The 57,671-nt window shown below is 67.5% G+C and carries 50 protein-coding genes and 1 pseudogene (2 of these 51 running past the window's edge); 31 read left to right on the forward strand and 20 right to left on the reverse strand.

Going from position 1 to position 57,671, the window contains the following annotated elements:
* The 10 genes from KU887_RS00520 to KU887_RS00565 all read left to right on the forward strand — a co-directional run.
* Positions 1-236, forward strand: the final stretch of a protein-coding gene (locus tag KU887_RS00520) for an ATP synthase subunit I (protein ID WP_006482723.1). The gene continues 289 nt to the left of window position 1, outside the view; only the last 236 of its 525 coding nucleotides appear in the window; its start codon lies off the left edge, out of view; it ends in the stop codon at positions 234-236.
* Positions 237-345: 109 nt separating this feature from the next.
* On the forward strand, positions 346-1,197 hold the full coding sequence (gene atpB / locus KU887_RS00525; RefSeq protein ID WP_012492242.1) for a F0F1 ATP synthase subunit A: 852 nt from the start codon (positions 346-348) through the stop codon (positions 1,195-1,197).
* A gap of 75 nt (positions 1,198-1,272) precedes the next feature.
* Entirely contained in the window at positions 1,273-1,542 is a 270-nt protein-coding gene (gene atpE / locus KU887_RS00530) for a F0F1 ATP synthase subunit C (protein WP_006482730.1), read from the forward strand.
* A gap of 129 nt (positions 1,543-1,671) precedes the next feature.
* Positions 1,672-2,142 carry a F0F1 ATP synthase subunit B gene (locus KU887_RS00535; protein ID WP_006477283.1) on the forward strand — a complete coding sequence of 157 codons (471 nt, stop codon included), beginning with the start codon at positions 1,672-1,674 and terminating at the stop codon, positions 2,140-2,142.
* A gap of 2 nt (positions 2,143-2,144) precedes the next feature.
* Positions 2,145-2,684, forward strand: coding sequence for a F0F1 ATP synthase subunit delta (locus KU887_RS00540; protein ID WP_006482713.1), 540 nt, complete (start codon positions 2,145-2,147; stop codon positions 2,682-2,684).
* 44 nt (positions 2,685-2,728) lie between these two features.
* Entirely contained in the window at positions 2,729-4,270 is a 1,542-nt protein-coding gene (gene atpA / locus KU887_RS00545) for a F0F1 ATP synthase subunit alpha (protein ID WP_006477285.1), read from the forward strand.
* A 69-nt stretch (positions 4,271-4,339) separates the two neighbouring features.
* Positions 4,340-5,215: a F0F1 ATP synthase subunit gamma gene (gene atpG / locus KU887_RS00550; RefSeq protein WP_006482709.1), complete on the forward strand. Its 876-nt coding sequence runs from the start codon at positions 4,340-4,342 to the stop codon at positions 5,213-5,215.
* 66 nt (positions 5,216-5,281) lie between these two features.
* Complete coding sequence (gene atpD, locus KU887_RS00555; RefSeq protein ID WP_006482710.1) at positions 5,282-6,676, forward strand: F0F1 ATP synthase subunit beta; 1,395 nt, start codon at positions 5,282-5,284, stop codon at positions 6,674-6,676.
* Between the two features lie 121 nt (positions 6,677-6,797).
* A complete protein-coding gene (locus KU887_RS00560; protein WP_006477288.1) occupies positions 6,798-7,223 on the forward strand; it encodes a F0F1 ATP synthase subunit epsilon in 426 nt (141 codons plus the stop codon).
* A 282-nt stretch (positions 7,224-7,505) separates the two neighbouring features.
* Positions 7,506-9,233, forward strand: a complete 1,728-nt coding sequence (locus tag KU887_RS00565) for an AMP-binding protein (protein WP_258251892.1) — start codon at positions 7,506-7,508, stop codon at positions 9,231-9,233.
* Between the two features lie 297 nt (positions 9,234-9,530).
* Here KU887_RS00565 and KU887_RS00570 read toward each other — a convergent pair whose 3' ends face one another.
* Positions 9,531-9,719 carry a hypothetical protein gene (locus KU887_RS00570; protein ID WP_154317707.1) on the reverse strand — a complete coding sequence of 63 codons (189 nt, stop codon included), beginning with the start codon at positions 9,717-9,719 and terminating at the stop codon, positions 9,531-9,533.
* Between the two features lie 248 nt (positions 9,720-9,967).
* Entirely contained in the window at positions 9,968-10,780 is an 813-nt protein-coding gene (locus tag KU887_RS00575) for a transporter substrate-binding domain-containing protein (protein ID WP_006482715.1), read from the reverse strand.
* A gap of 149 nt (positions 10,781-10,929) precedes the next feature.
* Between KU887_RS00575 and hemE the strand changes: the two genes are divergently transcribed.
* The 4 genes from hemE to KU887_RS00595 all read left to right on the forward strand — a co-directional run bounded on the left by hemE (position 10,930) and on the right by KU887_RS00595 (position 20,274).
* Complete coding sequence (gene hemE, locus KU887_RS00580) at positions 10,930-12,024, forward strand: uroporphyrinogen decarboxylase (protein ID WP_006482732.1); 1,095 nt, start codon at positions 10,930-10,932, stop codon at positions 12,022-12,024.
* A 451-nt stretch (positions 12,025-12,475) separates the two neighbouring features.
* Positions 12,476-14,737 carry a primosomal protein N' gene (locus tag KU887_RS00585; protein ID WP_006496309.1) on the forward strand — a complete coding sequence of 754 codons (2,262 nt, stop codon included), beginning with the start codon at positions 12,476-12,478 and terminating at the stop codon, positions 14,735-14,737.
* A 380-nt stretch (positions 14,738-15,117) separates the two neighbouring features.
* On the forward strand, positions 15,118-19,050 hold the full coding sequence (putA, locus tag KU887_RS00590) for a trifunctional transcriptional regulator/proline dehydrogenase/L-glutamate gamma-semialdehyde dehydrogenase (RefSeq protein WP_060263576.1): 3,933 nt from the start codon (positions 15,118-15,120) through the stop codon (positions 19,048-19,050).
* An 84-nt stretch (positions 19,051-19,134) separates the two neighbouring features.
* Positions 19,135-20,274 carry a branched-chain amino acid ABC transporter substrate-binding protein gene (locus KU887_RS00595; RefSeq protein WP_006482201.1) on the forward strand — a complete coding sequence of 380 codons (1,140 nt, stop codon included), beginning with the start codon at positions 19,135-19,137 and terminating at the stop codon, positions 20,272-20,274.
* Positions 20,275-20,482: 208 nt separating this feature from the next.
* Here the strand turns inward: KU887_RS00595 and KU887_RS00600 are convergent, their stop codons facing one another.
* From KU887_RS00600 to KU887_RS00625, 6 genes are all read right to left on the reverse strand, one after another.
* Positions 20,483-20,893 (reverse strand): hypothetical protein, encoded by a 411-nt coding sequence (locus KU887_RS00600; RefSeq protein WP_258251893.1) that lies wholly within the window; start codon positions 20,891-20,893, stop codon positions 20,483-20,485.
* On the reverse strand, positions 20,886-21,554 hold the full coding sequence (locus KU887_RS00605; RefSeq protein ID WP_077021590.1) for a M35 family metallo-endopeptidase: 669 nt from the start codon (positions 21,552-21,554) through the stop codon (positions 20,886-20,888). Before KU887_RS00605 ends, KU887_RS00600 begins: the two co-directional genes overlap by 8 nt.
* A gap of 4 nt (positions 21,555-21,558) precedes the next feature.
* A complete protein-coding gene (locus KU887_RS00610; protein WP_077021589.1) occupies positions 21,559-22,092 on the reverse strand; it encodes a hypothetical protein in 534 nt (177 codons plus the stop codon).
* Positions 22,093-22,102: 10 nt separating this feature from the next.
* On the reverse strand, positions 22,103-22,762 hold the full coding sequence (locus tag KU887_RS00615; protein WP_058902022.1) for a PAAR domain-containing protein: 660 nt from the start codon (positions 22,760-22,762) through the stop codon (positions 22,103-22,105).
* Positions 22,763-23,018: 256 nt separating this feature from the next.
* A complete protein-coding gene (locus KU887_RS00620) occupies positions 23,019-24,527 on the reverse strand; it encodes an AMP-binding protein (RefSeq protein WP_258251898.1) in 1,509 nt (502 codons plus the stop codon).
* 51 nt (positions 24,528-24,578) lie between these two features.
* Entirely contained in the window at positions 24,579-26,231 is a 1,653-nt protein-coding gene (locus tag KU887_RS00625; RefSeq protein WP_034201156.1) for an acyl-CoA dehydrogenase family protein, read from the reverse strand.
* A 120-nt stretch (positions 26,232-26,351) separates the two neighbouring features.
* On the opposite strand from KU887_RS00625, the gene KU887_RS00630 reads away from it, so the two are divergent.
* From KU887_RS00630 to KU887_RS00645, 4 genes are all read left to right on the forward strand, one after another.
* Entirely contained in the window at positions 26,352-27,020 is a 669-nt protein-coding gene (locus KU887_RS00630) for a TetR/AcrR family transcriptional regulator (RefSeq protein WP_006488476.1), read from the forward strand.
* Positions 27,021-27,231: 211 nt separating this feature from the next.
* Positions 27,232-28,386, forward strand: a complete 1,155-nt coding sequence (locus tag KU887_RS00635; RefSeq protein WP_006488473.1) for a pyridoxal phosphate-dependent aminotransferase — start codon at positions 27,232-27,234, stop codon at positions 28,384-28,386.
* A 48-nt stretch (positions 28,387-28,434) separates the two neighbouring features.
* Positions 28,435-29,223, forward strand: coding sequence for an ABC transporter substrate-binding protein (locus KU887_RS00640; RefSeq protein WP_258251907.1), 789 nt, complete (start codon positions 28,435-28,437; stop codon positions 29,221-29,223).
* A 15-nt stretch (positions 29,224-29,238) separates the two neighbouring features.
* The gene (locus tag KU887_RS00645) at positions 29,239-30,669 is read left to right on the forward strand and encodes an FAD-binding oxidoreductase (RefSeq protein WP_258251909.1); all 1,431 of its coding nucleotides are present in this window, start codon (positions 29,239-29,241) and stop codon (positions 30,667-30,669) included.
* A 45-nt stretch (positions 30,670-30,714) separates the two neighbouring features.
* On the opposite strand, the gene KU887_RS00650 is transcribed toward KU887_RS00645, so the two are convergent.
* From KU887_RS00650 to KU887_RS34635, 4 genes are all read right to left on the reverse strand, one after another.
* Positions 30,715-31,287: a PadR family transcriptional regulator gene (locus KU887_RS00650; protein ID WP_006490876.1), complete on the reverse strand. Its 573-nt coding sequence runs from the start codon at positions 31,285-31,287 to the stop codon at positions 30,715-30,717.
* A gap of 68 nt (positions 31,288-31,355) precedes the next feature.
* Entirely contained in the window at positions 31,356-31,787 is a 432-nt protein-coding gene (gene cadR / locus KU887_RS00655; protein WP_006490878.1) for a Cd(II)/Pb(II)-responsive transcriptional regulator, read from the reverse strand.
* Positions 31,788-31,838: 51 nt separating this feature from the next.
* Complete coding sequence (locus KU887_RS34630) at positions 31,839-32,189, reverse strand: hypothetical protein (RefSeq protein WP_258251923.1); 351 nt, start codon at positions 32,187-32,189, stop codon at positions 31,839-31,841.
* Positions 32,144-32,290: a hypothetical protein gene (locus tag KU887_RS34635; protein WP_258251924.1), complete on the reverse strand. Its 147-nt coding sequence runs from the start codon at positions 32,288-32,290 to the stop codon at positions 32,144-32,146. The genes KU887_RS34630 and KU887_RS34635 overlap by 46 nt, the downstream gene beginning before the upstream one ends.
* 4 nt (positions 32,291-32,294) lie before the next feature.
* On the opposite strand from KU887_RS34635, the gene KU887_RS00670 reads away from it, so the two are divergent.
* A complete protein-coding gene (locus KU887_RS00670; RefSeq protein WP_258251926.1) occupies positions 32,295-34,403 on the forward strand; it encodes a heavy metal translocating P-type ATPase in 2,109 nt (702 codons plus the stop codon).
* A gap of 10 nt (positions 34,404-34,413) precedes the next feature.
* Positions 34,414-34,791, forward strand: coding sequence for a zinc ribbon domain-containing protein (locus tag KU887_RS00675; RefSeq protein WP_069353211.1), 378 nt, complete (start codon positions 34,414-34,416; stop codon positions 34,789-34,791).
* A 60-nt stretch (positions 34,792-34,851) separates the two neighbouring features.
* Here KU887_RS00675 and KU887_RS00680 read toward each other — a convergent pair whose 3' ends face one another.
* Positions 34,852-35,676, reverse strand: coding sequence for a GyrI-like domain-containing protein (locus KU887_RS00680; protein ID WP_241308661.1), 825 nt, complete (start codon positions 35,674-35,676; stop codon positions 34,852-34,854).
* A gap of 332 nt (positions 35,677-36,008) precedes the next feature.
* Here KU887_RS00680 and KU887_RS00685 point away from each other — a divergent pair, with 332 nt between their 5' ends.
* The 4 genes from KU887_RS00685 to eutC all read left to right on the forward strand — a co-directional run bounded on the left by KU887_RS00685 (position 36,009) and on the right by eutC (position 41,405).
* On the forward strand, positions 36,009-37,472 hold the full coding sequence (locus KU887_RS00685) for a mechanosensitive ion channel (RefSeq protein WP_034201881.1): 1,464 nt from the start codon (positions 36,009-36,011) through the stop codon (positions 37,470-37,472).
* 189 nt (positions 37,473-37,661) lie between these two features.
* Positions 37,662-39,074, forward strand: coding sequence for an ethanolamine permease (gene eat / locus KU887_RS00690; protein ID WP_006496293.1), 1,413 nt, complete (start codon positions 37,662-37,664; stop codon positions 39,072-39,074).
* A 139-nt stretch (positions 39,075-39,213) separates the two neighbouring features.
* Positions 39,214-40,611 carry an ethanolamine ammonia-lyase subunit EutB gene (locus KU887_RS00695; protein ID WP_006489528.1) on the forward strand — a complete coding sequence of 466 codons (1,398 nt, stop codon included), beginning with the start codon at positions 39,214-39,216 and terminating at the stop codon, positions 40,609-40,611.
* Entirely contained in the window at positions 40,608-41,405 is a 798-nt protein-coding gene (eutC, locus tag KU887_RS00700) for an ethanolamine ammonia-lyase subunit EutC (RefSeq protein ID WP_059721119.1), read from the forward strand. Before KU887_RS00695 ends, eutC begins: the two co-directional genes overlap by 4 nt.
* Here eutC and KU887_RS00705 read toward each other — a convergent pair.
* Positions 41,398-42,282 (reverse strand): LysR family transcriptional regulator, encoded by an 885-nt coding sequence (locus tag KU887_RS00705; RefSeq protein ID WP_012492249.1) that lies wholly within the window; start codon positions 42,280-42,282, stop codon positions 41,398-41,400. The genes eutC and KU887_RS00705 overlap by 8 nt on opposite strands.
* Before the next feature lie 155 nt (positions 42,283-42,437).
* On the opposite strand from KU887_RS00705, the gene KU887_RS00710 reads away from it, so the two are divergent.
* A complete protein-coding gene (locus KU887_RS00710) occupies positions 42,438-44,060 on the forward strand; it encodes an MFS transporter (RefSeq protein WP_062884190.1) in 1,623 nt (540 codons plus the stop codon).
* A 118-nt stretch (positions 44,061-44,178) separates the two neighbouring features.
* Here KU887_RS00710 and KU887_RS00715 read toward each other — a convergent pair whose 3' ends face one another.
* On the reverse strand, positions 44,179-44,607 hold the full coding sequence (locus KU887_RS00715) for a pyridoxamine 5'-phosphate oxidase family protein (RefSeq protein WP_034178592.1): 429 nt from the start codon (positions 44,605-44,607) through the stop codon (positions 44,179-44,181).
* A gap of 321 nt (positions 44,608-44,928) precedes the next feature.
* Between KU887_RS00715 and KU887_RS00720 the strand changes: the two genes are divergently transcribed.
* The 3 genes from KU887_RS00720 (at position 44,929) to KU887_RS00730 (ending at position 48,402) form a co-directional block, all read left to right on the forward strand.
* Positions 44,929-46,455 carry an aldehyde dehydrogenase family protein gene (locus KU887_RS00720; RefSeq protein ID WP_006489874.1) on the forward strand — a complete coding sequence of 509 codons (1,527 nt, stop codon included), beginning with the start codon at positions 44,929-44,931 and terminating at the stop codon, positions 46,453-46,455.
* 176 nt (positions 46,456-46,631) lie between these two features.
* Positions 46,632-47,180, forward strand: a complete 549-nt coding sequence (locus tag KU887_RS00725) for a hypothetical protein (protein WP_034201148.1) — start codon at positions 46,632-46,634, stop codon at positions 47,178-47,180.
* A 205-nt stretch (positions 47,181-47,385) separates the two neighbouring features.
* On the forward strand, positions 47,386-48,402 hold the full coding sequence (locus KU887_RS00730; RefSeq protein ID WP_258251956.1) for a helix-turn-helix domain-containing protein: 1,017 nt from the start codon (positions 47,386-47,388) through the stop codon (positions 48,400-48,402).
* 109 nt (positions 48,403-48,511) lie between these two features.
* Here KU887_RS00730 and KU887_RS00735 read toward each other — a convergent pair whose 3' ends face one another.
* Positions 48,512-49,609, reverse strand: coding sequence for a glycosyltransferase family 9 protein (locus tag KU887_RS00735; RefSeq protein ID WP_258251958.1), 1,098 nt, complete (start codon positions 49,607-49,609; stop codon positions 48,512-48,514).
* Positions 49,606-51,309 carry a thiamine pyrophosphate-binding protein gene (locus KU887_RS00740; protein ID WP_059721116.1) on the reverse strand — a complete coding sequence of 568 codons (1,704 nt, stop codon included), beginning with the start codon at positions 51,307-51,309 and terminating at the stop codon, positions 49,606-49,608. Before KU887_RS00740 ends, KU887_RS00735 begins: the two co-directional genes overlap by 4 nt.
* Positions 51,310-51,677: 368 nt before the next feature.
* Here KU887_RS00740 and KU887_RS00745 point away from each other — a divergent pair.
* From KU887_RS00745 to KU887_RS00755, 3 genes and pseudogenes are all read left to right on the forward strand, one after another.
* Positions 51,678-51,907, forward strand: a pseudogene (locus KU887_RS00745) (type II toxin-antitoxin system RelE/ParE family toxin).
* 117 nt (positions 51,908-52,024) lie between these two features.
* Positions 52,025-52,261, forward strand: coding sequence for an antitoxin (locus KU887_RS00750; protein WP_034201144.1), 237 nt, complete (start codon positions 52,025-52,027; stop codon positions 52,259-52,261).
* Complete coding sequence (locus tag KU887_RS00755; RefSeq protein ID WP_058902008.1) at positions 52,261-52,662, forward strand: type II toxin-antitoxin system VapC family toxin; 402 nt, start codon at positions 52,261-52,263, stop codon at positions 52,660-52,662. Before KU887_RS00750 ends, KU887_RS00755 begins: the two co-directional genes overlap by 1 nt.
* Before the next feature lie 66 nt (positions 52,663-52,728).
* Here KU887_RS00755 and KU887_RS00760 read toward each other — a convergent pair whose 3' ends face one another.
* The 3 genes from KU887_RS00760 to gcvP form a co-directional block, all read right to left on the reverse strand.
* Complete coding sequence (locus KU887_RS00760) at positions 52,729-54,117, reverse strand: L-serine ammonia-lyase (protein WP_006485681.1); 1,389 nt, start codon at positions 54,115-54,117, stop codon at positions 52,729-52,731.
* Positions 54,118-54,147: 30 nt separating this feature from the next.
* On the reverse strand, positions 54,148-55,290 hold the full coding sequence (locus KU887_RS00765) for an alginate lyase family protein (protein ID WP_062911464.1): 1,143 nt from the start codon (positions 55,288-55,290) through the stop codon (positions 54,148-54,150).
* 151 nt (positions 55,291-55,441) lie between these two features.
* Positions 55,442-57,671 carry the 3' portion of an aminomethyl-transferring glycine dehydrogenase gene (gene gcvP, locus KU887_RS00770; RefSeq protein WP_258251964.1) on the reverse strand. Its footprint extends 698 nt past the window's final position, so only the last 2,230 of its 2,928 coding nucleotides appear in the window; its start codon lies beyond the right edge, outside the window; its stop codon occupies positions 55,442-55,444.

A 57,671-nucleotide genomic window follows, 5' to 3' on the forward strand; every position in this document is an offset into this window, starting at 1 on the left:
CGTTTCTGGGCGGAGCGATCGGCTGGGTGCCCAGTGCGGTATTCGTGGCACGACTGAAGGCAGGTGGCTCGGCCACCGTGATGAGCTGGGTGATGGGCGAAGCCCTGAAACTCGCTCTGACGATCGGGATGTTCACCGCGGTGGCGTTCGGCTGGGCCGGCGTGCACTGGGTGCCGTTCCTCGTCACGTACCTCGTCGTGCTGAAGACGTACTGGATCGCGCTGGCCTGGCGGTAAGGAACAAGCAGCGTGCGGTTTCGACAACGAACCGCACCGGCCCGTTCCCGCAATAGCGTGTTGCGGAACGGGCAAAACGATTTTCGACAATTTGGGTGGCATTAACGATATGGCAGCTAGCGAAGGCACGCGCGGTCCGGATCCGTCCGAGTACATTGCGCACCACTTGCAGAATTTCTCCACCTCGCATCAGACGTCGATTTTCGACATTCACGTCTGGAATCTCGACACGCTGTTCTGGTCGATCGTATGCGGCATCGTGACGATCGTCCTGCTGCGTCTGGCCGCCCGCAAGGCGACGTCGGGCGTGCCGGGCCGTTTCCAGTGCGCGATCGAGATGCTCGTCGAAATGGTCGAAGACCAGTCGAAGGCCATCGTCCACGGCAATCGCACCTTCATCGCGCCGCTCGCCCTCACGGTGTTCGTGTGGGTTGCGCTGATGAACTCCCTCGACTTCCTCCCGGTCGACCTGCCGGGCCGCGTGATCGGCCTGCTCGGTCTGTCGGACGTGATTTCCCACCATCGCATCGTCCCGACGGCCGACCTGAACGGCACGCTCGGCATCGCGCTCGGCGTGTTCGTCCTGATGATCTACTACAGCATCAAGATCAAGGGCGCGGGCGGCTTCGTGCACGAGCTGCTGTCGGCACCGTTCGGCGCGCACCCGCTGCTGTGGATCCCGAACCTCGCGCTCAACATTGTCGAATATCTCGCGAAGACCGTCTCGCTCGGTATGCGGCTGTTCGGCAACATGTACGCGGGTGAGCTGTTGTTCCTGTTGATCGCCCTGCTCGGCAGCATGTGGAGCTTCGGTGGCGACGCAACGTTCCTCGGCTTCGTTGGTCATGTGATCGCGGGTAGCGTCTGGGCAATCTTCCACATCCTGATTGTTCTGTTGCAGGCATTCATTTTCATGATGCTGACGCTGGTGTATCTCGGCCAGGCGCACGACAAGCACTAAGCGCGGCGTGCAAGAAAGAGTTTCCGTTTTAGTTTTTTAAATCTCAGTTCCAAGTCTTTTCACAAAGGAGTGATCATGCAAGCTTACATCGCCAACATCCAGGGTCTGACCGCCATCGGTATCGGCATCATCATCGGCCTGGGTGCAATCGGCGCCTGTATCGGTATCGCGCTGATGGGTGGCAAGTACATCGAAGCCTGCGCACGTCAGCCGGAACTCATCAACCCGCTGCAAACGAAGATGTTCCTGCTGGCTGGTCTGATCGACGCTGCATTCCTGATCGGCGTTGGTGTCGCAATGCTGTTCGCGTTCGCGAACCCGCTCCTGTCGAAGCTCGCAGGCTAAGGTTCCTCGGAAATATGCGTCCGGCGTGAGCCGGCGCAGGGCGGAACGGAGACTTGGGGCGCTGATCGAATGCAACTCGATGAGCGCCTTACCGTTTCATTTTTCCGGAATAGCAGATAAGGAAACACCGTGAATCTCAACGCAACTCTGTTTGCGCAAATGGTCGTGTTCCTGGTCCTCGCGTGGTTCACGATGAAATTCGTGTGGCCGCCGTTGATCAACGCCCTCGACGAACGTTCGAAGAAGATCGCCGACGGCCTCGCCGCCGCGGAGAAGGGCAAGGCGGAACTCGACGCAGCGCACAAGCGCGTGGACCAGGAACTCGCGCAGGCCCGCAACGACGGCCAGCAGCGCATCGCCGACGCTGAAAAGCGTGCCCAGGCGGTCGCCGAGGAAATCAAGGCCAACGCCCAGGCTGAAGCCGCCCGCATCGTCGCCCAGGCGAAGGCGGAAGCAGAACAGCAAATCGTGAAGGCGCGCGAAGCGCTGCGTGGCGAAGTCGCCGCGCTGGCCGTGAAGGGCGCCGAGCAGATCCTGAAGCGCGAAGTCGATCAAACGGCCCACGCCCAACTGCTGAATCAACTGAAAGCCGAGCTCTGATCATGGCCGAACTTGCAACCATCGCCCGCCCTTACGCAGAAGCGCTGTTCCGCGTGGCCGAGGGCGGTGACATCGCCGCCTGGTCCACGCTCGTGCAAGAGCTGGCCCAGGTTGCGCGTCTGCCGGAAGTGCTGTCGGTCGCGTCGAGCCCGAAGGTGACGCGCACGCAAGTAGCCGAGTTGCTGCTTGCTGCGGCCAAGTCGCCGCTCGCGGCCGGCGCCGAAGCGAAGAACTTCGTGCAGATGCTGGTCGACAATCATCGCATCGCGCTGCTGCCGGAAATTGCCGAGCAGTTCGAGGCGCTCAAGAACGAACGTGAAGGCGCAGCCGACGCCGAGATCGTGAGCGCGTTCCCGCTGAACGGCGCGGATCTCGACAGTCTCGTCTCGGGCCTCGAACGCAAGTTCAAGCGCAAGCTGAAACCGACGGTCGAAGTCGATTCGTCGCTGATCGGCGGCGTGCGCGTGACGGTCGGCGACGAAGTGCTCGACACCTCGGTTCGCGCGCGCCTCGCATCGATGCAGGCTGCCTTGACCGCCTGAGCGCCACGCCGGCACGCAACAGAATTGACTATCAGGAGCGAATAATGCAACTCAATCCCTCTGAGATCAGCGAGCTGATCAAGAGCCGGATCCAGGGCCTTGAAGCGAGCGCAGACGTTCGCAACCAGGGCACCGTGATCTCCGTGACCGACGGTATCGTGCGTATCCACGGCCTGTCGGACGTGATGCAGGGCGAAATGCTCGAGTTTCCGGGCAACACGTTCGGTCTCGCGCTGAACCTCGAGCGCGACTCGGTCGGCGCGGTGATTCTCGGCGAATACGAACACATCTCGGAAGGCGACATCGTCAAGACGACGGGCCGCATTCTCGAAGTCCCGGTCGGCCCGGAACTCGTCGGCCGCGTGGTCGACGCGCTCGGCAACCCGATCGACGGCAAGGGCCCGGTCAACGCGAAGCTGACCGACGCGATCGAAAAGATCGCCCCGGGCGTGATCTGGCGCAAGTCGGTGTCGCAGCCGGTGCAGACGGGCATCAAGTCGATCGACGCGATGGTGCCGATCGGCCGTGGCCAGCGCGAGCTGATCATCGGCGACCGTCAGTGCGGCAAGACCGCGGTGGCGCTCGACGCGATCATCAACCAGAAGGGCAAGGACCTGATCTGTATCTACGTCGCGATCGGCCAGAAGGCTTCGTCGATCATGAACGTGGTTCGCAAGCTCGAAGAAACGGGCGCGATGGAATACACGATCGTCGTCGCCGCTTCGGCATCGGATTCGGCTGCCATGCAGTACCTGGCGCCGTACGCCGGCTGCACGATGGGCGAATACTTCCGCGACCGTGGCCAAGACGCGCTGATCATCTATGACGACTTGACCAAGCAGGCTTGGGCATACCGTCAGATCTCGCTGCTGCTGCGCCGTCCGCCGGGCCGTGAAGCGTACCCGGGCGACGTGTTCTATCTGCACTCGCGTCTGCTGGAGCGTGCGGCTCGCGTGTCGGAAGAGTACGTCGAGAAGTTCACGAACGGCGAAGTGAAGGGCAAGAGCGGTTCGCTGACGGCACTGCCGGTCATCGAAACGCAGGCTGGCGACGTGACCGCGTTCGTTCCGACGAACGTGATCTCGATTACCGACGGCCAGATCTTCCTGGAAACCGACCTGTTCAACGCAGGCATCCGCCCGGCAATCAACGCCGGCGTGTCGGTGTCGCGCGTCGGTGGCGCTGCTCAGACGAAGGTCGTGAAGAAGCTGTCGGGCGGTATCCGTACCGACCTCGCGCAGTACCGTGAACTGGCCGCATTCGCGCAGTTCGCATCGGACCTCGACGAAGCGACCCGCAAGCAGCTCGAGCGCGGCCGCCGCGTGACGGAACTGCTGAAGCAGCCGCAGTACCAGCCGCTGCAGGTCTGGGAACTGGCCGTGTCGCTGTACGCCGCGAACAACGGCTACCTCGACGATCTCGACGTCAAGCAAGTGCTGCCGTTCGAGAAGGGCCTGCGCGACAACCTGAAGACCAGCCACGCTGACCTCATCAAGCGCATCGAAGACACCAAGGATCTCTCGAAGGACGACGAAGGCGCGCTGCGCTCGGCGATCGAAGCCTTCAAGAAGTCCGGTGCCTATTGATCCGCGAGTGACACACTGAGGCCGCGCGGGTGCTGATGCGCCCGCGCCGCCTTGGTCAAGGAGCAAGCTATGGCTGGAATGAAGGAAATTCGCGGCAAGATCAAGAGCGTGCAGAACACGCGCAAGATCACGAAGGCGATGGAGATGGTGGCTGCATCGAAGATGCGTCGCGCGCAGGAACGCATGCGCGCCGCTCGTCCGTATGCGGACAAGGTCCGTGCCATCGCCGCGCACATGAGCCGTGCGAACCCCGAGTACCGTCACCCGTTCATGGTGGCGAACGACGGCGCGCAGACGGCCGGCATCATCCTCGTCACGACGGACAAGGGTCTGTGCGGTGGTCTGAACACCAACGTGCTGCGTGCGACGGTGCAGAAGTTCAAGGAGCTGGAAGAGAAGGGCCAGAAGGTCGAAGCCACCGCGATCGGCGGCAAGGGCCTCGGGTTCCTGAACCGCTTCGGCGCGAAGGTGATGTCGCAGGTCGTGCACCTCGGCGACACCCCGCACCTGGACAAGCTGATCGGCGCCGTGAAGACGCAGCTCGATCTGTACTCGGAAGGCAAGCTGTCGGCGGTTTATATCGCTTACACGCGCTTCGTCAACACGATGAAGCAGGAAGCCGTGATCGAGCAGCTGCTGCCGCTGTCGTCGGACCACTTCGAAGCCGATGACGGTACGCCGGCGACGTCGTGGGACTACATCTACGAGCCGGACGCGCAGGCAGTCGTCGACGAACTGCTCGTGCGTTACGTCGAGGCGCTGGTGTACCAGGCCGTCGCGGAAAACATGGCGTCCGAGCAATCGGCGCGCATGGTCGCGATGAAGGCCGCGTCCGACAACGCGAAGACGGTGATCAGCGAACTGCAGCTCGTGTACAACAAGAGCCGTCAGGCCGCGATCACGAAAGAACTGTCGGAGATCGTCGGCGGCGCAGCCGCTGTTTAAGCGCGCGCCCGGGACGACAACTGCGCCTTTGCGCGAGTAAAGAATCAGGTATTTAAAGGAAAAGCGATGAGTACTGCTGCTTTGGTAGAAGGCAAGATCGTACAGTGCATCGGCGCCGTTATCGACGTGGAATTCCCGCGCGACAGCATGCCGAAGATCTACGACGCGCTCATTCTCGATGGCTCGGAACTGACGCTCGAAGTCCAGCAGCAGCTGGGTGACGGCGTGGTCCGTACCATTTGTCTGGGTGCATCCGACGGCCTGCGCCGCGGCCTGACCGTGAAGAACACGGCGAAGCCGATCTCGGTGCCGGTCGGCAAGCCGACCCTCGGCCGAATCATGGACGTGCTCGGCCGTCCGATCGACGAAGCCGGCCCGATCGACAGCGACGTGACGCGTTCGATCCACCAGAAGGCACCGGCGTTCGACGAACTGTCGCCGTCGACCGAACTGCTCGAAACGGGTATCAAGGTCATCGACCTGATCTGCCCGTTCGCAAAGGGCGGCAAGGTTGGCCTGTTCGGTGGTGCAGGCGTGGGCAAGACCGTCAACATGATGGAGCTCATCAACAACATCGCGAAGGAACACGGCGGTTACTCCGTGTTCGCGGGCGTGGGCGAGCGTACCCGTGAAGGGAACGACTTCTACCACGAAATGAAGGACTCGAACGTTCTCGACAAGGTCGCGCTGGTGTACGGCCAGATGAACGAGCCGCCGGGCAACCGTCTGCGCGTCGCGCTGACCGGCCTGACGATGGCCGAGCACTTCCGTGACGAAGGCCTCGACGTGCTGTTCTTCGTCGACAACATCTACCGTTTCACGCTGGCCGGTACCGAAGTGTCGGCACTGCTCGGCCGTATGCCGTCGGCAGTGGGCTATCAGCCGACGCTGGCTGAAGAAATGGGCAAGCTGCAAGAGCGCATCACGTCGACCAAGAAGGGCTCGATTACGTCGGTCCAGGCCGTGTACGTCCCTGCGGACGACTTGACCGACCCGTCGCCGGCGACGACCTTCGGCCACCTGGACGCAACCGTCGTTCTGTCGCGTGACATCGCTTCGCTGGGTATCTACCCGGCGGTCGACCCGCTCGACTCGACGTCGCGCCAGATCGACCCGAACGTGATCGGTGAAGAGCACTACTCGATCACCCGTCGCGTTCAGCAGACGCTGCAGCGCTACAAGGAACTGCGCGACATCATCGCGATTCTGGGCATGGACGAACTGTCGCCGGAAGACAAGCTGTCGGTCGCCCGTGCGCGTAAGATCCAGCGTTTCCTGTCGCAGCCGTTCCACGTTGCTGAAGTGTTCACGGGCTCGCCGGGCAAGTACGTGCCGCTGAAGGAAACGATCCGCGGCTTCAAGATGATCGTCGACGGCGAGTGCGACCACCTGCCGGAACAGGCGTTCTACATGGTCGGCACGATCGACGAAGCCTTCGAAAAGGCCAAGAAGATCCAGTAAGGGCTTGAGTGAGTCGCAAGCCGGCGAGCGCCGGCCGGAGCAATGAGTCAGCAATGACTTGTATTCCGGCCGCCTGCGCCGGCCGCAATACGCTCAACCCGTGGATGAGATTGGAGTCGATATGGCAACCATCAAAGTAGACGTCGTCAGCGCGGAAGAGCAGATCTTCTCGGGCGAGGCGAAATTCGTCGCGCTGCCGGGCGAAACGGGTGAGCTGGGCATTCTGCCGGGTCACACGCCGCTCATTACCCGGATTCGTCCGGGTGCGGTGCGCATCGAGGTCGAGGGCGGCAACGACGAATTCGTGTTCGTCGCGGGCGGCATTCTCGAAGTGCAGCCGGGCGCCGTGACGGTGCTCGCCGATACCGCGATCCGCGGCAAGGACCTCGACGCGGCGAAAGCCGAGGAAGCGCGCAAGCGTGCCGAGGAAACGCTGCAGAACGCGAAGTCGGATCTCGACCTCGCGAAAGCGCAATCCGAGCTCGCGACCGCGATGGCGCAGCTCGAGGCGATCCAGCGTCTGGCGAAGATCCGCAGCCGGCACTGAGCCGCGCCGCGTATCCCGCGAAAGAAAGCAGCCTTCGGGCTGCTTTTTTTTCGTCTGGGCTTCGTCCACGCTTCCTCCGTGTTTCGCCCGCATTTCGTCTGCGTTTTTCGGGCCGGATCATTGCGTCCGATCGTGCTATTTCATCCGTCCACCGCGATTTGATGTCAGAGTACCGTCAGCGGAGCGCGGCATCATCCGCGGTGAGGCCGCTCGTCGCGAGCGTTGCGGCGGAGGCGCGCAGCACGCGCGCGGGCCGATCAGACCCAAAGGACGGAGACATTCATGGCAGCAGACCTTGGCGTGGGCGCGCTGATCGCGCCCGAGAACGGCTTGTCGTACGTGCGTGGTGCAACCGACGTGCCGCTATCCGAAGCGACGATCGGCCGGTTCCTGCTCGACACGGCCGGCCGCTTTCCCGACCGCCCGGCCGTCGTGTTCCGCGAGCAGCAGGTGCGCTGGACCTGGCGCGAGTTCGCGAACGAGATCGACGTGCTGGCGGCAGGGCTCGCCGCGCTCGGGATCGTGAAGGGCGACTGCGTCGGCATCTGTTCGCCGAACCGCAGCGAATGGCTGCTCACGCAGTTCGCGACCGCGCGGATCGGCGCGGTGCTCGTCAACATCAATCCGGCCTACCGGCTGTCGGAACTCGAATACGCGCTGAACAAGGTCGGCTGCAAGGCCGTGATCGCAGCCGAGCGCTTCAAGAGCTCCGCGTACGTCGAGATGCTGCAGACCATCGCGCCGGAGCTCGCGACCGCGACGCCGGGCGACCTGCATGCGGCGCGCGTGCCGAGCCTGCGCACGATCGTGTCGATGGGCGAGGTGGCGCCTGCCGGCATGTTCCGCTTCGCGGACGTGATGGCGCGTGGCCGCCGGGCCGTCGATCCGGCGCTGCTCGATGCGATCGGCGCGACGCTCTCGGCCAACGATCCGATCAACATCCAGTTCACGAGCGGCACGACCGGCAGCCCGAAGGGCGCGACGCTCACGCACCGCAACGTCGTCAACAACGCGCGCTCGATCGCGATGGCGATGCGTTTCACCGAACAGGATTCGCTCTGCATCCCGGTGCCGCTCTATCACTGCTTCGGGATGGTGCTGGCCGTGCTCGCGTGCGTGTCGAAGGGCGCCGCGATGGTATTCCCCGGCGAAGCGTTCGATCCGGTCGCGACGCTCGCGGCGGTGGCCGAAGAACGTTGCACCGCGCTGCATGGCGTGCCGACGATGTTCATCGCCGAGCTCGACCATCCGGAATTCGCGAAATTCGACCTGTCGACGCTGCGCACCGGGATCATGGCCGGCTCGCCGTGCCCGATCGAGACGATGAAGCGCGTCGTGTCGCAGATGCACCTTTCTGAAATCACGATCGCGTACGGGATGACGGAGACGAGCCCCGTGTCGTTCCAGAGCTCGACCGACGATCCGCTGGAGAAGCGCACGACGACGGTCGGCCGCATCCAGCCGCATCTCGAAGTGAAGATCGTCGATCCGAGCGGCGACATCGTGCCGGTCGGCGCGACGGGCGAGCTGTGCACGAAGGGCTATTCGGTGATGCTCGGCTACTGGGACGACGACGCGAAGACACGCGAGGTGCTGGTCGACGGCTGGATGCATACCGGCGACCTCGCGACGCTCGATGCGGACGGTTACTGCAACATCGTCGGCCGCCTGAAGGACATGGTGATTCGCGGCGGCGAGAACGTCTATCCGCGCGAAATCGAGGAATTCCTGTTCCGGCATCCGAAGATCCAGAGCGCGCAGGTGTTCGGCGTGCCCGATGCGAAGTACGGCGAGGAGCTGTGCGCGTGGATCGTGCTGCGCGCGGACGAGCAGATGACCGAGGACGACGTGCGCGCGTTCTGCAACGGGCAGATCGCGCACTACAAGATCCCGCGCTATATCCGCTTCGTCGACGAGCTGCCGATGACGGTGACGGGCAAGGTGCAGAAGTTCGTGATGCGCGACCGGATGATCGAGGAGCTGAAGCTCGACGTGCAGAAGACCGCTTGAAGCGGGACGATGCCGGAAAATGCGGGAAAAACGTGGCGGCCTGTGCAGGCCGTTACGTTTTCGATGGACGAAAAAAAGCGGGCTTATTAGCCCGCTAAAAACCACACGCTACGGGGTTAGCGCGAGGAGACCAAAGATGAAACCGAGTCCGGCGGGGGGCCGGAAACGACTCCAACAGGGATGCCCCCCGGAAGGGCTTCGGTACGTGACCGACTGGCTCGCAGCGCTTCGCGTCCGCTCACACTTGGCACACGAGACCGCATCCGTGTTGAAACCGTTGAGGCCATTGTGGGCGAATTAATGACCCGTCGCGGTAACAAAGTGTTTCAGGTTGTAACGCCCGCCAGATAAGGCTTTCCGGGATTTTTTGCTGTTTTCGGGGTCCTGAAAAAGGTCATTTTTACCCATATTTTCCATCGCGTTTTCAGGGTGTGCGCGCGATGCGTTTTTCACGCGTATCGGGCGCGATGAATTGCCGATTTTCACGCGAGAAAGTGCACGGCGCGACCGATACCGCGCATGACGATTCATTCGTCAGAAAGATTTTGAAACGTGATCGGAATGCGCGGAAGTCGGCCGTTCGGCCAATCGGCGGGTTTTGAGCCGATGGCGAAGGGCGGCGGCGCGGACGGAAGGTGTAACGGCGGCCGGGCGGCCGCCGCTTCCGGCGAGATGTCGGCACCCCGGCGGCCGCGGGGTCGGTGCCCGTTATCGGCCGCCGCGGCGCGGGCCGCCTACTTCAGCCACTTGTCCGAAATGGCCTGGTACTCGCCGGTCGAGCGCGCGAGATGCAGCCACTGGTCGACGTACTGCTGGAACACGACGTCGCCGCGCGGCACCATGTACGCCTTCTCGCCGAACTGGAACGGCTTGTCCGGATGCACCGAGCACAGGCCCGGATTCAGCTTTTGCTGCAGCAGCGTCTCGGACGCATCCGTCACCATCACGTCGGCCTTGCCCGCGAGGATCTGCTTGAAGATCGTCACGTTGTCCGGATAGACGGTCAGGTTCGCGTGCGTGAAGAACTGCTTCGCGAACCGTTCGTTGGTGCCGCCCGGATTGACGATCACACGGGTCTCGGGCCGGTCGATCTGCGCGACGGTCTGGTATTTGTCGGCATCCGCGCAGCGCACGATCGGCGTCTTGCCGTCGACCACGTACGGCTGCGTGAAGAACACGCGCTTCTGGCGCTCGAGCGTCGTCGACACGCCGCCCACCGCGATGTCGCATTTCGCGACGAAGTCGTTGGTGAGGTTCGACCAGCTCGTCTTCACGTAGTCGGTCTTCACGCCGAGCGATTTCGCGAGCGATTCGGCCATGTCGATGTCGATGCCCTCGAAGCGGCCGTCCGCGCGATAGTACGAATACGGCTTGTAGTCGCCCGTCGTGCACACGCGCAGCGCGCCGCGCGCGAGCACGTCGTCGAGCCGCGAGCCGGCGGTAGCGGCGCTCGCAGGCGCCGCAGTGGCCGTACTCTGCGCGTGCGCGGCGGCGCAGCAAAACGCGGCGGCAGCAGCGAGCGTGGCAAGCGTGGCGAATGTCTTCATCGGTCTCCTCCTTCGTTCGGTTCGATATGAGCGTCCGATCATAACGGAGCCATCGCGCGCGTCATATGGCCGCCATCGCATCGGCATGCGCAGCCCGAGCGCGGCTGTCCGGTAAAATGCCGCTTTGCCTTCGCATCGTCGCTCCTACCGTGGCCCATAACCTGCTCAACGACACCTTCCTGCGTGCGCTTCTGCGCGAGCCGACCGACTACACGCCGATCTGGCTGATGCGCCAGGCCGGCCGCTACCTGCCCGAATACAACGCGACACGCGCGCGCGCCGGCAGCTTCCTCGGCCTCGCAAAGAATCCCGACTACGCGACCGAGGTGACGCTGCAGCCGCTCGAGCGCTTCCCGCTCGACGCCGCGATCCTGTTCTCGGACATTCTGACGATTCCCGACGCGATGGGGCTCGGCCTCGACTTCCAGGTCGGCGAAGGGCCGAAGTTCGCGCATCCGGTGCGCACCGAGGCCGACGTCGCGAAGCTCGCGGTGCCGGACATCGAGGCGACGCTCGGCTACGTGACGGGCGCCGTGCGCGAGATCCGCCGCGCGCTCACCGACGCTCAGGGCCGTCAGCGCGTGCCGCTGATCGGCTTTTCGGGCAGCCCGTGGACGCTCGCGTGCTACATGGTCGAAGGCGGCGGCTCGGACGATTTCCGCACGGTGAAGTCGATGGCGTATTCGCGCCCGGATCTGATGCACCGGATCCTCGACGTGAACGCGCAGGCGGTGGCCGCGTACCTGAACGCGCAGATCGAAGCGGGCGCGCAGGCCGTGATGATCTTCGATACGTGGGGCGGTGCGCTGGCCGACGGCGCGTATCAGCGCTTCTCGCTCGACTATATCCGCCGCGTGGTGTCGCAGCTCAAGCGCGAGCACGACGGCGAGCGCGTGCCGGTGATCACGTTCACGAAGGGCGGCGGGCTGTGGCTCGAGGAGATCGCGGCGACCGGCGTCGACGCGGTCGGGCTCGACTGGACGGTCAACCTCGGCGCCGCGCGTGAGCGCGTCGCGGGGCGCGTGGCGCTGCAGGGCAACCTCGACCCGACGATCCTGTTCGCGCCGCCGGCCGCGGTGCGTGAACAGGCGCGCGCGGTGCTCGACAGCTACGGCAACCATCCGGGCCACGTGTTCAACCTCGGGCACGGCATTTCGCAATTCACGTCGCCCGATCACGTCGCCGAACTCGTCGACGAAGTGCATACCCACAGCCGCGCGATCCGTAGCGGAGCAGCGGGCTGAACGCAAGCGCTGTCATGCTGCACTGCAGGATGACAGCGTTTCGTTGCTGAAACTAAACAGGGCGCAACCCCGCTCCCGCTGCCGATTCGGTGCTTGTCAAGACTTGACTTATACACATTTTCCACGTTGCAGCGCGGTAGAGCCCCGTATCGGTCAATTTGTCTCGCTATGGTTCGGTAATTTGAATAGCAGCCTTATGGAATAAGGCTTCGCGGGGCACCGCAGCAAGCAGCGAAAAACAGCGCAAAGCACGGCCCCGCGCGCGTTGCGGCCGTTGAGCGGCGAGTTCTCAACAAAGTTATCCACAGGCTGGGCAGGGTATACGGCGATTCCTAATGCGAATCCAAAACTTAGCGCCGAATCTGAAGTTTTACTTTAAGTTCGCCGTCGCGATGCGGGCGCGGATGCAAGCCGTCCGTACCTCGCGTGCTGCCGCCGCCGGAGCGTCGCAATGAGCGGCACCTACCTGCGCGTCGCGCTCGACCATCCGCTCGCCACGCTGTTCGACTACCGCTGCGACGCGCAGCCGGCGCCGGTGCCCGGGACGCTCGTGCAGGTACCGTTCGGCAAGCGGCAGGCCGTCGGCCTCGTCTGCGAAGTCACCACTCACACCGATGTGCCGCCGTCGCGGTTGCGCGCGGTCGACGCGATCTGCGCCGACCTGCCGCCGCTGTCGCCGGACTGGCTCGCGCTCGTGTCGTTCGCCGCCGATTACTATCAGCGCGGGCGCGGCGAGGTCGCGTTGCCGGCGCTGCCGCAGGCGTTGCGCGACGCCGGGCGCTGGGGGCGGCTGCTCGCGCCGGAAGTGCGCTACCAGCCGACCGAAGCCGGCCGCGCGGCGCTGCCCGACGCGTTGCCCGCGCGCGGCGCCGCGCTGCGCCGGCTCGCGCAGGCGCTCGTCGACACCGGCTCGCTGACGCTGCCCGACGCGCGCGCGCTCCATCCGAAGGCGGCCGCGACACTCGACGACTGGGCGGCGCGCGGCTGGGTCGACGTCGAGGAGATCGGCTGGGCCGATACGCCTGTGGCCAAACCTGTGGATAACCTGTCGACAAACGGTGGACGAACTGTGCCGCCGGCGTTGACGGACCAGCAGGCCGAGGCGCTGGACGCGATCCGCGCGGCGCACGGTTTCGCGCCGTTCCTGCTGCACGGCGTGACGGGCAGCGGCAAGACCGAGGTCTATCTGCATGCGCTCGCGTCGCTGCTCGACGCGCGGCCGGACGCGCAGGCGCTCGTGCTCGTGCCCGAAATCAACCTGACGCCGCAGTTCGAGGCCGCGTTTCGCGCGCGCTTCGCGGGTGCGCTCGCCGACGACGCGATCGTCACGCTGCACAGCGGGCTCGCCGAAGGCGAACGGGCGCGCAACTGGCTCGCCGCGCACACCGGCCGCGCGCGGATCGTGCTCGGCACGCGGCTCGCGGTGCTCGCGTCGATGCCGACGCTCGCGCTGATCGTCGTCGACGAGGAGCACGAGCCCGCGTACAAGCAGCAGGAGGGACTGCGCTATTCGGCGCGCGACCTGGCCGTGTGGCGCGCGAAGCAGCTCGGCATCACGGTCGTGCTCGGCTCGGCGACGCCGTCGCTCGAAAGCTGGTGGCAGGCCGAGCAGGGCCGCTACACGCGTCTCACGCTGTCGCGCCGCGCGGTGGCCGACGCGACGCTGCCGACCGTGCGGCTGATCGATCTCGAAGAGGAGCGGCGGCGCGGGCGCGCGTCGATGGGCGGGCTGTCCGGGCCGCTCGTCGCGGCGCTGAAGGCGCGGCTCGAACGCGGCGAACAGAGCCTCGTGTTCCTGAACCGGCGCGGTTACGCGCCGCAGCTCGCGTGCGACGCGTGCGGCTGGGTGGCCGGTTGCCCGCGCTGCAGCGCGTACGTCGTGCTGCACAAGCCCGAGCACGCACTGCGCTGCCATCACTGCGGCTGGGAAGCGCGCATTCCGCGCTCGTGCCCCGAGTGCGGGAACGTCGACATCGCGCCGCTCGGGCGCGGCACGCAGCGCATCGAGGAGGCGCTCGCCGAAGCGGTGCCGGGCGCGCGGATCCTGCGGATCGATGCGGACAGCACGCGCCGCAAGGGCAGCGCGCAGGCGCTTTTTTCCGACGTGCACGCGGGCGAGGTCGACATCCTGGTCGGCACGCAGATGATCGCGAAAGGGCACGACTTCCAGCGCGTGTCGCTCGTCGGCGTGCTCAATGCCGACACCGCGCTGTTCTCGCACGACTTCCGCGCGAGCGAGCGGCTGTTCGCGCAGTTGATGCAGGTGAGCGGCCGCGCGGGGCGCGCCGGGCTGCCGGGCGAGGTGATGGTGCAGACGCGCTACCCGCGTCACGCGCTGTATCACGCGCTCGGGCGGCAGGACTACGTAGGCTTCGCGAATTCGACGCTCGCCGAGCGGCGCGACGCGCACCTGCCGCCGTTCGTCTACCAGGCGCTGCTGCGCGCCGAAGGGCGCACGCTCGACGCGGCGCTCGCGTTCCTGCTGCAGGCCGCGGCCGCGTTGCCGGGGCTGCCCGGCGCGGATCGCGTGACCGTCTACGACGCGGTGCCGATGACGATCGTCAAGGTCGCGAACGTCCATCGCGCGCAATTGCTGCTCGAAAGCGCGTCGCGGGCGGCGCTGCAGCATGCGCTGCGTGCATGGCAGCCGGCGCTGCGCGCGCTGAAGGGCGTGCTGCGGTGGAGCGTCGAGGTCGATCCGCTGGATATCTGAGCGGCGCCGCGCGGCGCCTGCCACGGCGCGTTGCCGAATGCCGCGAAGCCCCAGCCGCCCGGCGCGCCGAACCGTCTCCCGTTGCTTGCCCGCCGCCGGCATCGGTCCGCGTCACACCACGCAGTGCAACCCGTTTTCGGCCGCTTGCGCGCATACGGAAGGTTGCACACGCGTGCCGAACCGGCCCGATCAGGGAAAACACCGATCCTCCGACCACGGGCAACCCCTAGGTTGCAACCGCGTAAGTGACTGATTATATTGACTAACTTATGGGTGCAACCTATCTCTCAATTTGGTTGCACCTTTTTATTGCGTGCCGTAGGATTTCGCGCATCCTCTTACACCACACTGCCGGGCTCGCACCGGCGCACGAACCCACCATGGCAAGCACGACTCTCGGCGTCAAAGTCGACGACCTTCTCCGCTCGCGCCTCAAGGACGCCGCCGCGCGTCTCGAGCGCACTCCCCACTGGCTGATCAAGCAGGCGATCTTCGCGTATCTCGAGCGGATCGAGCACGGCCAGTTGCCGCCCGAGCTGTCGGGCCACAGCGGCGTGACGGAGCTCGCCGACGGTCAGGCCGCGGACGGCGACGACGACAACTCGCCGCATCCGTTCCTCGAGTTCGCGCAGAACGTGCAGCCGCAATCGGTGCTGCGCGCGGCGATCACGGCCGCGTACCGCCGTCCGGAACCGGAGTGCGTGCCGTTCCTGCTCGGCCAGGCGCGCTTGCCCGCGAACCTGCAGGCGGACGTGCAGGCGCTCGCGACGAAGCTGGTCGAGGCGCTGCGCGAGAAGAGCTCGGGCGGCGGCGTCGAAGGGCTGATCCACGAGTTTTCGCTGTCGAGCCAGGAAGGCGTCGCGCTGATGTGCCTCGCCGAAGCGCTGCTGCGCATTCCCGACCGTGCGACGCGCGACGCGCTGATCCGCGACAAGATCAGCAAGGGCGACTGGCGCTCGCACGTCGGCCATGCGCCGTCGCTGTTCGTGAACGCGGCGACCTGGGGGCTGATGATCACCGGCAAGCTCGTGACGACCAACAGCGAAGCGGGCCTGTCGTCGGCGCTCACGCGCCTGATCGGCCGCGGCGGCGAGCCGCTGATCCGCAAGGGCGTCGACATGGCGATGCGCCTGATGGGCGAGCAGTTCGTCACCGGCGAAACGATTTCCGAAGCGCTCGCGAACAGCCGCAAGTACGAAGCGCGCGGCTTCCGCTACTCGTACGACATGCTCGGCGAAGCGGCGACCACCGAAGAGGACGCGCAGCGCTACTACGCGTCGTACGAACAGGCGATCCACGCGATCGGCAAGGCGGCCGGCGGCCGCGGCATCTACGAAGGCCCGGGCATCTCGATCAAGCTGTCGGCACTGCATGCGCGCTACTCGCGCTCGCAGCAGGACCGCACGATGAGCGAGCTGCTGCCGCGCGTGCGCGCGCTCGCGCTGCTCGCGCGCCGCTACGACATCGGCCTGAACATCGATGCGGAAGAAGCCGACCGTCTCGAACTGTCGCTCGACCTGCTCGAGGCGCTGTGCTTCGATCCGGAGCTCGCCGGCTGGAACGGCATCGGTTTCGTCGTGCAGGGCTACCAGAAGCGCTGCCCGTTCGTGATCGACTACCTGATCGATCTCGCGCGCCGCAGCCGTCATCGCCTGATGATCCGCCTCGTGAAGGGCGCGTACTGGGATACCGAGATCAAGCGGGCGCAGGTCGACGGCCTCGAAGGCTATCCGGTCTACACGCGCAAGATCTACACCGACGTGTCGTACCTCGCGTGCGCGAAGAAGCTGCTCGCCGCGCCGGACGCCGTGTACCCGCAGTTCGCGACGCACAACGCGTACACGCTGGCCGCGATCTACCAGCTCGCGGGCCAGAACTACTACCCGGGCCAGTACGAATTCCAGTGCCTGCACGGGATGGGCGAGCCGCTGTACGAGGAAGTCACCGGTCGCGACAAGCTGAACCGCCCGTGCCGCGTGTACGCGCCGGTCGGCACGCACGAGACGCTGCTCGCGTACCTCGTGCGCCGTCTGCTGGAAAACGGCGCGAACACGTCGTTCGTGAACCGCATCGCCGATAAGACCGTGTCGGTGAAGGAGCTCGTTGCCGATCCGGTCGACGAAGCGTCGAAGGTCGTGCCGCTCGGCGCGCCGCACGCGAAGATCCCGCTGCCGCGCAACCTGTATGGCGACGAGCGTCCCAACTCGATGGGCCTCGACCTGTCGAACGAACACCGTCTCGCGTCGCTGTCGTCCGCGCTGCTCGCGAGCGCGCACCACCCGTGGCGCGCGGCGCCGATGCTCGCCGACGACGCGCTCGCCGATGCGCCGGCGCGCGACGTGCGCAACCCGGCCGACCAGCGCGACGTGGTCGGCACGGTGAGCGAAGCGACGTCCGAACACGTGAGCGCGGCGCTCGCGCACGCGGTGGCCGCCGCGCCGATCTGGCAGGCGACGCCGGTCGACGCGCGCGCCGATTGCCTGGTGCGCGCCGCCGACCTGCTCGAAGCGCAGATGCACACGCTGATGGGCCTGATCGTGCGCGAAGCCGGCAAGTCGCTGCCGAACGCGATCGCCGAGATCCGCGAAGCGGTCGACTTCCTGCGCTACTACGCGGCGCAGATCCGCGGCGAGTTCTCGAACGACACGCACCGCCCGCTCGGCCCCGTGGTCTGTATCAGCCCGTGGAACTTCCCGCTCGCGATCTTCATGGGCCAGGTCGCCGCGGCGCTCGCCGCCGGCAACACGGTGCTCGCGAAGCCGGCCGAACAGACGCCGCTGATCGCCGCGCAAGCCGTGCGCCTGCTGCGCGAGGCCGGCGTGCCGGCCGGCGCGGTGCAACTGCTGCCGGGCACCGGCGAGACCGTCGGTGCGGCGCTGGTCGCCGATGCGCGCACGCGTGCGGTGATGTTCACCGGTTCGACCGAAGTCGCACGCCTGATCAACAAGACGCTGTCCGCGCGCCTCGACCCGGACGGCAAGCCGATTCCGCTGATCGCGGAAACGGGCGGCCAGAACGCGATGATCGTCGATTCGTCGGCGCTCGCGGAGCAGGTCGTCGCGGACGTGATGCAGTCGTCGTTCGACTCGGCCGGTCAACGGTGTTCGGCGCTGCGCGTTCTGTGTCTGCAGGACGACGTCGCGGACCGCACGCTGACGATGTTGAAGGGCGCGATGCACGAGCTGGCGCTCGGCAACCCGGACCGGCTGTCGACCGACGTCGGCCCGGTGATCGACGCCGAGGCGAAGCAGACGATCGACACGCACGTCGCGGCGATGAAGGACAAGGGCCACACGGTCACGCAATTGCCGATGCCCGACGCATGCGCGCACGGCACGTTCGTGCCGCCGACGCTGATCGAGATCGGCAGCATCGACGAGTTGAAGCGTGAAGTGTTCGGCCCCGTGCTGCACGTGGTGCGCTACCGCCGCAGCCAGCTCGACAAGCTGCTCGAGCAGATCCGCGCGACCGGCTACGGGCTGACGCTCGGCATCCACACGCGGATCGACGAGACGATCGCGCACGTGATCTCGAATGCGCACGTGGGCAACATCTACGTGAACCGCAACGTGATCGGCGCGGTGGTCGGCGTGCAGCCGTTCGGCGGCGAAGGGCTGTCGGGCACGGGCCCGAAGGCCGGTGGCGCGCTGTACCTGCAGCGCCTGCTCGCGACGCGTCCGTCGGGGCTGCCGCGCGCGCTCGCGCAGTCGCTGGTGGCGGACGGCGCGACCGAAAGCGATGCGCGCGGCAATCCGGCGGCGGCGCTCACGACGCTGCGCGACTGGCTGATCGAGCAGCGCGAGCCGGCGCTGGCCGCGCGTTGCGACGGCTACCTCGCACAGGTGCCGGCCGGCGCGACCGCGGTGCTGACCGGGCCGACGGGCGAGCGAAACACGTATACACTCGGCCCGCGCGGCACGGTGCTGTGTGTCGCGGCCACGCCGGGCGGCGCGCGTGCGCAGTTCGCGGCGGTGCTCGCGACCGGCAACCGCGCACTGTTCGCCGGCGCGGCGGGCGAGGCGCTGGTCGCCGCGCTGCCGGCGTCGCTGAAGGCGCACGCGGCGGTGCGCAAGCAGGCCGACGCGCCGTTCGACGCGGTGCTGTTCGAAGGCGACAGCGACGAACTGCAGACGCTCGTGAAGGACGTCGCGCAGCGGCCGGGCCCGATCGTGTCGGTGCAGGGCGTGTCGGCGGGCGCGTTCGAGAACGGCGACGCGGAAGACTACGCGCTCGAGCGGCTGTTGACGGAACGCTCGGTGAGCGTGAACACGGCCGCGGCGGGCGGCAATGCGAATTTGATGACGATCGGCTGATCATCCTTGCCGTTCGGATCAAACAAAGGAAGCGGCAAGGCGATCCCGAAGCCGCTCCATTTACCCTGGTACCAAGGAGATGCTATGCAACACACGATGAAAAAGGTGGCAGGCGCGACGTTCGTCGCGGTCATGTCGCTGGCGGGGACGGCCCATGCGGATGACGTGAAGATCGGTTACGCAGGGCCGATGACGGGCGCGCAGGCGCACTACGGCAAGGATATGCAGAACGGGATCGTGCTCGCGCTGGAAGACTTCAACGCGACGAACCCGAAGATCGGCGGCAAGCCGGTGAAGTTCGTGCTGAGCACGCAGGACGACCAGGCTGACCCGCGTACGGGCACGACGGTCGCGCAGAAGCTGGTCGACGACGGCATCAAGGGCATGCTCGGCCACTTCAACTCGGGCACGACGATTCCGGCTTCGCGTATCTACGCGAACGCGGGCATTCCGGAAATCGCGATGGCGACGGCGCCGGAATACACGCAGCAAGGCTACAAGACGACCTTCCGCATGATGACGTCCGACACGCAGCAGGGCTCGGTGGCCGGCACGTTCGCGTCGAAGGATCTCGGCATGAAGAAGATCGCGATCGTCGACGACCGCACGGCCTACGGCCAGGGTCTCGCCGACCAGTTCGAGAAGGCCGCGAAGGCCGGCGGCGCGACGATCGTCGACCGCGAATTCACGAACGACAAGGCCGTCGACTTCAAGGCGATTCTCACGAAGCTGAAGGCGGCGAAGCCGGACCTCGTCTACTACGGCGGCGCGGATTCGCAGGCAGCGCCGATGGTCAAGCAGATGAAGGCGCTGGGCTTCAACGCACCGCTGATGAGCGGCGAAATGGTGAAGACGCCGACGTTCCTGAAGATCGCGGGCAACGCGGCCGACGGCACGATCGCTTCGCTGGCCGGCCTCCCGCTGGAAGAAATGCCGGGCGGCAAGACCTACGCCGACAAGTACAAGAAGCGTTTCGGCGAAGACGTGCAGACGTACTCGCCGTACGCGTACGACGGCGCGATGGCGATGCTGAACGCGATGAAGAAGGCCGATTCGACCGATCCGGCGAAGTACCTGCCGGTGCTCGCGAAGACCGACATGGCCGGCGTCACGTCGACGCACGTCGCGTATGACGCGAAGGGCGACCTGAAGAACGGCGGCATCACGATGTACAAGGTCGAGAAGGGCGAGTGGAAGCCGCTGAAGAGCATCGGCGGCAAGTAAGCAGCTTGATGTGATGTGACGCGCGGGCGGCGGTGTAACGCGTCGCCCCGCGCCTCATGCGAAAAAGCCACCGGACCCGATGGGGCCGGTGGCTTTTTCTTTGGTGGGACACGGCCGACAGGACATAGGAGTCTTGCCGGCAGTGGTGCAACAGGGGCGCCGCATGCGGACGTCGATACCGCATCACCGTGATGGCGGCCGGATGACGTTACTTGCCGTCGCAGCACTTGTTAGGGCAATCGGGCAGGAAGGAAATTTCCACACGCCGCCCATTGTCGATGTCGCCATGCGAATAGACGCGGGCGCTCTTCTTGATGGTTCCGCGTAAAAAACCGAGTTGCTCCAGCAGCGCATACGCGGTTTGCAATCTTGATTGCGCAAGGGCCAGTGCTTCCGGTTCACTTTCCTCGGCATGGCCGCTGATCAGCGTTGTTTCCTTGGTCAGGTGATTCGCGTAATTGAGTTTTTGGTCGATTGTCCATTTTGCAATGCGGACGATTTCGGCGTTCGATATGTGCGAGCTATCTCTCGAAAAGTAGATGTCGAGATTCTCGCTGGCGATGCAGGCGAATACCGGGCTGGAAGTGAGAAGGCCTAGGCAAAGAATAAACTTAAGCATTGTAAATGACGTATCCTGCAATACTGTCGGCATTGTTGATTGCTTGGTTCGGATTCTCGGCTCCAAACGTCAGACATTCCTCAATGAAATATCTATGATCCCTGGTTCCCATTGTGTCATCAAAATGACTCGCCTCATGAATCAAAGTGGAAACTATGGAATCTTTTTCCCATGAGAAGTCTCGCATTGTACAAAAATCGGGATGTATTGCGATCGTATGAGTTGCGGTATCCGGCGAACATACTGATGCCGCGACTCCCGATTTGTTTGGATTTGGAACGCATCCAATATGTTTGAATCGCTCGCTATCCCATCGCGTGAAATTGTATCCCGTGAGTGTCTTTAGCACGCGGACGATTGCAGTCAGGCCTGTTAATAGTGTTGTGCGAGTGCCTTCGTCAGTTCTGCCGAACCACTGTAATACGCGTGCCTTATCGGCGTTGGACCAGCGCTGCAAATCCATGATTCTTTTGTCGATGAGGGAAACGGCTCGATCGCGTTTACTCAATACCATTTCCCGGAATTCCTTGTTTGTCATGTTGTGACATATTCTCTCGGTATTGATCGTCACCTCCACCATCGACCCGGGATTGGTATTGGTGGCTGCACCTGAGTGTACGAGGAACCATTCTCCGCCGTCATTCACATCAAAATCTTTCATTTTTTCAATGTTCCATCGTATAGATTTTCAACGTTGCCGAGGCGTCGGTGGCGATTCGATGTGTTTGCCCGGCCGTGTCCGTGGTGCCCGTGAAAATTTGCCCGGCGTCGGTAACGATTCGGTAGCGGATGTTCGCGAGCGGGCGGCGGGAGTCATCGAGCAAGGTGAATTGCTCGTCGTGTACGACAAATGACCGCTTGGCTGCATCAGGTTGGCGCCCAGTCAGCGTCGCAGTCTCTCCTGCGGTAAAAGTCATTCGCATGCCGCGTTCAGCGTAGAAGACCGGCGGTGGGTTGCATCCGCAGACATTGATATCTCCGCTCAATGCCCATTGTTTGCCGTTCGGGCCGGTACCTGGCCAGCGCGGCCCTTGCGGTGCGATGTACCCTTCACGCTTGCAGGTCGAACAGTAGGTCTTCATATCCAGCGTGGCGATATGAACCCTCGGCGGCGGATCGGAACAGGTCACAGTGTCGAGGCCTTCGACAATCACCGCTTCCCTGGCGCGGTCGCCTTTGGCAAGAAAGTAGCGAATCATGGGCGCTACCTCAGCGGGGCACGGACGAGCGGGTGACGACGCTAAATACGACGGACGACGCGATGCCTTGTCGCTCGGGGCTATCGGTGATCGTGTCGCCGTTATCGAGTTCGCTGCCAACGAATGCCAGCGGCGCGAAGTCGGGCCCGTCGGCCAAACCCAGACCACTCGTAATGCGTGCGGTTGAACCGTCCAGATAGTGGATCAGGTCGCCCACCGTGCCAGCCTTGCCCAAGTGCGGCGCTACTTCCCAAGTGCCGGACGGCTCGCGCAATGCACCGCCACGCGCTGTTGTCGCACCACGTACCGCCAATCTGTAAGCAGGCGGCGCGGGCGGTGGTACATAGGCCGGGTCGAATAGGCCCGCAACGCGTTGCCCATCCCGCACGTGAATGCCCCACGAGGTACGCAGAGTTTCGGTAATGCGGTCACCGTTGCTCAACCGGCTACCGACCAACGCGAACGGCTTGCCTCTGCTATGGTTGCTTCCCGCGCCGTCGATAATCGGGGCCTCGCTGCCGTCGTCATAAGTCACTACGTCGCCGACGCAAGCGACTTCCAATCCAGCCAGGGTCAGGCCGCTGGTTGCGGTGGTGACGCGTCCTCCGCGTTCTGTGAGTGCGCCAACGGTGGCGAAAAGATGAGTCGGTGCGTTGAGTTCGTTTTTCATCCGGCTTCCCTGTTTCAGTAAATGGAATGGCTGCCTGGAGACGCTATTCCAGATACGAAACGTCGATCAATCGGACGAATATGATTCAGAGCGGATAACGTCTATTACTTGTTCCGTTCCGCCTGGTGCATTGGGCGCGTGCGCGAACGCGTTGGGTCAGGTACCTCGGATAAGCAACAATGCCGTATCCCGCTTTTGGGTTCGCACTGGAGTATGAGGGCGCGGTTTACAAGTGCGCCGACTCAATCCCGGATACTCAGTCCCCCCGCACCCGCAGCAGAAACTTCTGCAACTTGCCGGTCGGCGTGCGCGGCAGCGCCTGCGCGAACGTGAACTCGCGCGGGATCTTGTACGCGGCAAGCCGCTCGCCGCAGAACGTGCGCAGCGCATCCGCATCGCGCACCGCGTTCGCCCGCATCACGACGTGCGCGACGACCGTCTCGCCCCAGTCCGGATGCGGGACGCCGACGACGGCCGCCTCGGCGATGTCCGGATGCGCGCCGAGCACGTCCTCCACTTCCTTCGAATAGACGTTCTCGCCACCGGTGACGATCATGTCCTTCAGCCGGTCGACGATGAACAGGTAGCCATCCTGATCGATCCGCGCGACGTCGCCGGTGCGGTACCAGCCGTCCGGCGCGAACGCGGCGCGCGTCGCGGCCGCGTCGTCGAGATAGCCGAGCATCATGCTGTCGGCCTTCAGCCAGATCTCGCCGGTCTCGCCCGGCCGCGCATCGACGCCGTCCATCCGCACGACCCGCAGGTCGACGCCCGGGCCGCCCTGGCGGCCGATGGAACCGGCCTTCGCGATCTGCTCGTCCGGATACAGCGTCGTGCCGGCCGGCCCCGTTTCCGTCATCCCGTACACCTGGAAGAACGCGTGGCTGCGATACGCTTGCGCGAGCCGTTCGGCCTGCGCGGCGCCGATCGGGCCGCCGCCGTACAGCCACGCGCGCACGCTCGACAGGTCGAATGCCGCGAAGCCGTCGATCGTGTCGAGCGGCAGCGTGTACGACACCGGCGCGCCGAAATACAGCGTCACGCGCTCGCGCTCGAGGGTCTGCAGGAAGCGCAGCGGATGGTATTCGCGCAGCAGCACGACGGTGCCGCCCGCGACCAGCGTGCCGCCGAACCAGTTGTTCAGCGGCGACGAATGCCAGATCGGCATCGCCATCAGCGTGCGTTCGTTGCGGCCGATCCCGATGGCGAGCGCCGCCTGCATCGCCGCGAGCGTCACCGTGCGATGGCTGTGCACGCAACCCTTCGGACGGCCGGTCGTGCCGGACGTGTAGAGAATCTGCGCGATGTCGTCATCGGCCGGCTCGATGCCCGCGAGGCCGTCCATCGTCGCGCACATCGTGTCGAAGTTCGGCACGCCGTCGAGCTCGCCCTCCGTCACGAGCCGCCGCGCCGGATGCACGAGGCGCTCGACCACCGGCGCGAGCGCTACGTCGAACAGCAGCGCGGTGCTGCCGCTGTGCTCGAGCACGTAGTCGACTTCCGGCGCCTGCAGCTTGTGGTTGATCGGCACGAACGCCGCGCCGAGCCGCCACGCGCCGAACATCAGGTCGACGAAGGCCGGCGTGTTGAAGCACATCGCGGCGACGCGGTCGCCGGCCGCGACGCCGAGCGCGCTCAGCACGGCCGCCGCGCGGTGCGAACGCGCGCGCGCGGCCGCATACGTGATCGTCGCGGATTCGCTGACGAGAAACGGCTTGTCGGGCGTCGCACGGGCGGCGCGGTCGAGGGCGGCGACGAGGTTCATCGAGGCTCCGGGGCGGGCGAACGAACGCGCGTTCGGGTGAACGGGCCGGCGTCAGGCCGGGTACGCGCGCTGCAGCAGCGCGGCGACGTCGATCGCGTGCGGATCGAAGCCGCCCGCGATGCGGCCCCAGTCGGGCGCGGCGAGCCGCGTCGCGACGAACGCGTCGGCGACGGCCGCCGGCGCATCGCGGCGCAGCAGGCACGCCTGCGCGACGAGCGCGAGCCGCTGCGCGAACACGCGGCCCGACGCTTCGAGCGTGTCGGCCGGGGCGGCGAGCATCGCGCGCAATCCGTCGAGCGCCGCGCGGATGCGCGGTTCGCCCGCGCCGAGGTCGGCCAGTTCGTCGAACAGCGCGGCGGTCGCGTCGGGCTCGCGCGATACGGCGCGCAGCACGTCGAGGCACATCACGTTGCCCGAGCCTTCCCAGATCGAGTTGACGGGCGCCTCGCGGAACAGGCGCGCGATCGGGCCGTCGTCGACGTAGCCGTTGCCGCCGAACACTTCCATCACCTCGCCGGTCAGCTCGACCGCGCGCTTGCAGACCCAGAATTTCGCGGCGGGCGTGACGATCCGCTTCCATGCGCGTTCGCGCGGCGAGTCGTCGCGTTCGAACGCGTCGGCGAGCCGCATCGCGAGCGACAGCGCCGCCTCGCTCTCCAGCGCGAGATCGGCGAGCACGGTGCGCATCAGCGGCTGCTCGGCGAGCGCGCGGCCGAACGCATGGCGCTGGCGCGTGTACGCGATCGCCTGCACGACGCCCTGGCGCAGCATCGCCGCGCTGCCGAGCACGCAGTTCAGCCGCGTGTAGGTGGCCATCTCGATGATGGTGGGAATGCCGCGGCCTTCGTCGCCGAGCATGATGCCCCACGCGTCGTTCAGCTCGATCTCGCTGCTCGAATTGCTGCGGTTGCCGACCTTGTTCTTCAGCCGCTGGATCTCGACCGCGTTCTTCGTGCCGTCCGGGCGCCAGCGCGGCACGTAGAAGCACGACGGGCTGCCGGCCTCGGTGCGCGCGACGACGAGGTGCGCGTCGCACATCGGCGCGGAGAAGAACCACTTGTGGCCGCGCAGCCGGTATTCGCCGCCGCGCCCGCCCGCGCCGACCGGCGTCGCGAGCGTGGTGTTCGCCCGCACGTCGGAGCCGCCCTGTTTCTCGGTCATGCCCATGCCGAACCAGATCGCGCGCTTGTCGGCGACCGGCACGTCGCGCGCATCGTAGGCGTCGCTGTAGAGCTTGTCGCGCAGCAGGTCCCACAGCGCCGGCTCCTTCTGCAGCACGGGGATCGCGGCCTGCGTCATCGTCGCGGGGCACAGCGTGCCGGCCTCGATCTGGCCGTGCAGGTAGAAGCCGGCGGCCGTCGCGGCCCAGCGGCCGCGGCGTGCATCGCGGAATGCGAGCGACACGAAGCCTTCGTGGCGATACTGGCCGAGCAGCGCGTGCCACGCCGGGTGGAAGTCGACGCGGTCGATGCGCCGGCCGCGCCGGTCGAACGTGTTCAGCTCCGGCGTGTGGCGGTTCGCTTCGTCGGCGAGCCGCGCGGTGTCGGCGCTGCCGAGCCGCGCACCGTACGCATCGAGCTGCGGCACGGCCCAGTCGGCGCCCGCCCGGGCGAGCGCGTCGCGCAGCGCGAGATCCGTCGCGAAGAGATTATAGTCGACGAGTTCGTCGAACTGGTTCGTGACGGCGTGGGTCGAGTCGGTCATCGCGGTTGTCTCCGGTCTCAGGCTTCGCGGTCAGCCGGCGTGATGCCGCACGGCGCGCGCTTCGGCGCGGGTTCCGGCTTCCGGTAAAACGTATTCCCTGCTGAATTCAGAGTAGCAAATATGCCGCCGCGACATGTTCAGGTTCCGGCGCCGCCCGGCTCGCCGGCGGCGCAACCCGCGCCCGCGTTGCGTCGCCGGCCGCGCCAGTCGCGCGCGCAGGCGAGTTCCGACGCGCTGCAGCAGGCGTTCGTTCAGCTTTTGCTCGAACGCGGCTACGCGAAGGCGACGATCCGCGAGATCGCGGCCGTCGCGGGCGTCAGCATCGGCACCTTCTACGAATATTTCGGCGACAAGCAGAGCCTCGCGGCGCTCTGCATCCACCGCCGCGTGCTGGCGCTGGCCGACCGGCTGCGCGACGCCGTGCAGCGGCTGCGCGGTGCGCCGCGGGCCGAACTCGCCGCCGCGCTGGTCGATCTTCAGGTCGAGACGATCGCCGCCGACGCGGCGCTGTGGGGCGCGCTGTTCGTGCTGGAGCGCCAGGTGTCGCCGCTGGCCGCGTATCGCCGGCATTACGACGCCTATGTCGCGCTGTGGCGCGACGCGCTCGCCCACGCGGCCGATCCGCCGCCGGCCGCGCGGCTCGACGGGCTCGCGCGGATGGCTCACACGATCTGCTACGGCGGGCTGTCGCAGGCGCTGCTGACGCTCGGGCCCGCGCTCGATTTCGCCGCGCAACGCCGCGAACTGCGGGCCGTGCTGCTCGCGTATCTCGCGGCGGCGCACGCGTAGCGTTACCGTAGGGGAAATGCCTGATTTGCATATCGGGTGCCGAGGCCAGCCTTCCCGCTGGCTGCTTCTCACCGAGAGCCATGAGAAAAATGCATGGCCGCCATGACGAACTTTCGATTGTCCGCCGATATTGGCTCGGGCTAAATCATGCGGCGGATGCAGGCCCGCACATGCCGCGCGGCCCGCCCGAAGGACATCAGGAGGAGAAGTCATGCGAAGCGCCACCGCGCCCCGTTCGAAACTGCCCGACGTCGGGACGACGATCTTCACGGTGATCGGCCAACTGGCCGCTCAACACAACGCGCTGAACCTGTCGCAGGGCGCACCGAATTTCGCGCCCGATCCGGCGCTCGTCGAAGGCGTCGCGCGTGCGATGCGCGACGGTCACAACCAGTACGCGCCGATGGCCGGCGTGATCGCGCTGCGCGAGCGGCTCGCCGAGAAGACCGAGGCGCTGTACGGCGCGCGCTACGACCCGGCGACCGAGATCACGGTGATCGCGAGCGCGAGCGAGGGGCTTTACGCGGCGATCAGCGCGCTCGTGCATCCGGGCGACGAGGTGATCTACTTCGAGCCGTCGTTCGACAGCTACGCGCCGATCGTGCGGCTGCAGGGCGCGACGCCGGTCGCGATCAAGCTGTCGCCCGAGCATTTCCGCGTGGACTGGGACGAGGTGGCCGCGGCCATCACGCCGCGCACGCGGATGATCATCGTCAACACGCCGCACAATCCGACCGCAACGGTGTTCTCCGCCGACGATCTCGAACGCCTCGCGCGGCTCACGCGCGATACGGGCATCGTGGTGCTGTCCGACGAAGTGTACGAACACGTCGTGTTCGACGGCGCGCAGCACCAAAGCGTCGCGCGCCATCGCGAGCTGGCCGAGCGCAGCGTGATCGTGTCGTCGTTCGGCAAGTCGTTCCACGTGACCGGCTGGCGGGTCGGCCATTGCCTCGCGCCGGCCGAGCTGATGGACGAGATCCGCAAGGTGCACCAGTTCATGGTGTTTTCGGCCGACACGCCGATGCAGGTCGCGTTCGCGGAAATCCTCGCGCGGCCGGACAGCTATCTCGGCCTGTCGGCGTTCTACCAGGCCAAGCGCGACCTGCTCGCGCGTGAGCTGGCCGATTCGCGTTTCGAGCTGCTGCCGAGCGAAGGCTCGTTCTTCATGCTCGCGCGCTTTCGCCACTTCTCGGACGAAAGCGATGGCGATTTCGTGCTGCGCCTGATCCGCGACGCGCGCGTCGCGACGATTCCGCTGTCGGCGTTCTATACCGACGGCACCGACGCCGGCGTGATCCGGCTCAGTTTTTCGAAGGACGACGCGACGCTGGTCGAAGGCGCGCGGCGGCTGCGTTCGCTGTAAGACAACCGGCGACGGGCACGTCGCACCGACCAGACACAGGAGATCACGATGAAACACACGGCCACCCTGAAACTCGCGTTCGCACTCGCGTGCGCCATCGGCTCCGGCGCGGCGCTCGCCGATGCGCCGACGCTGCGCTTCGGCCTCGAAGCGCAATATCCGCCGTTCGAATCGAAGGCGCCGAACGGCGACCTGCAGGGCTTCGACATCGACGTCGGCAACGCCGTCTGCCAGACGGCGAAGCTGTCGTGCAAATGGGTCGAGACGTCGTTCGACGGGCTGATCCCGGCGCTGAAGGGCCGCAAGTTCGACGCGATCAACTCGGCGATGAACGCGACCGAGCAGCGGCGCCAGGCGATCGACTTCACGACCATCATCTATCGCGTGCCGACCCAGCTGATCGCGCGTACCGGCAGCGGGCTGCTGCCGACGCCCGAATCGCTGAAGGGCAAGCGCGTGGGCGTGCTGCAGGCGTCGATCCAGGAAACCTTCGCGAAGGCGCACTGGGAGCCGGCCGGCGTCGCGATCGTCGCGTACCAGGACCAGAACCAGGCGTATGCGGATCTGGTCGCGGGCCGCCTCGACGCGACGCTCGTGCTCGCGCCGTCCGGCCAGCGCGGCTTCCTGTCGCGCCCGGACGGCAAGGGCTTCTCGTTCGTCGGCCAGCCGGTGCACGACGACAAGATCCTCGGCAGCGGCATCGCGTTCGGCCTGCGCAAGGGCGACGGTGCGCTGAAGGCGAAGCTCGACGCGGCGATCGACAAGCTGAAGGCGGACGGCACGGTGAAGTCGCTCGGCCTCAAGTATTTCGGCGATATCGACATCTCGACGAAGTAAGCGGGGCCGCGCACGATGCCGACCCCGAACCCGACCGTCGCGGGCCGCGCACCGGACGGCAGGCCGTTGCCGGACGACGCCGTCGATGCGGTGCTCGCCGCCGAACTGGGCGACGCGCTCGTCACGCGCGCGGCCGATATCGATCCACGTTACTTCACCGCGTACAACGAGCCGGCCGGCGTGCGGCCGCGTGCGCTGGTGCGCCCGCGCAGCGTCGACGACGTGTCGCGCGCGCTCGCGCTGTGCATGCGGCTCGGCCAGCCGGTCGTGCCGCAAGGCGGGCTGACCGGGCTCGCGCGCGGGGCGGTCGCGCTGGGCGGCGAGGTCGTGCTGTCGATGGAGCGCTTCGCGGGCATCGAGGCGCTCGACGCGGCGGCCGGCACGATCACCGTGCGCGCGGGCACGCCGCTGCAGACCGTGCAGGACGCCGCGGAAGCGGCGGGCTTCACGTTCGGCGTCGATCTCGGCGCGCGCGGCTCGTGCCAGATCGGCGGCATGCTCGCGACCAATGCGGGCGGCACGCGTGCGATCCGCTACGGAATGATGCGCGAGCAGGTGCTGGGGCTCGAAGCGGTGCTCGCGGACGGCACGGTCGTGTCGTCGATGAACCGGATGCTGAAGAACAACGCGGGCTACGACCTGAAGCAGCTGTTCATCGGCAGCGAAGGGACGCTCGGCGTCGTCACGCGCGCGGTGCTGCGGCTGCATCCGTTGCTCGCGGCGCCGGCCACGGCGCTCTGCCGCGTGCGCGACTACGACGCGGTGGTCGCGCTGTGGAACCGCGTGCGCACGCTGCCGGAAGTCGTCAGCTTCGAGGCGATGTGGCCGGCGTTCTACGATTACGTCGCGCGGCATACGCCCGGTGTGTCGGCGCCGTTCGTCGGCGACGGCGGTTTCGTGGTGTTGATCGAATGCGCGACGAGCGCGCCGGGCGGCGATGCGCATCATGCGCTCGAAACGGCGCTCGCCGCGGGGTTCGATGCAGCGCTCGTCGACGATGCGGTACTCGCGACTTCCGGGCGGCAGGCGCGCGATTTGTGGACGCTGCGCGAAGGCCTCGCGATCGATGCGCTGCCCCATCTCGTCAACTTCGACGTGAGTTTGCCGACCGGCGAACTCGGCGCGTTCGCCGAGCGCTGCGAGGCGGCGTTGCGGACGCGCTGGCCGGCGCTCACGTGCCTGTTCTTCGGCCATGTCGGCGACGGCAACGTGCATATCGGCGTGTCGCTGGCCGCGATGACCGACGCGGACGCCGATGCGCTCGATCTCTGCGTGTATGCGGTGGTGCGGGACATGGGCGGTTCGGTGTCGGCCGAGCACGGGATCGGCGTGCTCAAGCGTCCTTATCTCGCGCACACGCGCAGCGACGCGGAAATCGGGCTGATGCGACGCCTGAAGGCCGCGCTGGACCCGCGCGGCATCCTCAATCCGGGCAAGGTCCTTTGACGCGGCCGCCGCCCGTTGCCGACCCGCATCGGGCGGCGCGACGCGTCAGCCGTCCACCCAGCGCAGCGCGCCGATCTTCAGGTGCTCGACGACGCTGCGCGCCCAGTCGAGTTCCGCATTGAGCAGCACGAGCGCATGCTCGTTCTGCAGCAGGAACAGGCGCGGCACCTGATCGGCCTGCGCGGTCGCGCGCAGCGCTTCCAGCCGCTCGCGTTCGGCGTCGAGCCGGGCGATGCGCAACTCGAGCTGGTGGCGTGCGTCCTCGGCATCGAGCAGCGGCAGGAACGCGAGGCCGGCGCCGAATGCCGGAAATTCGCGCGCGGGCTCCGCGAGCAGCGCGTGCAGCCACGCCTGCCCGGCCGTGTGCCCGGCTTCGGTCAGCGCATACAGCGTGCGCTCAGGAAACGCGCCGTCGCGCTCGGTGTCGTGCACGGCGATCAGCCCGTCGCGCAGCAGCCGGTCGATCGTCTGGTAGAGGCTCGTGCGCTGCCGCACGTTGACGACTTCGTCGTATCCGCGGGCCTTCAGTTGCTGCAGCATCCCGTACGGATGCATCGGCGTTTCGGTGAGCGTCGCGAGGACGGCCAGCGCGAGCGGGGACGGGCGGCTCGTAGACATGAATAGTTAAGATATATCTAGTAAGAATATAACTATTCTCTTTCAGACTATCAGGTTTGACAAGGATTTCAGCCGAGGTGCGAGCGCTTCGCGGCCGGCGCGACGGTTTCCATCGTCGCGAGGCCATGCACGATCCCGCAATCCTCGACCGAATGCTCGCCGACGCATTGGCGCCGCAATTCGGTGAGCTGGTCGCGCAACTGCGTGAGTTCCGCGAGGCGCGCATCGACGTGTCCGATGTGATCGTCGAGCAGCGAATTGATCGAATCGCAGCGGTCGGCCGGCGTGTCGGTGAGCCGCAGCAGTGCGCGGATCTCGTCGTGCGCCATGTCGAGCGCGCGGCAGTTGCGGATGAAGCGCAGCCGTTCGACGTGCACGTCGGTGTAGTTGCGGTAGTTCGAATCGGTGCGCTCCGCGTCCGGCATCAGACCCTCTTTCTCGTAGAAACGGATCGTCTCGGGCGTGCAGCGGGCCGCTTTGGCCAGTTCGCCAATCTTCATGCCTTTCTCCCGTGTAAGGGTTGACCTTGTAGTGGCTTCAGGGTGTTAACTCTACACCGTCAAGCCACAAAGGAGGTTGTCATGACCGACGCCAAGCGTCCCCACGACCCACGACACCGTCATGCCGGCGGCGCCGACGCGTGCTGCGCCGAGGCGCGCGACACGCAGACGGCGACCGTTGCCGACGCGGCGCCGGCGGCCGGCGAGCGCGCGCACGGCCATGAACACGATCATGGGCACCATCACGCCGCGCATGGCGAGGCCGGTCATGACCACGATCACGGCCATGCGGGCGACGACCAGCATGTGCACGGCGCGACGTGTTCGCACGACCACGCCGCGCATGACCATGCCGGTCACGACCACGACCACGACCACGACCACGACCACGACCACGACCACGCGGCCGGCGACTGCTGCGCGCCCGCCGCGCTGACGCTCGCGCCGCTGCCGGTCGCGCGGGCGACCGCGTCGGGCCACGTGCGCTCCGCGTTCCGGATCATGCAGATGGACTGCCCGACCGAGGAAACGCTGATTCGCAAGAAGCTCGGCGGGATGAGCGAAGTGTCGGCGCTCGAATTCAACCTGATGCAGCGGATGCTGACCGTCGAGCACGCGCCCGGCGCGCAGCCGGCGATCGAAAGCGCGATCCGCACGCTCGGGATGACGCCGGAGGCCGCGACGGCCGGCGCCCCGGCGGCGCGCGTCGCCGACGCGCCCGCGAAGCCGTGGTGGCCGCTCGCGCTCGCCGGCGTCGCCGCGATCGCGTCCGAAGGCGCGACCTGGGCCGGGCTGCCGGTGTGGCTGTCGGCGGCGCTCGCGCTCGCCGCGGTGCTCGCATGCGGGCTCACCACGTACAAGAAGGGCTGGATCGCGATCCGCAACGGCAACCTGAACATCAACGCGCTGATGAGCATCGCGGTGACGGGCGCGATGGCGATCGGCCAGTGGCCGGAAGCCGCGATGGTGATGGTGCTGTTCACGATCGCGGAACTGATCGAGGCGAAGTCGCTCGACCGCGCGCGCAACGCGATCCAGGGGCTGACGCAGCTCGCGCCGGACACCGCGACCGTGCAGCAGGCCGACGGCGCGTGGCGCACGATCGAGGCCGCGCAGGTCGCGCTCGGCGCGGTCGTGCGCGTGAAGCCGGGCGAACGGATCGGGCTGGACGGCGAAGTCGTCGCGGGCCGCTCGACGGTCAACCAGGCGCCGATCACCGGCGAGAGCCTGCCCGTCGAAAAGGCGAGCGGCGACGCCGTGTACGCGGGCACGATCAACGAATCGGGTTCGTTCGACTACCGCGTCACGGCCGTCGCGGCGAACTCGACGCTCGCGCGGATCATCCACGCGGTCGAGGAAGCGCAGGGCGCGAAGGCGCCGACGCAGCGCTTCGTCGACCAGTTCGCCCGCGTCTACACGCCGATCGTGTTCGCGGTCGCGCTACTGGTCGCGGTGGTGCCGCCGCTCGTGATGGGCGGCGCGTGGCACGACTGGATCTACCGAGCGCTGGTGCTGCTCGTGATCGCGTGCCCGTGCGCGCTGGTGATCTCGACGCCGGTGACGATCGTGTCGGGGCTCGCGGCCGCCGCGCGGCGCGGGATTCTCGTGAAGGGCGGCGTCTATCTGGAAGAAGGGCGCAAGCTCGCGTGGCTCGCGCTCGACAAGACCGGCACGATCACGCACGGCAAGCCGGCGCAGACCGACTTCGACGTGCATGCGGACGACGCCGATGCGGCGCGCGTGCGGCACCTCGGCGCGAGCCTCGCGGCGCGCTCCGACCACCCGGTGTCGCAGGCGATCGCCGCCGCGGCGCGCGACGCCGGCACGACGGCATTCGCCGACGTGCAGGACTTCGAAGCGATCGTCGGGCGCGGCGTGCGCGGCACGATCGACGGCACGCGCTACTGGCTCGGCAACCATCGGCTCGTCGAGGAACTCGAACGCTGCTCGACGGCGCTCGAGGCGAAGCTCGACGCGCTGGAGCGGCAGGGCAAGAGCGTCGTCGTGCTGGTCGACGAAACGCGCGTGCTCGGCCTCTTCGCGGTGGCCGACACGATCAAGGACACGAGCCGCGACGCGATCGCCGACCTGCATGCGCTCGGCATCCGCACCGCGATGCTGACGGGCGACAACCCGCATACCGCGCAGGCGATCGCGCAGCAGGCCGGCATCGACGACGCGCGCGGCAACCAGTTGCCGGAAGACAAGCTCGCGGCGGTCGAGGAACTGTCGGCGGGCGGCGCGGGTGCGGTCGGGATGGTCGGCGACGGGATCAACGATGCGCCGGCGCTCGCGCGCGCCGACATCGGCTTCGCGATGGGCGCGATGGGCACCGACACGGCGATCGAGACGGCCGACGTCGCGCTGATGGACGACGACCTGCGCAAGATTCCCGCGTTCGTGCGGCTGTCGCGCGCGACGCATCGCGTGCTGGTGCAGAACATCGGCTTCGCGCTCGGCGTGAAGGTCGTGTTCCTCGGTCTCACGGTCGCGGGGCTCGGCACGATGTGGATGGCGGTCTTCGCCGATGCGGGCGCGAGCCTGATCGTCGTGGCCAACGGCTTGCGGCTGCTGTCGTCCTCCGGGGCGTTCGGCGGCGCCCGGGCCCAGCGTTGAGGAGCGGACGATGAGCTTTCTGAAACGGATTCTCGGCGGCCACGGCGGCGGTCATGGCAGCGGGCACGGCAACGGCGGAAACGGGGGGCACGGTGGCGGGCATCACGGCGGGTCGCGCCAGGGCGGCCATGGTGGCCACGATGCGCGCGGCCGCGATCGCCACGGCTGGGGCTGGCAGGCGCCGGCCGATGCGGCGAACGGTGGTCGGGGCGGGAATCTGGCGCTGAGCCAGCTCGCCTGCGCCGGTTGCGGCGCACTCAACGCAGCCGATGCACGCTTCTGCGCGCAATGCGGCACGGCGCAACGCGGCAAGGCTTGCAGCCGCTGCCATGCGGCGCTGGCGGCCGACGCGCGGTTTTGCCCCGGCTGCGGGACGCCGGCGGCTTAAGGATCTCCGCGAATTCGTCTCGGTTCGTCAAGATACACGGCTGCGCGGCACACCCGTCGCTCAGCGCAACGGCAGGTGAATTTCGGTGCGCAGATCGGCCGGCGCCGTGTCCATCGGCGTATTGAGGTACAGCTCGAACGGCGGCGCGTCGGCGGCTTCGCGGCCCGAATGACGCAGCCAGTCGCCGTAGAGCCACTGGTAGGCCGTCTTCAGGTCCGCATACGGCCCCGTATGCAGCAGCACCGCGTATTCGCCGCCCGCGATCGTCGCGCGCTCGACCGGCGGCACGGGCGCCACGTCCGGCGCGCCGTCGGCCGGCATCAGGCAGGCCTTCGCGCGCAACTGCGCTTCGGGCGTCGTGTCCGGATCGTCGTAGAAGATCCCGATCATCTTCGCGCCCGGGCCGATCAGCCCGTGCTGCCCGGCCCACGCGCCGATGCGCCCGAACGCGTCGCCCACCTTCATATACGCACCGGTGTGCGCCACCGCGTAGCCGCGCAGTGCCGGCAGACGCCGGATCTCGACCTCGTGCTTGAACATGTCTTCCTCTCCTCGCTGTAGTGGATAAATCGGCCGGTGGCTGCCGGTGCGCCGGTGCTGCGCGGGCAGCACGCCGTACGTGTCGCGAAACGCCCGCGCGAACGCGTGAGTCGACCCGTAGCCGGCCCGCCGCGCGATCTCGTCGAGCGGCCGCGTGGTGCAGACCAGATCCTCGGACGCCCGCACGATCCGCATCCGCCGCACCGTCAGCACGATCGACTCGCCGTACAGCGCGCGATAGACGCGCTGCCAGTGATACGGCGACAGGCACGCGACTTCGGCGAGCCGGTTCAGGTCGAGCGGGCCGTCGAGATGCGTGCTGATGTACGCGTGAACGCGCGCCACGCTCGCCGCGTAGCGGGCCCACGCGGGCGGCTCGGGATTGGTTTCGGTGGGGTCATCGACGTGTCCGGGGCAAGCACCGACGCCACGGTAGCATGGCCCGAATGGATAAATCTTGCGGAAATGCGGGACCCCGAATCATCGATCCCTTTTTAATTTCGACGAAATGGGGTCTTGCCCCTCCGGGATCTATGACTAAAGTTAAAGACGGTGAAATCGGGTGAACGCGTCATTTTTCTCAGGTAAGTTGCTCCGGCGGCAACGCACGTTTTTCGAAGTACGCAGGTAGTTCGTCGATGTTCAATCGCAACGCCACGTTTTCGGGAGAAGAAGAAATGGATGCTTCCAGCTTCATCACGTCGCTGCAGACCACGCTAGGCGGATACCTGCCCAAGATCGCCGGCGCGATCGGCATCCTGGTGATCGGCTGGCTGATTGCCGTGGCGGTGCGGGCCGGCGCGTTGCGCCTGCTCAACGCGCTGAAGGTCGATCAGCGGATCACCGACAGCACCGGCCAGGGCGCGTGCGTCGAACGCATCATCGCCGGCGGCCTGTTCTGGCTCGTGCTGCTCGTCACCGCGGTGGGCATCTTCAACGTGCTCAACCTGTACGCGGTCTCCAATCCGTTCTCGCTGCTCGTCACGCACATCGTCAACTACCTGCCGAACCTGATCGGCGGCGCGGCGCTGACGCTGATCGCGTGGCTGATCGCATCGCTGCTGCGCAGCCTCGCGAACCGCGCGCTGAAGGCGAGCAAGGTCGACGCCACGCTGTCCGAAAGCGCCGGCATGCAGCCGATGAGCGGCTATCTCGGCGACGTGCTGTTCTGGCTCGTGATCCTGATGTTCCTGCCGGCGATCCTCGCGTCGTTCGCGCTGTCGGGGCTGCTGTCGCCGGTGCAGGGAATGGTCGACAAGCTGCTCGCGATCGTGCCGAACATTTTCGCGGCCGCGGTGATCGGCTTCGTCGGCTGGGTCGTCGCGCGCGTGCTGCGCGGCCTCGTGACCAACCTGCTGGTCGCGGCCGGCGCCGACCGCCTCACGCAGGGAATCGACAGCCCGACGCCGGTGCGCGTGTCGAGCCTGGTCGGCACGATCGTCTACGTGTTCGTGTTCGTGCCGACGCTGATCTCCGCGCTCGACGCGCTGAAGATCGACGCGATCTCGATCCCCGCGACCAACATGCTGAACCAGTTCCTCGGCGCGGTGCCGGACATCGTCGCGGCGATCGTGATCGTGCTGGTCACGTTCTACTTCGCCCGCTTCGTCGCGTCGCTCGCGCAGAAGCTGCTGGAAGCCGCCGGCGTCGACGGGCTGCCGGCCGTGCTCGGTGTCGAGCGCGTGTTCTCCGGGATCCTGCAGCCGTCGGTGCTGGTCGCGCGGCTGATCGTGTTTTTCGCGATGCTGTTCGCGTCGGTCGAGGCCGCGAACCGGCTCGGTTTCTCGCAGGTGCGCGACGTCGTCACGCTGTTCATCGAATTCGGCGGCCACGTGCTGATGGGCGGCGTGATCCTCGTGATCGGCGTGTGGCTCGCGGGCCTTGCCCGCCGCGTGATCGAGCAGGCCGACCGCGAGCACAGCGTGCTGTTCGCACGCATCGCGCAATTCGCGATCCTCGGCCTCGTGTTCGCGATGGGGCTGCGCGCGATGGGCATCGCCAACGAAATCGTCCAGCTCGCGTTCGGTCTCGTGCTCGGCGCGATCGCGGTGGCCGTTGCGCTGTCGTTCGGCCTCGGCGGTCGCGAGGCGGCCGGCAAGCTGCTCGACCGCTGGTTCAACCAGCGCGGCGGCGGCCAGTAAGCACGGACGATCGGGCCTGCGTCGCGCGGGCCCGGATCGACGTCGCAACGGACGCGGCCGGCGTTTCCGCAAGCGAAACGTCAGCCGCGATCTTTGCCGAATTTCGATAACACGTCGTTTAATGACTCTCTAGCATCGATTCTCAGTCGCGCTGGTCCGCAGGCCCGGCGCCTTTGAGGAGAGAGTCCGATGAAAGCAGAGTCGAATGGCCGGCCCGCCGCCGGCGCCAAGCTGTCCGGCCAGCCCGCGCTGCAGCAGACGCTCGGGACCTGGCAACTGTGGGGCATCGCGGTCGGCCTCGTGATTTCCGGCGAATACTTCGGCTGGAGCTACGGCTGGGCGAGCGCCGGCACGCTGGGTTTCGTGATCACCGCGCTGTTCGTCGCGGCGATGTACACCACCTTCATCTTCAGTTTCACCGAGCTGACGACGTCGATTCCGCATGCGGGCGGCCCGTTCGCGTATGCGCGCCGCGCGTTCGGCCCGACCGGCGGCTATCTGGCCGGCGCCGCGACGCTCGTCGAGTTCGTGTTCGCGCCGCCCGCGATCGCGCTCGCGATCGGCGCGTACCTGCACGTGCAGTTTCCGGGGCTCGAACCGAAACACGCGGCGATGGGCGCGTATCTCGTGTTCATGGCGCTGAACATCGTCGGCGTGCAGATCGCGGCGACCTTCGAGCTCGTCGTCACGCTGCTCGCGATCTTCGAGCTGCTGGTGTTCATGGGCGTCGTGTCGCCGGGTTTCGCGTGGAGCAATTTCACGAAGGGCGGCTGGTCGGGCGCCGATCACTTCAGCCTGGGCGCGTTCCACGGGATGTTCGCGGCGATTCCGTTCGCGATCTGGTTCTTTCTCGCGATCGAAGGCGTCGCGATGGCCGCCGAGGAAGCGAAGAACCCGAAGCGCTCGATTCCGATCGCGTACGTGGCCGGGATCCTGACCCTCGTGGCGCTCGCGATCGGCGTGATGGTGTTCGCCGGCGGCGCGGGCGACTGGACCAAGCTCGCGAACATCAACGATCCGCTGCCGCAGGCGATGAAGTACATCGTCGGCGCGAACAGCGGCTGGATGCACATGCTCGTGTGGCTCGGGCTGTTCGGGCTCGTCGCGTCGTTCCACGGGATCATCCTCGGCTATTCGCGCCAGATCTTCGCGCTGGCCCGCGAAGGCTACCTGCCCGAATGGCTCGCGAAGGTGCATCCGCGCTTCAAGACGCCGTACCGCGCGATCCTCGCGGGCGGCGTGGTCGGGATCGCCGCGATCTACAGCGACGAGCTGATCCAGTTCGGCGGGCAGACGCTCACCGCGAATATCGTGACGATGTCGGTGTTCGGCGCGATCGTGATGTATATCGTGAGCATGGCGGCGCTGTTCAAGCTGCGCCGCTCGCAGCCGAACCTGGAGCGACCGTTCCGCGCGCCGCTGTATCCGATCTTCCCGGCATTCGCGATCCTCGCGGCGCTGGTCTGCCTCGGTACGATGGTGTATTTCAACGGGCTGGTCGCGCTGGTGTTCGTCGGTTTCCTCGCGGTCGGTTACGCGTACTTCCTCGCGACCCGCGCGCAGCGCGCGAGCGCGCCCGGCGACGCGCTGCTCGAGGAGTGAGCGATGCCGACGGTGCAGGCGAAGATGAAAGTGAAAGGCCGTTCCTGACGGCATCCGGCGCGCCCCGTCGAACGGGCGCGCCGTCGGCTTTTGATCGGGGGCGTGAACCGGCCCCGGGATGGACAAGGAGACTCGCACGATGTCCTATACGGAGACGATCGGTCCGCGCACGTACCGCTTCGCGGACCTGAAGACGCTGCTCGCGAAGGCGAGCCCGCTGCGTTCCGGCGACCAGCTCGCCGGCGTCGCGGCGGCGAGCGAGGAGGAGCGCGTCGCCGCGAAGATCGCGCTCGCGGGCGTGCCGCTGAAGGCGTTCCTGAACGAAGCGGTGATCCCGTATGAAGACGACGAGGTCACGCGCCTCATCATCGACGATCACGACGCGCAGGCGTTCGCCGACATCTCGCACCTCACCGTCGGCGATTTCCGCAACTGGCTGCTGTCGCCCGCGGCCGACGGCGCGGCGCTCGAGCGAATCGCGCCCGGCCTCACGCCCGAGATGGTCGCGGCCGTGTCGAAGCTGATGCGCAACCAGGACCTGATCGCGGCCGCGAGGAAGCGCCGCGTCGTCACGCGCTTTCGCAACACGGTCGGGCTGGCCGGCCGGATGTCGGTCCGGCTGCAGCCGAATCACCCGACCGACGACGTGAAGGGCATCGCCGCGTCGATGCTCGACGGGCTGATGTACGGCTGCGGCGACGCGATGATCGGCATCAACCCGGCCACCGACAGCCTCGCGGCGATCGTGAAATTGCTCGCGATGATCGACGGCTTCCGCGAGCGCTACGGCGTGCCGACCCAGTCGTGCGTGCTCACGCACGTGACCAACACGATCGCGGCGATCGAGAAGGGCGCGCCGGTCGATCTCGTGTTCCAGTCGATCGCGGGCACCGAGAAAGCCAATGCCAGCTTCGGGATCTCGCTCGCGCTGCTCGGCGAGGCGCGCGAGGCCGCACTGGCGCTGAAGCGCGGCACGGTCGGCAACAACCTGATGTACTTCGAGACGGGCCAGGGCAGCGCGCTGTCGGCGAACGCGCATTTCGGCGTCGACCAGCAGACCTGCGAAGTGCGCGCGTATGCGGTCGCGCGCAAGTTCGAGCCGTTCCTCGTGAACACCGTGGTCGGCTTCATCGGGCCCGAATACCTGTACGACGGCAAGCAGATCATCCGCGCGGGCCTCGAGGATCACTTCTGCGGCAAGCTGCTGGGCGTGCCGATGGGCTGCGACATCTGCTACACGAACCATGCGGAAGCCGACCAGGACGACATGGATACGCTGCTGACGCTGCTGGGGGCGGCCGGCATCAACTTCATCATGGGGATTCCGGGCGCGGACGACGTGATGCTGAACTACCAGAGCACGTCGTTCCACGACCAGCTCTACGTGCGCGAGGTGCTCGGGCTGCGCCGCGCGCCCGAGTTCGAGGAATGGCTGGAGACGATGGAGATCGCCGACGCGCACGGCGCGCTGCGCGCCGCGACGGCGCGCGTGCCGCTGCTCGCGGGGGCGAACGACTGGATGGGGGTGTCCGCATGAGCGACGCCGTCGAAAAGAACCCCTGGGCGCAGCTGAAGTCGTTCACGAACGCGCGGATCGCGCTCGGCCGCGCGGGCAACAGCCTGCCGACCGCGCCGCTGCTGGCTTTCAACCTGTCGCATGCGCAGGCGCGCGACGCGGTGCACCAGCCGCTCGACGCGGATGCGCTGCGGCGCGAGATCGAGGCGGCCGGCATGCTGCCGACGCTGCGCGTGCAGAGCGCCGCGCCCGACCGTGACCATTACCTGCGCCGGCCTGATCTCGGCCGCAAGCTGTCGGACGACAGCCGCGGGCTGCTGGCGGGTTACGGGGCGGCGCTCGACGAGGCGCCCGACGTCGTGTTCGTGGTCGGCGACGGGCTGTCGGCGTTCGCGGCCGCGAAGCAGGCGCTGCCGCTGTTGCAGGCCGTGCGGCCGCGGCTCGATGCGGATGGCTGGCGGATCGGCCCGGTGGTGGTCGCGACGCAGGCGCGCGTCGCGCTCGGCGACGAGATCGGCGAGCTGTTGCGCGCGAAGGTCGTCGCGATGCTGATCGGCGAGCGGCCCGGGCTCAGTTCGCCGGACAGCCTCGGCGTGTATCTGACGTGGGCGCCGAAGGTCGGCTGTCACGACGCGCTGCGCAACTGCATCTCCAACGTGCGGCCCGAAGGACTGCCGCACGCGGCCGCCGCGCACAAGCTGCATTACCTGATGACGCATGCGCGCAGGCTCGGGCTGACGGGCGTCGGGCTGAAGGACGACAGCGACTCGCTGTTGCCGGCGGCGGAAGCGGAACGGATCGGCGTGACTACCTGAACAGCCGCTCGCACAGGAAATCGACGAACACGCGCAGCTTCGGCGACAACTGCCGGCTCGACGGCCACACGATCGAGAACTGCCCCGGCGCGATCCGGTAGTCGTCGAGCACGGTGACGAGCGCACCGTGTTCGAGTGCGTCGCGCGCGAGGAAGTCGGGCATGTAGCCGATGCCCAGCCCCGCGAGCACGGCGCCACGCAGCGCCTCCATGTTGTTGCAGGTCATCGCGGTGCGCAGCTTCAGCGGTGTGCCGTCGTCGGCCGCGAGCGCCCAGTCCTGCAGCTTGCCGGTGGTCGGAAAGCAGTAGCGCACGCAGTCGTGCGCTTCGAGCTCGCGTGGCGTGCGCGGCGTGCCGGCTTGCGCGAGATACGCGGGCGTCGCGCACAGCACGAACGCGAACGGACCGAGCCGCCGCGACATCAGGCTCGAATCGGACAGCGGGCCGCTGCGGATCACCGCGTCGAAGCCGCCTTCGACCACGTCGACCATCCGGTCGTTGAAATCGAGATCGAGTTCGACGTCCGGGTAGCGCTGCCGGAATTCGGGCAGCACCGGCAGCAGGAAGCGGTAGCCGATCACCGGCAGGCTCACGCGCAGCTTGCCGCGCGGGCGCTGCGCGGACGCCGTCACGGTCGCCTCCGCGTCGCGAAAATCCTCGAGGATGCGCTGGCAACGCTCGTAGAAATGCCGCCCCTCTTCGGTGAGCGTCACGCGCCGCGTCGTGCGATTGAACAGCCGCACGCCGAGCGACTGCTCCAGTTTCGCGATCGTCTTGCCGACCGCCGACGCCGAGATGCCGAGCGCGCGGCCGGCCGCGACGAAGCTCAGCGCTTCGGCGGCGCGGACGAACGCGACGATGCCGGTGAGATTTTCCATCGAATCGAACGACGTGCAGCCACGCACGCTGTCAGGTGAATTACGGAATTTTAGTCCGTTATATGTGGAGCTTCGCGGGGTTTTTCGCGGATTGAATCGGATTTATCGTCTGTCGCTCTGATGGCGCATCCGCGCCGGCTTTTCGAGGAGCGATGATGGATCACCCTGTTTCAGCCGTTTCGGCCCTGGCGGCGCGTCGGCGCGCGTGGGTGCTGGCCGCCGTCTGCATGGCCGCCGTCGCGCTGCCGCTGTCGTTTTCGGGCGGCGCGGTCGCGACGCCGGCGATCGGCCGCGACCTGCACGGCAGCCCGGTCGCGATGAACTGGATCACCAACGCGTTCATGCTCGCGTTCGGCAGCTTCCTGATGGCGTCGGGCGCGCTGGCCGACCAGTTCGGCCGCAAGCGCCTGTTCGCGATCGGCGTCGGCGGCTTCACGCTGATGTCGGTCGCGCTCGCGTTCTCGCCGTCGATGCTCGCGGTCGACTTGCTGCGCGCCGCGCAAGGGCTTTCGGCGGCCGCGGCGCTGGCCGGCGGCACGGCCGCGCTCGCGCAGGAATTCGACGGCGCGGCGCGCACGCGTGCGTTCAGCCTGCTCGGCACGACGTTCGGGATCGGACTCGCGTTCGGGCCGGTGCTCGCCGGCGGTTTGATCGGGCATTACGGCTGGCGCGCGATCTTCGTGACGAGCGCGGTGGCCGGCGTGCTGTCGCTCGCGTTCGGGCTGCCGCGCATGCACGAGTCGCGCGATCCGCACGCGACCGGGCTCGACTGGCCCGGCACGGCGGCGTTCACGACCGCGCTGACGCTGTTCACGTTCGGCGTGATCGAGGCGCCCGCGCGCGGCTGGTCGAGCCCGCTCGTGATCGCGCTGCTGGCCGGCGCGGCGCTCGGCGCGTGCGCGTTCGTGACGATCGAGACGCGCGTCGCGCGGCCGATGCTCGACCTGTCGCTGTTTCGCATCGCGCGCTTCGTCGGCGTGCAGGTGCTGCCGGTGTCGACCTGCTGCTGCTACATCGTGCTGCTCGTCGTGCTGCCGCTGCGCTTCATCGGCATCGACGGTTTCAGCGAGATCGACGCCGGCTGGCTGATGCTCGCGATTTCCGCGCCGATGCTGGTCGTGCCGCTCGTCGCGGCGACGCTCACGCGCTGGCTGTCGGCCGGCGTGATTTCAGGGCTCGGGCTGCTGGTCGCGGCAGCCGGGCTCGTATGGCTCGGGATCGCGTTGCGCGGCGGCGCGGGGTCGGCGGCGATCGCGCCGATGCTCGCGATCGGTGTCGGCGCCGGCATGCCGTGGGGGCTGATGGACGGGCTGTCGGTGAGCGTCGTGCCGAAGGAGCGCGCGGGGATGGCGACGGGCATTTTCAGCACGACGCGCGTGGCCGGCGAGGGGATCGCGCTGGCGATCGTCGGCGCGGTACTGGCCGCGCTCGCGCAAGCGGGGCTCGCGCACGCGGCAGGGGCGGCCGGTGCTGCCGATGCGCCGGATGCGACGCTGCGGGCCGCCGCGCGGCTCGCGACCGGCGATCTCGCGGGCGCGGCGGCCGCGTTGCCGGGCGTCGGTCGGGCGGCGTTGATCGCGAGCTACACGCACGCGTTCGACCGGCTGCTGATGGGGCTGGCCGTCGTCACCGTGCTGTGCGCGGTGGTGGTGTTCGGGTTTCTCGGCCGGCGGCCGGCCGCCGATGAAACGGGGGACGATGCGGACGGCCGCGCGCCCGCCGATGCGTCGGCGCGCAGCCGGATCGAGCCGGCCTGCGCGGAGACGCACGGGCGGTGAGTGTTGCATCGCGACGCGTCGACGCGTCGGTACTTCGGCACATCGGCACATCGGCATTTCGGTCGATGCAGGCGCCGTGCCCGCATGGTCGGCTGGCCAGCGCGTCACCCGTCGCGCATCACGCCAGCACGAGCGGCGGCAGCGCCGCATCCGCGCGCGCCTGCGCACGTTCCACATCGATCACCAGATAGCGCAACGCGTCCGGCCACAGGTGCGCGCGCGCTTGCGCATCCTCGTCGAGCGTCGCGCGGCCCTGCACGAGCCAGGTCGTCTGGCGCACGAAATCGACGAACAGCAGCGCGATGGCCGGATTCACGAGCAGGTTGCCGATCGTGTTGAGCAGGTTGTTGCCCGCGAAATCGGGCAGCACCAGCGTGCGGCGATCCGGGATATCGACGAGCGGCGTGAACGAGCCGTCGGCACGCGGCTGGCGGCCACGGTACGAACAGTCGCCGTTACCGGCCGCGTCGGCGGTCGCGACGATCAGGAAAGCCTGCTCGCGGATGAATGCGATGGCGTCGTCGGTCAGGGGGCCGCGATCGTTCATGGTGTCGGTCGGCGCGTGCGCCGTGGCGTGGGGATCGGTGATCCGCACGCAAGCGACATGCCACGCGCGGCGGCGCGCCTCCACGGGCAGCGCCCCTGCGCGCACTGTGGAAATTCCGAACAGCGATCCCGTCGCTGCGCAATAGCGGTGTTCAGAATCGGTACACCCGCCGTGTTGCGTGCGTGAACACCGCACGGTGCGAACACGGGCCGGCCGCGATCGACGTGCCCCCGGTCCGTTTGGCACGCATGTTGCGTAAACGGGACCAGCGCATTCCAACCGGCGCTGTACTCACACAAGCACGATGAACAGGAGACATGTATGAACCCGTTTGACCTGAAGCAACTGGGCCTCGACGTCGAATACCCGTACCGTCAGCAATACGACAACTACATCGGCGGCAAGTGGGTGGCGCCCGTGAAGGGCGAGTATTTCGAGAACGTGTCGCCGATCAACGGCCAGCCGTTCTGCCGCATCCCGCGCTCCGGCGCCGACGACATCGAGCTGGCGCTCGATGCCGCGCATGCCGCGCGCCGCAAGTGGGGCAAGACGTCCGTCGCCGAGCGCGCGAACCTGCTGCTCGCCGCCGCCGACCGGATGGAAAAGAACCTGAAGCTGCTGGCCGTGGCCGAGACGATCGACAACGGCAAGCCGCTGCGCGAGACGATGGCGGCCGACCTGCCGCTCGCGATCGACCACTTCCGCTATTTCGCGGGCTGCATCCGCGCGCAGGAAGGCGGCATCTCCGAAATCGACGACAACACCGTCGCGTATCACTTCCACGAGCCGCTCGGCGTGGTCGGCCAGATCATCCCGTGGAACTTCCCGCTGCTGATGGCCGCGTGGAAGCTCGCGCCGGCGCTCGCGGCCGGCTGCTGCGTGGTGATGAAGCCGGCCGAGCAGACGCCCGCGTCGGTGCTCGTGCTGATGGAGCTGATCGGCGACCTGTTCCCGGCCGGCACGATCAACATCGTGAACGGCTTCGGCAAGGAAGCGGGCGAAGCGCTCGCGACCAGCAAGCGGATCGCGAAGATCGCGTTCACGGGCTCGACCCCGGTCGGCAAGCACATCCTGCGCGCGGCGGCCGACAGCCTGATCCCGTCGACGGTCGAGCTGGGCGGCAAGAGCCCGAACATCTTCTTCGCCGACGTGCTCGACCAGGACGACGCGTTCCTCGACAAGGCGCTCGAAGGGCTCGCGATGTTCGCGCTGAACCAGGGCGAGGTGTGCACGTGCCCGTCGCGGATCCTGATCCAGGAATCGATCTACGAACGCTTCATCGAGAAGGCCGTCGCGCGCGTCGAGCGCATCAAGTCCGGCCACCCGCTCGACCTGCAGACGATGATCGGCGCGCAGGCGTCGCAGCAGCAGCTCGACAAGATCCTGTCGTACATCGACATCGGCCGCGGCGAAGGCGCGCAATGCCTGACGGGCGGCGAGCGCGCGGCGCCGGCCGCCGACCTCGGCACGGGCTACTACGTGAAGCCGACGATGCTGCTCGGCAACAACAAGATGCGCGTGTTCCAGGAGGAGATCTTCGGGCCGGTCGCGTCGGTGATGACGTTCAAGGACGAGCAGGAAGCGATCGAACTCGCGAACGATACGTTCTACGGGCTCGGCGCCGGCGTGTGGACGCGCAACGGCACGCGTGCGTACCGGATGGGCCGCGAGGTCGAGGCCGGCCGCGTGTGGACCAACTGCTACCACCTGTACCCCGCGCATGCGGCGTTCGGCGGCTACAAGCAGTCGGGGATCGGCCGCGAGACGCACAAGATGGCGCTGTCGAACTATCAGCAGACGAAGTGCCTGCTGGTCAGCTACCAGGCCGAGGCGCTCGGGTTCTTCTGATCGCCGAAGCCGGCGCGACGTGTCGGGGGCCGGTTGGGCCCCGTACGTCGCCCGGTTCGATTTCCCTGTTCGACAGTCGGCGCGGGCTGCGTTGTTGGCGGCCGGCGCCGGCCACGCTGCCGACCGCCGCGCATGCGCGGCGGTACGGCGCGCCGATGCATACGACGACCCCCAGCATGGCAGAACCGCCCCGATCCTTTCCCCGTCACCCGGTATTTCATCCGGGCGAACTCGACGCGCAACACCGCTTCGGCGTCGCCGACGAAGCCGAGCGGATGAGCGACGCCGTGACGACGCGGCTGAGCCTCGGCGTGCGGCAGTTCATCGAATCGCAGCCGTTCATGTTCGTCGGCATGGCATCCGGCGCGGGTGCGTCGATGACCTGCGACATCGTGCAGAGCCGATGCGACGCGAACGGCGATCTGCTGCCGGTGGTACGCGTGATCGACACGAAGACGCTGCGGTTCGCGTTGCCCGCCGCGCATGGCGGCGACGGCGGCCGGATCGACGCGGCCGCCTGCGACGGCAGCGGCGTCGGATTGCTGTTCGTCGATTTCGTGCGCGGCCTGCGCTACCGGATCAACGGTCGCGCCACGCTGCGCGCCGATCTGCCGGAAGCGGACGCGGCGCCGTGGGCGGCGGGCAGCGCGATCGTCGAGCTGGCGATCGCGCACGCATACGGCAATTGCGGCACGCGGGTCGTGCGGCTGAAGCCGGCCCGGTAGCCGGCATCCGGGCGCGGGCGGCGGCGCGCATGCGCGCTCGCCGCGCGGATCGCACCGGCGGCGTGCGCGGCATGCCGCCTTCGGGTGCGCCCGCATGGCGCGCGGCGGCCGGACAGCGTGGAATGGCGGGTTGCTCGCCGGGCCGTGCGGTTCGGCACGGGACTTGCGTGGCACGCAGGGTTCCGCGCAGGTGAGGGAGAACACGATGGATCAACACGTGGTGAGTACGGAAGAACCGACCGCCGAAGACACGCGGCGCAGCGCGCAGGGCGACGATGCGTTCGCCGGGCAGGCCGTCGTCAGCGTCGCGCACGATGCGGACGAGCAGGCGCGCAACCTGATCGGCTGGCGGCAGACCTACGACCAGCTCGCGGCCGGCCGCTTCGTCGGCACGCTGACCGAGCTGCCGCTCGACACGATGAAGCTGTTTCGCGAATCGACCAGCCATCTGCTGCGCCAGGCGTGCGAAGTGCGCGGCGATGCGTACTGGTTCGGCATTCCGCTCGTGTGCGACGGCTCGGCGCGCGTCGATGCGTGCCGCATCGGCCCCGGCGCGCTCGCATTCCGGCCCGGCAACGTCGAATTCGAATTGGTGACGCCCGCGCAGTTCTCGATCTACGGCGTCGTCGTGCGCGGCGACGTGCTGCGCCGCTATGCCGAGGACGTCGAGCGCCGCGCGCTCGACGAGCGGTTGTTCACGCAGCGCGTGATGCAGGTCGGCGATGCGCGGCTCGCGCGGCTGTGCGCGCTGCTCGGCCGCCGGCTCGACGGCGCGGTGGCGATGGCCGGCCCGCTGCCCGATGCGCAGCGCGACGACCTGCAGGCCGAAGTGCTGGCCGCACTGTTCGATGCCTGCGCGCAGCTGGCCGACGACGGCAGCGGCGGCGCGCCGTCGACGCGCCGCTGGCTCGTCGACCAGGCGCGCGACTACGTGCTCGCGCACCGCACGCGCCCGGTCGGCGTGCCCGAGCTGTGCGAGCAGTTGCATGTGAGCCGGCGCACGCTGCAGTACTGTTTCCAGGACGTGCTCGGCATGGCGCCCGCGACCTACCTGCGCACGCTGCGGCTGAACGGCGCGCGGCGCGACCTGTGCGGGCGCGCGGCGGGGTCGGTGCAGGATGTCGCGGAGGCGTGGGGTTTCTGGCATCTCAGCCAGTTCGCGACCGATTACCGGCGCCTGTTCGGCAAGCGGCCGTCGGAGACGCTGCGCGATCGCGCGTGAGGGGCTTGGCGGGAAGGCGGGCGGCCGGAGCGGCGTCTGCAGTGGTGCTGACGCGGTGGGCGTGCCGCTACTGGCTTGATCGTTCCGCCCGCCGCTGCGCAGGCTTCGCTCAGATGGCCTGTGCAGTCACGTCGCGCGGTGCGGGCCACGCGAGCGCGTCCCAGTCGATTGCGCGGTAAGCGGCTTCGACCGCCGCCAGATCGTCCGGCCGCTCGCTGCGATGCAGCCCGTGCAATGCGGCCGGCACGTCGAGCGTGACGGGGACGCAATGCGGATAGTCGCGCACGCGCAGCGCCGGGCCGATCGTCGTGAAGCATGCGAGCGTCGGCACGTCGAAACCGTCGGCGAGATGCAGGGCCGCCGTGTCCGGCGCGAACAGCAGGCTCGCGCCCTTGATCCAGGCGATGAAGCGCGCGGTGTCGGCCGCGTCGCTGCTCATATCCACGTAACCTGGATGCGCTAGCGGACCGAAGCCGACTACCGGCAATCCGTAACGCTGCGCGAGCCGATCCACGAACGCGACGCGCAGCGCGGGCGGCACGCTGCGCACCGCGGTGCTCGCACTCGGGCAGAACAGCACGTACGGCCGCTGCCATTCGGCCGGCAGCGCGGGCAGCGGCAGCCGCGCGAGCCAGCGGTTGCGCTTCGCGGCGGCCGGCACGGCGGCCGGATCGACGCCGAGCGCGTCGAGGAAAAAGTCGATCATCGGCAGCCGCGCGAACGCGGGCCAGTACAGGTGATTGCCGACGTCGATGCAGTGCGTCTCCGTGGCCAGCGCTTCGGCGGGGTACGGCAGCGCGCGCGACGGCGCGACGACGTCGGCCGCGAGCGCGTACAGCGCATCGACATAGCGCGGCGCGCGCGCCGGCCGGTACAGCGTGAAGCGCAGGCCCGGATGGGCATCCCGCAACGCGGCGAGGGCCGTCATCCCGATCACCGAATCGCCGAGCGTGACGCCCATGCCGTTGATCACGTGCACGTGCCGCGCCGCGCCGTAGTCGAGCCGGAACGGTCGGGACGCGGCGTGCCGCAGGCCGAGCGCGGGCGCGGCCGCTACATGGCCTTCGGCGCGCGCGTCGCCCTGCTCGAGGTCGTACGGTGCGACGAGCGTGCCGTCGGGCGCGAGCAGCGTGCCGGGGCAGGTCAGCGCGTCGTCGTGCGACAGCGCGGCGACGGGCGGCGTGGCGTGCATGTCGCCCGACGTCATGCGCCGCGCGCGCGGCGGCCCTGCTCGCGGATCTGCTCGAGCGTCGCGGCGGGTGTGCTGGCGTCCTGCGGGATGCGGATCTCGATCACCGCGGGCAGCCCGCAGGTCAACGCGCGTTCGAGCGCGGGCGCGAAATCGGCGGTGCGCTCGACCGTCTCGCCATGCGCGCCGAACGCACGCGCATACGCGGCGAAATCCGGATTCGTGAGCCCCGTGCCGTGCACGCGGCCCGGGTAGTTACGCTCCTGATGCATGCGGATCGTGCCGAAATGACCGTTGTTGACGACGATCGCGACGATGTTCAGCCCGTATTGCATCGCGGTCGCGAGCTCGTTGCCGGCCATCATGAAGCAGCCGTCGCCCGCGAGCGCGACGACGGCGCGCTGCGGATACAGCGACTTCGCGGCGAGCGCGGCCGGCAGCCCGTAGCCCATCGCGCCGCTCGTCGGCGCGAGCTGCGAACGGTAGTGCCGGTACGCGAAGTGGCGATGCAGCCAGATCGCATAGTTGCCCGCGCCGTTGGTCAGGATCGCGTCGTGCGGCAGGCGCTCGCGCAACTGCACCATCACGTCGCCGAGCTGCACGTCGCCGGGCATCGGCAGCGGCGCATGCCATTCGCGGTATGCGCGGTGCGCGTCGGCGGCCGCGCCGGCCCACGCGGGCCGCTCCGGCGGTTCGAGCGCGGCCAGCGGCGCGGCGATCTCGGGCATGCCCGACACGATCGGCAGGTCGGCGGCGTACACGCGGCCGAGTTCGTCCGCGCCCTGATGCACGTGGATCAGCGTCTGGCGCGTCTTCGGGATGTCGAGCAGCGTGTAGCCGCCGGTCGTCGCTTCGCCGAGGCGCGGCCCGATCACGAGCAGCAGGTCGGCGTCGCGGATGCGTTTCGCGAGCGCGGGGTTGATCCCGAGCCCGACGTCGCCCGCGTAGTTCGGGTGCGCGTTGTCGATCGTGTCCTGGAAGCGGAACGCGCACGCGACCGGCAATTGCCAGCGTTCGACGAAGGTGCGCAGGTTCGCGCACGCGTCCGGCGTCCAGCCGCTGCCGCCGACGATCGCGAACGGTCGTTCCGCGCGCGCGAGCCGCTCGCGCAGCTCGTCGAGCTGCGCGGCCGACGGCGCCGCCGCGATGCGTTTCGCGGCCGGCACGACGGGCTGCGGCGCGCACGCGTCGGACAGCACGTCCTCCGGCAACGCGAGCACGACCGGGCCGGGCCGGCCGGACGTCGCGACGTGGAACGCATGGCTCAGGTATTCGGGGATGCGGCGCGGGTCGTCGATCTGCGCGACCCATTTCGCCATCTGGCCGAACATCCGGCGGTAGTCGATTTCCTGGAAGGCTTCGCGGTCGAGGTGTTCGCGTGCGCACTGGCCGACGAACAGGATCATCGGCGTCGAATCCTGGAACGCGGTGTGCACGCCGATCGACGCATGGGTCGCGCCGGGCCCGCGCGTGACGAACGCGATGCCCGGGCGGCCGGTCAGCTTGCCGACCGCTTCGGCCATGTTCGCGGCGGCCGCCTCGTGGCGGCAGACGACCGTCTGGATGCGGGCGGTGTCGTCCGCGAGCGCATCGAGCACGGCGAGGAAACTTTCGCCCGGCACGCAGAACACGCGTTCGACGTGATTGGCGAGCAACGCATCGACGAGCAGTCGCGCACCGGTGGTGGTGCGCGGCTCGAGATCCTTGGAATGCGACATGGGCTGCCGTCTCCCTGGGTAGCGGGACGTACAGCTTACGCCGGATGGCCGGGCGCCGGTATGCCGGCCGGTGAAAAGTGTCGGACCGGTGGGTGGACGAGTGCGCGCCGGCTTCGGTTGGCCATCCGGCGAGCTTGTGCACGCTTGTGGGAGAGCGGAAAGTGAGCGCTACGGATGGCGGGCTGACGCTTGTCTCGATCCGAAAGAGGGGACGACCCGCGTGCGTCGATTCCGGACGCCGAAGTCAGCATCGACTTCGCGTCGCGCCGCGCGGCGCCGCGTGAGCGACTCGCGGGCAGGCGCGGGGATGCTTCTTGACGCTCGCGCTGCACTGAAACTCGAAGGCGTACGAGGATCGCGCCGCGATCATGGAATACAGCGCCGAGGACGACCCGCTGGCCGCGCTCGAACTCGACGAACTGCTGGAAGAAAGGGCGGGGCGTTACCGGCCCACGCCGAGCTAGATCGACAAGGGCGGGTGGCCGGCACGCGCGAGTGGGTGATCGTGCTGAACGATGTACTCGTGTACCGCATTCGGCCGGCCGAGGGCATCGTGGAGGTTCTCCGGGTGCTGCATGCGCGACGGCAGTGGCCGTGATGCGCGTATGCATTGCCGGCTCGTCAGCCAAGGAAGACCGTTATGTACACACATGGATTTACATCTCGGCCCGCATCGGATAATGTACATACAGAGTACATCCGGACGGAGATCAACATGCATACCACGAGGGTATTCAGGAACGGCAACTCGCAGGCCGTGCGAATTCCTGCGGACCTTGCCTATGAGCGCAGCGATATCGAACTGGAAATTGAGCGCGTCGGTGACGAAATCCGCATTCGGCCGATGCGGCGGCCTTTGACCCAGGTACTGGCGAAGTTCGCGAAATTCGGACCGGACTTCATGGCCGATGGGCGTGGCGACCACGAGCAGGCCGAACGTGAGGGTTTGTGATGCCGCGCTTCATGCTCGACACCAACATGTGTATCTATCTGATGAAAAATCAGCCTGAGCAGGTCGCGAGACGGTTTGCGCAGTGCTACACGGGCGACGTCGTCATGTCGGCGATCACCTATGCGGAGCTCGAGTACGGCCTGACCGCTTGTGCAAATCCCGCGCGGGAGCGCCGCCATCTCGCCGCATTGATCGAGGATATTCCCGTCGCGCCTTTCGACGCGGCGGCCGCGCAAGCGTATGGCCCGGTTCGCGAGGCCACCCGCGAGCGGAAGAAGGATCACCTCGACAAACTGATTGCCGCGCATGCGGTGTCGCTCGATGTCGTCCTTGTCACCAACAACGAGCGCGATTTCGTCAGCTATCCGGGATTGCGACTGGAGAACTGGCTGAACGACTAGCGTCGGGTGCCATGTCCGGCGGCAATGCAGGGTATCGATCCACTCCGCACTACCGCCGGTCGGGCATCAGCACTCGACGATATTCACCGCCAGCCCGCCGCGCGACGTTTCCTTGTACTTGGTCTTCATGTCGGCGCCCGTCTCGCGCATCGTCTTGATCACGGAGTCGAGCGACACGTAGTGCGAGCCGTCACCGCGCAGCGCCATGCGCGCCGCGTTGACGGCCTTCACCGACGCCATCGCGTTGCGTTCGATGCACGGGATCTGCACCATCCCGCCCACCGGGTCGCAGGTCAGGCCGAGGTTGTGCTCCATCCCGATCTCGGCCGCGTTCTCGACCTGCTGCGGCGTGCCGCCGAGCACGGCCGCGAGTGCGCCGGCGGCCATCGAGCACGCGACGCCCACTTCGCCCTGGCAACCGACTTCCGCGCCGGAGATCGACGCGTTGAGCTTGTACAGGATGCCGATCGCGGCGGCCGTCAGCAGGAAATCGATCACGCCCTGTTCGTTCGCGCCGGGCGTGAAGCGCGTGTAGTAGTGCAGCACCGCCGGGATGATGCCGGCCGCGCCGTTGGTCGGCGCGGTGACGACGCGGCCGCCGGCCGCGTTTTCCTCGTTGACCGCGATCGCGTACAGGTTGATCCAGTCGATCATCGACAGCGGGTCCTGCAGCGCGCGCTCAGGGCTGCCCGTCAGCGTGCGGTACAGCTGCGGCGCGCGGCGCTTGACCTGGAACGGGCCGGGCAGGTTGCCGTCGGCGTCCGGGTTGCCGATCCCGCAGCCGCGCGACACGCACGACTGCATCACGGCCCAGATCTTCAGCAGCCCGTCGCGCGTTTCTTCCTCGGTGTGCCACGCGCGCTCGTTTTCCCACATCAGTTGCGCGATCGACTTGCCGGTCGACGCGGTCAGCGCGAGCAGCTCCGCGCCGGTGCGGAACGGGTGCGTCATCTGCTCGGCCGCGCTCAGCACCTTGGTGTTCGGTGCGCCCGCCGTCACGACGAAGCCGCCGCCGACCGACAGATAGGTGCGCTCGACCAGCACCGCGCCGTTCGCGTCGCTCGCGCGCAGCTTCATCCCGTTCGGATGTTCGGGCAGCGCCTGGCGGTAGAACGCGATGTTGTCCTTCAGCACGAACGGCACCGGATGCGTGCCGAGCAGCGCGAGTTGCTTCGTCTTGCGGACGTCTTCGAGTCGCGCGTCGATCGTGTCGGGATCGACCGTGTCGGGCGCGTCGCCGAGCAGGCCGAGCATCACGCCGCGGTCGGTGCCGTGGCCCTTGCCGGTGGCGCCGAGCGAGCCGTACAGCTCGACCTTCACGTGGGCCGTCGCGTCGAGCAGCCCGTCGCGCTCGAGGCCCTGGACGAACATCAGCGCCGCGCGCATCGGTCCGACCGTGTGCGAACTGGACGGACCGATGCCGATCTTGAAGAGGTCAAACACGCTGACTGCCATTTCGATACCTGCCTTGCGATAAGAATGATGCTAGCGCGCCTGCAATGGCAGGCACGCGGCGAGCCATGCGGGCGGCGTTGGGGAAAGCTGCTGCGCGACGCGGGCATAGCGCCCGTCGAGCCGCGCGGCCAGATGAAAGAGTTCGGTGGCGTTTTTCGGGTCCCACTGCCCCGTGTAACCCGGCAAGCCGGCCTCGCGGCGCTTCGCGTCGAACGGCACCGGTGAATTCACGAATTCCTCGTGCGTCTTCTCGCCGAGCGCATACGGCACGAGCCAGTCGAGCGCGGCCGCGAGCGTCGCGCCATTCGCGCCGCGCTCGCGCAGCCAGTTGCGGTTGAAGCGGCGCGCGGCGAGCGCGGCCGTCACCAGCGGCTGCAGATCGTAGACCGCGTAATGCAGCGCATCGCGTTCCTCGAAATCCCAGGTCTTGCCGTCCGGGCCGATGTTGTCGGCGAGATGCTCGACGAACAGCCGCTGCGCGGCGTTCATCATCTTGCGGTCGCCGAGCGTGAACGCGGACAGCGCGATCAGCTTGATCCGGTGGCTCTGCCAGTTGTTGCGCCAGATGCCGGTGAGCGGGCGCTTCTGCGCGTCGACCTGCGCGACATAGCCGGCGCCGAGCTTCGCGATGAACGCGGCCGTCGCGTTGCGCGTTTTCACCGGCAACGCGCTCGCGGTCATGTCGTACGCAATGATCAGGCTCTCGAAGCGCGTCTCGTCGATCGGGTTGAAGCTCGGCTGGTAGGTCGAGACCCACGCGGACAGGAAGCGGTCGACGAGTTGCAGGTAGCGCGGCGCGTTCGTCACGCGCCACGCGAGCGCCGCGTCGCGCATCAGGTCCATGTCCTTGAGCGCGGCCGCGCTCTGGTCGTAGATGCCTTCGTGCGGCAGCGTGCCCTCGGTGTGCACGCGCGCCATCGCTTTCGGCTGCTCGCCGATACGCGCGTCGACGCTGCGGATCAGCGCCTGCACGCCCGGCTCGGCCTGCGTCGTCTCGCTCGTCTGCAGCGCCGGCGCCGCGCAGAAATTCATCGCCGCGCGCGCACTGCCGGCGACGCCGAGGCCGGCGGCGGCCAGCGACAGCGACGCGACGAGCATCGGCACGTAGCGGCCTGCGCGGATGCGCGGCCGCCGCTCGGTTGCACCATGGCCCGGAAACATCGGACGCACCATGCGGAACTCCTTCATTGGCTGGATCGCGTGTGATGTTAGCCGGATTGGCGGATGAACGTGAACCGGTCGGCCCGGCGAACGCAAAAACCGCACGCAACCCCGGGTTGCGTGCGGTGCGGTCACCATTGGTCGGCTCCGGGCCTGGCGCGCGTTATGCGTAGTCCGACATCGGCACGCACGAGCAGAACAGGTTGCGGTCGCCGTACGCGTTGTCCGCACGGCCGACCGGCGGCCAGTACTTGTTCGTGCCGAGCGATGCGACCGGGTACGCGGCCTGCTCGCGCGAGTACGCGTGCGGCCATTCGTTCGCGGTGACGACGGCCGCCGTGTGCGGTGCGTGACGCAGCGGGTTGTCCTCGCGATCGGCGCGGCCTTCCTCGACCGCGCGGATTTCCTCGCGGATCGCGATCATCGCGGCGATGAAGCGGTCGAGCTCTTCCTGCGATTCCGATTCGGTCGGCTCGACCATCAGCGTGCCCGGCACCGGGAAGCTCATCGTCGGCGCGTGGAAGCCATAGTCCATCAGGCGCTTCGCGACGTCGTCGACGCTGATGCCGCTCGTTTCCTTGATCGGACGCAGGTCGAGAATGCACTCGTGCGCGACGAGCCCGCCCGGGCCCGAATACAGCACCGGGTAATGCGGCGCGAGGCGCTTCGCGATGTAGTTCGCGTTGAGGATCGCGGTTTCCGTCGCGGCGGTCAGGTTCTTCGCGCCCATCATCGCGATGTACATCCACGAGATCGGCAGGATCGACGCCGAGCCGTACGGCGCGGCCGACACCGCGCCGATGCCGTCTTCCGTGCGTGCGTAGCCGGTCGAGCGCTGGTTCGGCAGGAACTTCGCAAGGTGCGCGCCGACCGCGACCGGGCCGACGCCCGGGCCGCCGCCGCCGTGCGGGATGCAGAAGGTCTTGTGCAGGTTCAGGTGCGACACGTCGCCGCCGAACTGGCCCGGCGCGGTCAGGCCGACCATCGCGTTCATGTTCGCGCCGTCGACGTACACCTGGCCGCCGTGCGCATGGACGATCTCGCAGATCTCGCGGACGTTCTGCTCGAACACGCCGTGCGTCGACGGGTACGTGATCATGATCGCCGCGAGGTCCTTCGAGTGCTGCTCGGCCTTCGCCTTCAGGTCGGCGATGTCGACGTTGCCCTGCGCGTCGCAGGCGACGACCACGACCTTCATGCCGGCCATGTGCGCGGACGCCGGGTTCGTGCCGTGCGCGGACGCCGGGATCAGGCACACGTCGCGATGGCCTTCGCCGCGCGATGCGTGGTACGCGTGGATGATCAAGAGACCCGCGTACTCGCCCTGCGAGCCCGCGTTCGGCTGCAGCGACACGGCCGCGTAGCCGGTGGCCGCGACGAGCATCTGCTCGAGCTGGTCGATCATCTCGCGATAGCCGACGGTCTGCTCGGCCGGGGCGAACGGGTGGATCCGGCCGAACTCGGGCCACGTGACGGGCAGCATTTCCGACGTCGCGTTCAGCTTCATCGTGCACGAGCCGAGCGGGATCATCGAGCGGTCGAGCGCGAGATCCTTGTCCGACAGGCTGCGCAGGTAGCGCAGCATTTCGGTTTCGGAATGGTGGCGGTTGAACACGTGGTGCGTCAGGTACGCGCTCGTGCGCTCGAGGCCGGCCGGCAGCGCGGCGACGCCGGCGAGGCCCGCGTCCAGCGCATCGACGGCCGGCGCGGTGGCGCCCGCGGCCTGCGCGAACACGTCGAGCAGGTCGGCGAGATCGTCGCGCGTCGTCGTTTCGTCGACCGATACGCCGACTTGCGTGGCGCTCACGCGGCGCAGGTTGATGCGCTTCGCCTTCGCGAATTCGTGGACCTGCGCGGTGCGCGCGCCGGTGTCGATCGTCAGCGTGTCGAAGAACGTGTCGTTGACGGTCGCGAAGCCGAGCTGTTTCACGCCGGCGGCGAACAGCGCCGCGATGCGGTTCACGCGCAGCGCGATCGTCTTCAGGCCGTGCGGGCCGTGGTAGACCGCGTACATGCTGGCCATGATCGCGAGCAGCGCCTGTGCGGTACACACGTTCGACGTCGCCTTTTCGCGGCGGATGTGCTGTTCGCGCGTCTGCAGCGCGAGGCGCAGCGCGGGCTTGCCCTGCGCGTCGACCGTCACGCCGACGAGGCGGCCCGGCATCTGGCGCTTGAATTCGTCGCGCACGGCCATGTAAGCGGCGTGCGGGCCGCCGAAGCCCATCGGCACGCCGAAGCGCTGCGTGTTGCCGACCGCGACGTCCGCGCCCCATTCGCCGGGCGGCGTCAGCACGGTGAGCGCGAGCAGGTCGGCCGCGACGACCACGTGGCCGCCGGCCGCGTGGATCGCCTCGGTGAGCGCGCGGTAGTCGCGCACGTCGCCGTTCACGCCC

The sequence above is a fragment of the Burkholderia sp. EMB26 genome (genome assembly GCF_024730645.1).
GTDB lineage: Bacteria > Pseudomonadota > Gammaproteobacteria > Burkholderiales > Burkholderiaceae > Burkholderia > Burkholderia cenocepacia.

Coding starts and splice junctions, on each gene's coding strand:
- atpB (WP_012492242.1), top strand. CDS start 346: ATGGCAGCTAGCGAAGGCACGCGCGGTCCGGATCCGTCCGAGTACATT.
- atpE (WP_006482730.1), top strand. CDS start 1,273: ATGCAAGCTTACATCGCCAACATCCAGGGTCTGACCGCCATCGGTATC.
- KU887_RS00540 (WP_006482713.1), top strand. CDS start 2,145: ATGGCCGAACTTGCAACCATCGCCCGCCCTTACGCAGAAGCGCTGTTC.
- atpA (WP_006477285.1), top strand. CDS start 2,729: ATGCAACTCAATCCCTCTGAGATCAGCGAGCTGATCAAGAGCCGGATC.
- atpG (WP_006482709.1), top strand. CDS start 4,340: ATGGCTGGAATGAAGGAAATTCGCGGCAAGATCAAGAGCGTGCAGAAC.
- atpD (WP_006482710.1), top strand. CDS start 5,282: ATGAGTACTGCTGCTTTGGTAGAAGGCAAGATCGTACAGTGCATCGGC.
- KU887_RS00560 (WP_006477288.1), top strand. CDS start 6,798: ATGGCAACCATCAAAGTAGACGTCGTCAGCGCGGAAGAGCAGATCTTC.
- KU887_RS00565 (WP_258251892.1), top strand. CDS start 7,506: ATGGCAGCAGACCTTGGCGTGGGCGCGCTGATCGCGCCCGAGAACGGC.
- KU887_RS00575 (WP_006482715.1), bottom strand. CDS start 10,780: ATGAAGACATTCGCCACGCTTGCCACGCTCGCTGCTGCCGCCGCGTTT.
- KU887_RS00585 (WP_006496309.1), top strand. CDS start 12,476: ATGAGCGGCACCTACCTGCGCGTCGCGCTCGACCATCCGCTCGCCACG.
- putA (WP_060263576.1), top strand. CDS start 15,118: ATGGCAAGCACGACTCTCGGCGTCAAAGTCGACGACCTTCTCCGCTCG.
- KU887_RS00595 (WP_006482201.1), top strand. CDS start 19,135: ATGCAACACACGATGAAAAAGGTGGCAGGCGCGACGTTCGTCGCGGTC.
- KU887_RS00600 (WP_258251893.1), bottom strand. CDS start 20,893: ATGCTTAAGTTTATTCTTTGCCTAGGCCTTCTCACTTCCAGCCCGGTA.
- KU887_RS00605 (WP_077021590.1), bottom strand. CDS start 21,554: ATGAAAGATTTTGATGTGAATGACGGCGGAGAATGGTTCCTCGTACAC.
- KU887_RS00610 (WP_077021589.1), bottom strand. CDS start 22,092: ATGATTCGCTACTTTCTTGCCAAAGGCGACCGCGCCAGGGAAGCGGTG.
- KU887_RS00615 (WP_058902022.1), bottom strand. CDS start 22,762: ATGAAAAACGAACTCAACGCACCGACTCATCTTTTCGCCACCGTTGGC.
- KU887_RS00620 (WP_258251898.1), bottom strand. CDS start 24,527: ATGAACCTCGTCGCCGCCCTCGACCGCGCCGCCCGTGCGACGCCCGAC.
- KU887_RS00625 (WP_034201156.1), bottom strand. CDS start 26,231: ATGACCGACTCGACCCACGCCGTCACGAACCAGTTCGACGAACTCGTC.
- KU887_RS00630 (WP_006488476.1), top strand. CDS start 26,352: ATGCCGCCGCGACATGTTCAGGTTCCGGCGCCGCCCGGCTCGCCGGCG.
- KU887_RS00635 (WP_006488473.1), top strand. CDS start 27,232: ATGCGAAGCGCCACCGCGCCCCGTTCGAAACTGCCCGACGTCGGGACG.
- KU887_RS00640 (WP_258251907.1), top strand. CDS start 28,435: ATGAAACACACGGCCACCCTGAAACTCGCGTTCGCACTCGCGTGCGCC.
- KU887_RS00645 (WP_258251909.1), top strand. CDS start 29,239: ATGCCGACCCCGAACCCGACCGTCGCGGGCCGCGCACCGGACGGCAGG.
- KU887_RS00650 (WP_006490876.1), bottom strand. CDS start 31,287: ATGTCTACGAGCCGCCCGTCCCCGCTCGCGCTGGCCGTCCTCGCGACG.
- cadR (WP_006490878.1), bottom strand. CDS start 31,787: ATGAAGATTGGCGAACTGGCCAAAGCGGCCCGCTGCACGCCCGAGACG.
- KU887_RS34635 (WP_258251924.1), bottom strand. CDS start 32,290: ATGATCCGGAACGCGGAGCGCACGTGGCCCGACGCGGTCGCCCGCGCG.
- KU887_RS00670 (WP_258251926.1), top strand. CDS start 32,295: ATGGACTGCCCGACCGAGGAAACGCTGATTCGCAAGAAGCTCGGCGGG.
- KU887_RS00675 (WP_069353211.1), top strand. CDS start 34,414: ATGAGCTTTCTGAAACGGATTCTCGGCGGCCACGGCGGCGGTCATGGC.
- KU887_RS00685 (WP_034201881.1), top strand. CDS start 36,009: ATGGATGCTTCCAGCTTCATCACGTCGCTGCAGACCACGCTAGGCGGA.
- eat (WP_006496293.1), top strand. CDS start 37,662: ATGAAAGCAGAGTCGAATGGCCGGCCCGCCGCCGGCGCCAAGCTGTCC.
- KU887_RS00695 (WP_006489528.1), top strand. CDS start 39,214: ATGTCCTATACGGAGACGATCGGTCCGCGCACGTACCGCTTCGCGGAC.
- eutC (WP_059721119.1), top strand. CDS start 40,608: ATGAGCGACGCCGTCGAAAAGAACCCCTGGGCGCAGCTGAAGTCGTTC.
- KU887_RS00705 (WP_012492249.1), bottom strand. CDS start 42,282: ATGGAAAATCTCACCGGCATCGTCGCGTTCGTCCGCGCCGCCGAAGCG.
- KU887_RS00710 (WP_062884190.1), top strand. CDS start 42,438: ATGGATCACCCTGTTTCAGCCGTTTCGGCCCTGGCGGCGCGTCGGCGC.
- KU887_RS00715 (WP_034178592.1), bottom strand. CDS start 44,607: ATGAACGATCGCGGCCCCCTGACCGACGACGCCATCGCATTCATCCGC.
- KU887_RS00720 (WP_006489874.1), top strand. CDS start 44,929: ATGAACCCGTTTGACCTGAAGCAACTGGGCCTCGACGTCGAATACCCG.
- KU887_RS00725 (WP_034201148.1), top strand. CDS start 46,632: ATGGCAGAACCGCCCCGATCCTTTCCCCGTCACCCGGTATTTCATCCG.
- KU887_RS00730 (WP_258251956.1), top strand. CDS start 47,386: ATGGATCAACACGTGGTGAGTACGGAAGAACCGACCGCCGAAGACACG.
- KU887_RS00735 (WP_258251958.1), bottom strand. CDS start 49,609: ATGACGTCGGGCGACATGCACGCCACGCCGCCCGTCGCCGCGCTGTCG.
- KU887_RS00740 (WP_059721116.1), bottom strand. CDS start 51,309: ATGTCGCATTCCAAGGATCTCGAGCCGCGCACCACCACCGGTGCGCGA.
- KU887_RS00750 (WP_034201144.1), top strand. CDS start 52,025: ATGCATACCACGAGGGTATTCAGGAACGGCAACTCGCAGGCCGTGCGA.
- KU887_RS00755 (WP_058902008.1), top strand. CDS start 52,261: ATGCCGCGCTTCATGCTCGACACCAACATGTGTATCTATCTGATGAAA.
- KU887_RS00760 (WP_006485681.1), bottom strand. CDS start 54,117: ATGGCAGTCAGCGTGTTTGACCTCTTCAAGATCGGCATCGGTCCGTCC.
- KU887_RS00765 (WP_062911464.1), bottom strand. CDS start 55,290: ATGGTGCGTCCGATGTTTCCGGGCCATGGTGCAACCGAGCGGCGGCCG.